Origin of the sequence: Hymenobacter ginkgonis, from assembly GCF_009755225.1 — a bacterium.
GTDB lineage: Bacteria > Bacteroidota > Bacteroidia > Cytophagales > Hymenobacteraceae > Hymenobacter > Hymenobacter ginkgonis.
Genome location: NZ_WQKZ01000002.1, coordinates 512733 through 570403, shown reverse-complemented (window position 1 = coordinate 570403; position 57671 = coordinate 512733). Strand labels below are relative to the sequence as shown.

At 60.4% G+C, this 57671-nt stretch carries 46 protein-coding genes (2 of these 46 cut by a window edge); 25 read left to right on the top strand and 21 right to left on the bottom strand.

Features of this window, described 5'->3' with window-relative positions; translation table 11 throughout:
• Positions 1 to 956, bottom strand: the 5' portion of a protein-coding gene (locus GO988_RS08230; protein WP_157564084.1) for a lycopene cyclase family protein. The gene continues 247 nt to the left of window position 1, outside the view; 956 of the gene's 1203 nt are visible here — the first part of the coding sequence; it begins with the start codon at positions 954 to 956; the stop codon falls past the left edge of the window.
• A gap of 149 nt (positions 957 to 1105) precedes the next feature.
• Here GO988_RS08230 and GO988_RS08225 point away from each other — a divergent pair, with 149 nt between their 5' ends.
• The 3 genes from GO988_RS08225 to GO988_RS08215 all read left to right on the top strand — a co-directional run bounded on the left by GO988_RS08225 (position 1106) and on the right by GO988_RS08215 (position 5697).
• Positions 1106 to 3205, top strand: a complete 2100-nt coding sequence (locus GO988_RS08225) for an OmpA family protein (RefSeq protein WP_157564082.1) — start codon at positions 1106 to 1108, stop codon at positions 3203 to 3205.
• Between the two features lie 103 nt (positions 3206 to 3308).
• A complete protein-coding gene (locus GO988_RS08220) occupies positions 3309 to 4361 on the top strand; it encodes a PorP/SprF family type IX secretion system membrane protein (RefSeq protein ID WP_157564080.1) in 1053 nt (350 codons plus the stop codon).
• A gap of 67 nt (positions 4362 to 4428) precedes the next feature.
• A complete protein-coding gene (locus tag GO988_RS08215; RefSeq protein WP_157564077.1) occupies positions 4429 to 5697 on the top strand; it encodes an SUMF1/EgtB/PvdO family nonheme iron enzyme in 1269 nt (422 codons plus the stop codon).
• A 90-nt stretch (positions 5698 to 5787) separates the two neighbouring features.
• On the opposite strand, the gene GO988_RS08210 is transcribed toward GO988_RS08215, so the two are convergent.
• A complete protein-coding gene (locus tag GO988_RS08210) occupies positions 5788 to 6483 on the bottom strand; it encodes a ComF family protein (protein ID WP_157564066.1) in 696 nt (231 codons plus the stop codon).
• A 147-nt stretch (positions 6484 to 6630) separates the two neighbouring features.
• Between GO988_RS08210 and GO988_RS08205 the strand changes: the two genes are divergently transcribed.
• The 3 genes from GO988_RS08205 (at position 6631) to GO988_RS08195 (ending at position 8244) form a co-directional block, all read left to right on the top strand.
• Positions 6631 to 7023, top strand: a complete 393-nt coding sequence (locus GO988_RS08205) for a carboxymuconolactone decarboxylase family protein (protein ID WP_157564064.1) — start codon at positions 6631 to 6633, stop codon at positions 7021 to 7023.
• Positions 7013 to 7396, top strand: a complete 384-nt coding sequence (locus GO988_RS08200; RefSeq protein ID WP_232341447.1) for a hypothetical protein — start codon at positions 7013 to 7015, stop codon at positions 7394 to 7396. The genes GO988_RS08205 and GO988_RS08200 overlap by 11 nt, the downstream gene beginning before the upstream one ends.
• A 74-nt stretch (positions 7397 to 7470) precedes the next feature.
• Complete coding sequence (locus GO988_RS08195; protein WP_157564062.1) at positions 7471 to 8244, top strand: exodeoxyribonuclease III; 774 nt, start codon at positions 7471 to 7473, stop codon at positions 8242 to 8244.
• Positions 8245 to 8339: 95 nt separating this feature from the next.
• On the opposite strand, the gene GO988_RS08190 is transcribed toward GO988_RS08195, so the two are convergent.
• The gene (locus GO988_RS08190) at positions 8340 to 10310 is read right to left on the bottom strand and encodes a T9SS type A sorting domain-containing protein (RefSeq protein ID WP_198172577.1); all 1971 of its coding nucleotides are present in this window, start codon (positions 10308 to 10310) and stop codon (positions 8340 to 8342) included.
• Positions 10311 to 10871: 561 nt separating this feature from the next.
• On the opposite strand from GO988_RS08190, the gene GO988_RS08185 reads away from it, so the two are divergent.
• Positions 10872 to 12293 (top strand): sigma-54-dependent transcriptional regulator, encoded by a 1422-nt coding sequence (locus tag GO988_RS08185; RefSeq protein WP_232341446.1) that lies wholly within the window; start codon positions 10872 to 10874, stop codon positions 12291 to 12293.
• 338 nt (positions 12294 to 12631) lie between these two features.
• Here GO988_RS08185 and GO988_RS08180 read toward each other — a convergent pair whose 3' ends face one another.
• Positions 12632 to 13012 (bottom strand): T9SS type A sorting domain-containing protein, encoded by a 381-nt coding sequence (locus GO988_RS08180; RefSeq protein WP_157564058.1) that lies wholly within the window; start codon positions 13010 to 13012, stop codon positions 12632 to 12634.
• 151 nt (positions 13013 to 13163) lie between these two features.
• Between GO988_RS08180 and GO988_RS08175 the strand changes: the two genes are divergently transcribed.
• The 3 genes from GO988_RS08175 (at position 13164) to GO988_RS08165 (ending at position 15983) form a co-directional block, all read left to right on the top strand.
• Complete coding sequence (locus GO988_RS08175) at positions 13164 to 14318, top strand: NAD(P)/FAD-dependent oxidoreductase (protein WP_317164822.1); 1155 nt, start codon at positions 13164 to 13166, stop codon at positions 14316 to 14318.
• Positions 14319 to 14422: 104 nt separating this feature from the next.
• Positions 14423 to 14740, top strand: coding sequence for a hypothetical protein (locus GO988_RS08170; protein WP_157564056.1), 318 nt, complete (start codon positions 14423 to 14425; stop codon positions 14738 to 14740).
• A 136-nt stretch (positions 14741 to 14876) separates the two neighbouring features.
• Positions 14877 to 15983, top strand: coding sequence for a type III polyketide synthase (locus GO988_RS08165; protein ID WP_157564054.1), 1107 nt, complete (start codon positions 14877 to 14879; stop codon positions 15981 to 15983).
• Positions 15984 to 15987: 4 nt separating this feature from the next.
• On the opposite strand, the gene lepB is transcribed toward GO988_RS08165, so the two are convergent.
• Both lepB and GO988_RS08155 read right to left on the bottom strand, forming a co-directional pair.
• A complete protein-coding gene (lepB, locus tag GO988_RS08160) occupies positions 15988 to 17157 on the bottom strand; it encodes a signal peptidase I (RefSeq protein WP_157564051.1) in 1170 nt (389 codons plus the stop codon).
• 186 nt (positions 17158 to 17343) lie between these two features.
• On the bottom strand, positions 17344 to 18066 hold the full coding sequence (locus tag GO988_RS08155) for a methyltransferase domain-containing protein (protein WP_232341445.1): 723 nt from the start codon (positions 18064 to 18066) through the stop codon (positions 17344 to 17346).
• Positions 18067 to 18192: 126 nt separating this feature from the next.
• Between GO988_RS08155 and GO988_RS08150 the strand changes: the two genes are divergently transcribed.
• Entirely contained in the window at positions 18193 to 19116 is a 924-nt protein-coding gene (locus tag GO988_RS08150) for an NHL repeat-containing protein (RefSeq protein WP_157564048.1), read from the top strand.
• On the opposite strand, the gene GO988_RS08145 is transcribed toward GO988_RS08150, so the two are convergent.
• Entirely contained in the window at positions 19096 to 20310 is a 1215-nt protein-coding gene (locus GO988_RS08145; RefSeq protein ID WP_157564046.1) for an NAD(P)-dependent oxidoreductase, read from the bottom strand. The genes GO988_RS08150 and GO988_RS08145 overlap by 21 nt on opposite strands.
• Positions 20311 to 20424: 114 nt before the next feature.
• Between GO988_RS08145 and gcvP the strand changes: the two genes are divergently transcribed.
• A complete protein-coding gene (gcvP, locus tag GO988_RS08140; protein ID WP_157564044.1) occupies positions 20425 to 23349 on the top strand; it encodes an aminomethyl-transferring glycine dehydrogenase in 2925 nt (974 codons plus the stop codon).
• Between the two features lie 240 nt (positions 23350 to 23589).
• Positions 23590 to 24213 carry a DUF4136 domain-containing protein gene (locus tag GO988_RS08135; RefSeq protein WP_157564042.1) on the top strand — a complete coding sequence of 208 codons (624 nt, stop codon included), beginning with the start codon at positions 23590 to 23592 and terminating at the stop codon, positions 24211 to 24213.
• A 78-nt stretch (positions 24214 to 24291) separates the two neighbouring features.
• Here the strand turns inward: GO988_RS08135 and lipA are convergent, their stop codons facing one another.
• Entirely contained in the window at positions 24292 to 25194 is a 903-nt protein-coding gene (lipA, locus tag GO988_RS08130; RefSeq protein ID WP_394351222.1) for a lipoyl synthase, read from the bottom strand.
• Positions 25195 to 25237: 43 nt separating this feature from the next.
• The gene (locus GO988_RS08125; protein ID WP_157564038.1) at positions 25238 to 26071 is read right to left on the bottom strand and encodes a hypothetical protein; all 834 of its coding nucleotides are present in this window, start codon (positions 26069 to 26071) and stop codon (positions 25238 to 25240) included.
• Positions 26072 to 26151: 80 nt separating this feature from the next.
• Between GO988_RS08125 and GO988_RS08120 the strand changes: the two genes are divergently transcribed.
• Both GO988_RS08120 and GO988_RS08115 read left to right on the top strand, forming a co-directional pair.
• Positions 26152 to 26571, top strand: a complete 420-nt coding sequence (locus GO988_RS08120; protein WP_157564036.1) for an OsmC family protein — start codon at positions 26152 to 26154, stop codon at positions 26569 to 26571.
• Between the two features lie 290 nt (positions 26572 to 26861).
• Positions 26862 to 33362, top strand: a complete 6501-nt coding sequence (locus tag GO988_RS08115; protein ID WP_157564034.1) for a hypothetical protein — start codon at positions 26862 to 26864, stop codon at positions 33360 to 33362.
• A gap of 100 nt (positions 33363 to 33462) precedes the next feature.
• On the opposite strand, the gene uvrA is transcribed toward GO988_RS08115, so the two are convergent.
• A complete protein-coding gene (gene uvrA, locus GO988_RS08110; protein ID WP_232341444.1) occupies positions 33463 to 36579 on the bottom strand; it encodes an excinuclease ABC subunit UvrA in 3117 nt (1038 codons plus the stop codon).
• 209 nt (positions 36580 to 36788) lie between these two features.
• On the opposite strand from uvrA, the gene GO988_RS08105 reads away from it, so the two are divergent.
• The 4 genes from GO988_RS08105 to GO988_RS08090 all read left to right on the top strand — a co-directional run bounded on the left by GO988_RS08105 (position 36789) and on the right by GO988_RS08090 (position 39342).
• On the top strand, positions 36789 to 37184 hold the full coding sequence (locus GO988_RS08105; RefSeq protein ID WP_157564032.1) for a hypothetical protein: 396 nt from the start codon (positions 36789 to 36791) through the stop codon (positions 37182 to 37184).
• 86 nt (positions 37185 to 37270) lie between these two features.
• Positions 37271 to 37696: a hypothetical protein gene (locus GO988_RS08100; RefSeq protein ID WP_157564030.1), complete on the top strand. Its 426-nt coding sequence runs from the start codon at positions 37271 to 37273 to the stop codon at positions 37694 to 37696.
• A gap of 199 nt (positions 37697 to 37895) precedes the next feature.
• A complete protein-coding gene (locus GO988_RS08095; RefSeq protein WP_157564028.1) occupies positions 37896 to 38297 on the top strand; it encodes a hypothetical protein in 402 nt (133 codons plus the stop codon).
• Positions 38298 to 38493: 196 nt separating this feature from the next.
• Entirely contained in the window at positions 38494 to 39342 is an 849-nt protein-coding gene (locus GO988_RS08090; RefSeq protein WP_157564026.1) for a hypothetical protein, read from the top strand.
• A gap of 108 nt (positions 39343 to 39450) precedes the next feature.
• Here GO988_RS08090 and GO988_RS08085 read toward each other — a convergent pair whose 3' ends face one another.
• Positions 39451 to 41070 (bottom strand): FAD-dependent oxidoreductase, encoded by a 1620-nt coding sequence (locus tag GO988_RS08085; protein WP_157564024.1) that lies wholly within the window; start codon positions 41068 to 41070, stop codon positions 39451 to 39453.
• Between the two features lie 133 nt (positions 41071 to 41203).
• Positions 41204 to 42607, bottom strand: a complete 1404-nt coding sequence (asnS, locus tag GO988_RS08080) for an asparagine--tRNA ligase (protein ID WP_157564021.1) — start codon at positions 42605 to 42607, stop codon at positions 41204 to 41206.
• 181 nt (positions 42608 to 42788) lie between these two features.
• On the opposite strand from asnS, the gene rpoN reads away from it, so the two are divergent.
• Both rpoN and GO988_RS08070 read left to right on the top strand, forming a co-directional pair.
• Positions 42789 to 44396: an RNA polymerase factor sigma-54 gene (rpoN, locus tag GO988_RS08075; RefSeq protein WP_157564006.1), complete on the top strand. Its 1608-nt coding sequence runs from the start codon at positions 42789 to 42791 to the stop codon at positions 44394 to 44396.
• Positions 44397 to 44474: 78 nt separating this feature from the next.
• A complete protein-coding gene (locus GO988_RS08070) occupies positions 44475 to 45140 on the top strand; it encodes an NAD-dependent epimerase/dehydratase family protein (RefSeq protein WP_157564004.1) in 666 nt (221 codons plus the stop codon).
• A 37-nt stretch (positions 45141 to 45177) separates the two neighbouring features.
• On the opposite strand, the gene GO988_RS08065 is transcribed toward GO988_RS08070, so the two are convergent.
• Complete coding sequence (locus GO988_RS08065; protein WP_198172575.1) at positions 45178 to 46857, bottom strand: hypothetical protein; 1680 nt, start codon at positions 46855 to 46857, stop codon at positions 45178 to 45180.
• A 2-nt stretch (positions 46858 to 46859) separates the two neighbouring features.
• On the opposite strand from GO988_RS08065, the gene GO988_RS08060 reads away from it, so the two are divergent.
• The gene (locus GO988_RS08060; protein ID WP_157564000.1) at positions 46860 to 47120 is read left to right on the top strand and encodes a CsbD family protein; all 261 of its coding nucleotides are present in this window, start codon (positions 46860 to 46862) and stop codon (positions 47118 to 47120) included.
• Positions 47121 to 47217: 97 nt separating this feature from the next.
• Here the strand turns inward: GO988_RS08060 and GO988_RS08055 are convergent, their stop codons facing one another.
• The gene (locus GO988_RS08055) at positions 47218 to 48129 is read right to left on the bottom strand and encodes a histone deacetylase family protein (RefSeq protein WP_157563998.1); all 912 of its coding nucleotides are present in this window, start codon (positions 48127 to 48129) and stop codon (positions 47218 to 47220) included.
• Positions 48130 to 48364: 235 nt separating this feature from the next.
• Here GO988_RS08055 and GO988_RS08050 point away from each other — a divergent pair, with 235 nt between their 5' ends.
• Complete coding sequence (locus GO988_RS08050) at positions 48365 to 48568, top strand: hypothetical protein (RefSeq protein WP_157563996.1); 204 nt, start codon at positions 48365 to 48367, stop codon at positions 48566 to 48568.
• Between the two features lie 19 nt (positions 48569 to 48587).
• Here the strand turns inward: GO988_RS08050 and GO988_RS08045 are convergent, their stop codons facing one another.
• On the bottom strand, positions 48588 to 49370 hold the full coding sequence (locus GO988_RS08045) for a TIGR00266 family protein (RefSeq protein ID WP_157563995.1): 783 nt from the start codon (positions 49368 to 49370) through the stop codon (positions 48588 to 48590).
• 127 nt (positions 49371 to 49497) lie between these two features.
• Here GO988_RS08045 and GO988_RS08040 point away from each other — a divergent pair, with 127 nt between their 5' ends.
• Positions 49498 to 49968 carry a toxin-antitoxin system YwqK family antitoxin gene (locus GO988_RS08040; protein WP_157563993.1) on the top strand — a complete coding sequence of 157 codons (471 nt, stop codon included), beginning with the start codon at positions 49498 to 49500 and terminating at the stop codon, positions 49966 to 49968.
• Between the two features lie 78 nt (positions 49969 to 50046).
• Here GO988_RS08040 and GO988_RS08035 read toward each other — a convergent pair whose 3' ends face one another.
• From GO988_RS08035 to GO988_RS08010, 6 genes are all read right to left on the bottom strand, one after another.
• On the bottom strand, positions 50047 to 50454 hold the full coding sequence (locus tag GO988_RS08035; RefSeq protein WP_157563991.1) for a hypothetical protein: 408 nt from the start codon (positions 50452 to 50454) through the stop codon (positions 50047 to 50049).
• Between the two features lie 137 nt (positions 50455 to 50591).
• The gene (gene gltX, locus GO988_RS08030) at positions 50592 to 52139 is read right to left on the bottom strand and encodes a glutamate--tRNA ligase (RefSeq protein ID WP_157563988.1); all 1548 of its coding nucleotides are present in this window, start codon (positions 52137 to 52139) and stop codon (positions 50592 to 50594) included.
• Positions 52140 to 52498: 359 nt separating this feature from the next.
• Positions 52499 to 52882, bottom strand: a complete 384-nt coding sequence (locus GO988_RS08025; protein ID WP_157563986.1) for a Rid family detoxifying hydrolase — start codon at positions 52880 to 52882, stop codon at positions 52499 to 52501.
• Positions 52883 to 53052: 170 nt separating this feature from the next.
• Positions 53053 to 54888 carry a glutamine--fructose-6-phosphate transaminase (isomerizing) gene (glmS, locus tag GO988_RS08020; RefSeq protein ID WP_157563983.1) on the bottom strand — a complete coding sequence of 612 codons (1836 nt, stop codon included), beginning with the start codon at positions 54886 to 54888 and terminating at the stop codon, positions 53053 to 53055.
• Between the two features lie 185 nt (positions 54889 to 55073).
• Entirely contained in the window at positions 55074 to 56534 is a 1461-nt protein-coding gene (locus GO988_RS08015; protein ID WP_198172573.1) for a DUF4270 family protein, read from the bottom strand.
• 22 nt (positions 56535 to 56556) lie between these two features.
• Positions 56557 to 57369: a glycogen/starch synthase gene (locus GO988_RS08010; protein WP_157563979.1), complete on the bottom strand. Its 813-nt coding sequence runs from the start codon at positions 57367 to 57369 to the stop codon at positions 56557 to 56559.
• A gap of 116 nt (positions 57370 to 57485) precedes the next feature.
• On the opposite strand from GO988_RS08010, the gene panC reads away from it, so the two are divergent.
• Positions 57486 to 57671: the start of a pantoate--beta-alanine ligase gene (gene panC, locus GO988_RS08005; RefSeq protein ID WP_157563977.1), read on the top strand. Its footprint extends 657 nt past the window's final position; 186 of the gene's 843 nt are visible here — the first part of the coding sequence; the start codon lies at positions 57486 to 57488; the stop codon falls past the right edge of the window.

Sequence of the window (57671 nt, the reverse complement as noted above, 5' to 3'; positions counted from 1 at the left end):
GTGGGGTCGGGCGGCGGCTGGCCGGTGGCTGCCAGCGCCGCTACCACCCGCGCCGACTGCGCCTGAATGCGCCGGAAGGCGTAGCCGGTGCTCGGCTTGGCCCGCCCGGCGCGGGTGCCCAAGTGAATAATGCTCGCGCCGGTGCGGGGGGGTAGGGGGTGGTCGGTCATTGGAATAGCGCCCACTTCCTTGGCCGTAATGCGGTACTCACCTGCGCTCATCCCTAAGGTATGCTGCATGTAATCAAGCAGATGCGCTTCATACACGGCCTGCGGCAATACCTGCGCCGAAAAGAGCGTGTATTCGACTAGCGCTTGGCGCGGGCTGAAGGGCAGCACGTACATAAACCGCGCCTCGTGGTGCTGCGGCCCCCGAAAATCCATGAACTCCACTACTTCTGGGTCGAAGACGTCGCGGTCGGTTTCGACCTCCCAACCCACAAAGTGTTGGAGCAGGTAGCGGTACTTGGCCGGTTGGGGCACGAACGCGGGCGGACGACTATCGAAGGCGTAACGCGCTACATATTCTTGGCCATCCGCAGTACGAGCACGCACACCCGAAATGGTATTTTCTAGAGAAGCAACTTCACTTTTTACGCTAATAAACTGTGCTGGCCTAGCAGATAGCGCACGCTGCACCATCTGGTAAAAATCCAATCCGCGAACGGTACAGTACCGGTAGCGTCCCAAGTCGAATACCTGCTCATAGCCGGGGCTGCGGAAAGCTATTTTCTGCCATTCTCGCGTTACTATGCTATCAACTAGCTCAGGTTCATCTGTCCAGAACGACCAAGTGCGGTCATTTTGGTCTTTTGCCTCAGGCTCAAGCAGCAACACTCGCTTGGCGGCTAGGCGCGGCTCGCGAGCCAAGTGGTAGGCCAAACTGAGGCCAGCTGCGCCGCCGCCCACGATGAGGTAATCATAAGGGGGTAGGGCAGTGGAACTAGGCGAAAGCATGGCGCAAAGATGGCACCGCCACGCCCACTCGATTTGGCAGCGCCGGGCTTTAGTGGTAGGTTCGTAGTGATAACCTGTACTTAGTCTAAATTATTGGATTTTTCTATCTTCAGGCAGTGCTTTTGCCCGAATCCGACTTTCTATAAACTATGAAATTGTATTCATCTTCTTTTTTTGCTTCGGCCGCGCTGGCGGGCGGCCTGCTACTGCTAGGTTCCTCGGCCCAGGCCCAAACGGTGCTGTGGGCAAGTAAGGTAGTAGGCGTTTCTTCCCAAAAAGCTTCGGGCAAGGAGCCCTTTTCGCCCGACAAAGTACTGGGTGAACCCAATGCCCAGCCGCTAGGCCAAATCAGCAACGATGCCTGGATTCCGGCTAAAGAAGGCTCCAACGAGTACATTGAGGTGCGCTTTGCCAAGTCGATACTGGCCCAGCAAGTTACTGTACTGGAAAACTTTAACCCCGGCTCAATTACTAAAATTGAGCTGGTTGATATAAAAGGCGAGCGGCACGAGGTATATAAAAACACTAACCCCGGCCCCCTACCCTCGGCCTACCGCACGCTCCAGGTCAAGTTTAAGCCCGAGAAGTACCGCACCATTGGGGCGGTGGTTACGATGAACACGGGTAAGGTAGAGGGCGTCAACCAGATAGATGCTATCGGCGTGGCCAACGTGGACGTGCAGATTGTGAAGCAAGACTTCAAGAATGCAGCGAAAACAGACGTCGAAACTGTGCAAATGGATTCGACCCTGAAGAACTTGGGGCCTAACATCAACAGCCGCTACGTAGATACGCACCCGGTGATTTCGCCCGATGGCCGCACCATGTTTTTTGCCCGCCAGGGCCACCCCGGCAACGTAGGCGGCAACCGCGACCCCCAGGACATCTGGTACGCCAAGCTGACGAGCGGCAAGGCCCAAACCTGGGCCCTAGCCAAAAACCTGGGCACCCCGCCCAACGGCCCCGAGGACCCCAACGGCCTGGCGTCGGTGTCGGCCAACGGACAGGTAGCCCTGCTCACCGGCGTGTACGTAGATGGCTTTATGGAGCCTAAGGGTTTCAGCACGAGCCGGCGCTCGCCGGGCGGCTGGAGCGTGCCAGTTAAGGTGCAGATTGACAATTACATCAACAAAGACCCTGAGCACATCGACGGCTACCTGGCTACGTCGGGCAAGGCCCTGCTCATGGCTGTGGAGCGGCCCGACGGCCAGGGCGGCCAGGATATTTTCGTAAGCTTTCCGAAGCCCGACGATGTGGGTGTGCAGCCCGACCCCAAGCGCCCCGTGGCCTGGAGCAAACCCATCAGCCTGGGCCCTACTATTAACACGCCGGGCGCCGACTTTGCGCCGTTCCTGGCTTCGGATGACAAGACGTTGTATTTTGCTTCGGATGGGCACGGCGGCTATGGCAAGAGCGATATTTTTTACTCGAAGCGCCTCGACGATACCTGGACCAAGTGGAGCCCGCCCCGCAACCTGGGTCCGGTGGTGAACTCGCCCGATTTTGACGCCTATTATACTGTTTCGGCGGCAGGCGATAATGCCTACCTGGTGTCGTCGCGCAATGGCACCGACGGCTCGAAAGATATTTTTCGCATTGCCCTGGCCCCCGCCTTCAAGCCAGAAGTGGTGACGCTGGTGCAGGGCAAGGTGCTCGACGCCGTGACAAAAAAGCCCATCCGAGCCATTATTCACTACGAAAATCTGATTACGGGCGAAGAAATTGGGGTGGCTGAGTCGTCGCCGATTGATGGCTCGTACACGATTGTGCTGCCTGCGGGCGTGCAGTACGGCTACCGCGCTGAGTCGCCGGACTACATCGCCGAAAACGCCAACCTTGACGTAACGGCCGCCGATAAGTACACCGAGAAGCAGCAAGACCTGTTTTTGGTGCCCTTCAAGGTAGGCCAGAAGGTGAAACTCAACAACATCTTCTTCCCGCAGAGCAAGTATTATTTGCAGCCCAGCTCCTTCCCCGAGCTGTTGCGCCTGGTAAAAATATTGCGCGACTACCCCACCGTGGAAATCTTGATTGGCGGCCACACCGACAACCAAGGCGACCCAGCCCTCAACCTGAAACTGAGCGAAGACCGGGTAGACGCTGTGAAGAAGTACTTGGTTAGCAAGGGAATAGACGCTAAGCGCTTGACCACGCAGGGCTTTGGCGGCACCCAGCCCATTTCGAGCAACGAGCAGGAAGAAACCCGCCGCTTCAACCGCCGGGTAGAGTTTACGATTACGAAGAAGTAATTTAGTAGCGACTAGTGGCGCGGCACGCATGTACGCTGGGTAGCCCTTGCCGCGTTTAGGCAGGGCTACTTGGTGGCGCAATTGGTTTCTACTACGCTTTTACATGGCCCAACTGGCGCGCTTCCTACCCCCCTTCCGCACCCTGGGCCTAGCTGGCTTGGGCCTGCTGCTGGCGGGTGCGGCGCGGGCGCAGGACGTTTATTTTTCGCAGGCCTTCGCCAATCGCCAGGCTCAGAACCCGGCCTGGGCGGGCTTGCTCGATGATTATAGCGCCACGCTGAGCTACCGCAACCAGTTTCCGCAGTTGGCGGGCACGTTTCAAACAGCCCAGCTCGCGGCCGATTTTCGGCTGCCGCAGCCGGGCTTGCACCACGCGCTGGGGGTAGTTATCAGCCAAGACCGCACCGGGGCCGTGGGCTATACGCGCCTGGAAGCCAGCGCCCAATACGCCTACCACACCCGCCTCACACGGGACCTGGCCCTGAGCGGCGGCGCGAGCGTGGGCTACGGCCGCCAGCGCGTGGGCTACGATAATTTTTCGTTCGGCGACCAGTTTTCGGCCGATGGTACGCAGCTAGGCGCTTCGGCCGAAAGCCTGGCCGGATTTCCGCCCATCAACTACCTCACGGTGGGGGTAGGCGGCGTGCTCTACGCCGAGCAAGCGTGGCTAAGCGTGTCGGGCCAGCACCTCAATCGGCCCGATTTGGGCTTTACTACCCAGACCTCCCTACCCCTGCGCTGGGCCGTGAGCGGTGGCTACAAGCTGTTTTTGCAGCGCCCGGCGGGCGCGGGCAAGGGCGAAACGCGCGAAATCAGCTTGGTGCCCACGGCTAGCTACACCCGGCAGGGCGGCTCGCAGCGCTCGGAGGCCGGCGCTTACCTTATAGCGCAGCCCATTACGCTTGGCGTGCTCTACCGCAACCTCACTGGACCCGACCTCAGCGGCACGCAGCATGTTTTAGTAGCGGCAGCGGGAATTGAATACGGCGACTTTCGGTTTGGCTACAGCTACGACGTGGGTTTAAGCCAGTTGGCCAGCGATTTGGGTGGGGCGCACGAAATAACTTTCACCCTTCGTGCGTTTGATAAGCTGGAAAGCGCTTATCGCCGGCTGAAAAGACGGAATTATCCAATAGCCCCTTGCCCGAGCTTCTGATTCTTTGTAATATTGCAACCAAATTGCTCCGTATAATTTATTCGCGCCATCGGCAAATTCACTTGTTATGAAATTTACTAGTTATCTAAGCCTGCTGGCGGCCGGCACGCTAGCCCTGGCCAGCTGCGGCAAGAAGGGCGCCCCCACGGCCACCAATCCCGGCAAAGCCTCGTCGACCACGGGCATCGCCTACAATACCGATGAGGGCATGACGGTGTCGAACTTTAAGAAAATACCGACTGGCCCCGGCCTGGTATTCATTGAGGGCGGCCGCACGGTACTGGGCTCGTCGGAAGAGGACGTGACCAACAACCACGATAACATTGAGCGCACGGTTACCATCGCCTCGTTCTACATGGACGAAGCCGAGGTGGCCAACATTCACTGGCTAGAATACCTGCACTTTTTGCGCAAAGACTCGTCGGAGGAGAAGTATAAAGCAGCTTTGCCCGACACCACGGTATGGGCCCGCGACTTGTCGTTCAACGACCCGTACGTGACGTACTACCTGCGCTACCCCGGTTTTCGCTACTTCCCGGTAGTGGGCGTAAACTGGCTACAAGCCGATAGCTACTGCGCTTGGCGCACGGCGAAGGTGAACGAGAACATGGGCAAAAGCGGCGGCAGCAGCAAAAAAGGCGGCCTGTTTAGCAAAAAGAATAAGAAAGGCGACACTGGCGCTAGCGCCGAAGGCACCACGGCTAATGCCGGCGCTTTGGCCAACGGCAAAGGCGGTCCTTCTATCGAAAACGGCAACACGCTACCTAACTACCGCCTCCCCACCGAGGCCGAGTGGGAGTACGCGGCCCAGGCGCTCGTTGGCACCCAGGAGGTTGGCAACGAAAACCAGGAAGAGAAGCGTATCTACCCCTGGGATGGCCGCTCGACGCGCAATGCGTACGGCAAGGGCCAGGGCCAGTTTTTGGCTAATTTCAAGCGGGGCCGTGGCGACTACGCCGGCATCGCGGGTAGCCTGAATGATGGCGCCATGATTACGGAGTACGTATACGCTTACCCGCCAAACGATTATGGCCTGTATAATATGGCTGGCAACGTGAACGAGTGGGTGCAGGACGTATACCGCCCGCTGTCGTTCCAAGACGTAGAGGACCTAAACCCCTTCCGTCGCAACGGCGTGGGTGACGATGCTGGTAAGTACGACAAGAAAGGCTACCAGTCGCTGATTGACGACCACGTGCGCGTGTACAAAGGTGGTTCGTGGCGCGATGTGGCGTACTACTTGTCGCCCGGTACCCGCCGCTTCATGGCTGAGGATTCGGCCACGGCTACTATTGGTTTCCGTTGCGCTATGATTAACGCTGGCTCGAACAAATAGCCAACTACTTGAATTAGTGTTTAGTATTACAAGAAGGCCGCTCCCTGGAGCGGCCTTCTTGCATGTAGCCCTACCCCCTTCCCCCTTATGCTAGGCGCAGGCAATGGTGGCGATGCTCACGGCCCGCGCGCCCGCGGCCAGTAGCACAGCGGCGCAAGCCTCTAGGGTAGCGCCCGTCGTAAGCACGTCGTCAACGAGCAGCACGTGGCGGCCCGCGATGGTAGTGGGCTCGGCCACTTCAAATACGGTGGCTACGTTTTGCCAGCGTTCGGTGCGGCTTTTGCGGGTTTGGGTGGTGGTATGCTCGGTGCGGCGCAGGGCGGTGGCGGCATGGGGGCAGGGTAGGGCCAGCACTAAGCCCTCGGCAAAGGCATCGGCTTGGTTGTAGCCCCGGCGGGCCAATTTGCGGCGGTGCAGGGGCACGGGCACTACTAGGTCAAACTCAGCTTGCAACCCAGCGGCGACTAACTCGCTGGCGTACAGATGGCCCAATGCCTTGCCTACTTGCTGCTGGCCTTTATACTTGAGCTGATGCAGCAGGTGTTGCACCCGGCCGTGGCGCAAAAAGTGCAGGTAGCTAAGGGTATGCACCACCGGCACCTTGCCCCAAAAGCGGCGCGCCAGCGGGTTTTGGGCGGCGGGCAGCAGGTGGTAGTCGGTGTAGGGCAGCTCGGTGCGGCAAGCAGTGCACAGGTGCTGCTCGCCGGCCACCAGCGGCTCGGCACAAGCCAGGCAGGAGCGAGGAAAGAACAGCGCCGCGAAGTCGGCGAGCAGCGAGCGCAACATAGAGTGCTGGTGTGGGCGGTAACTTTGAGGAAGCAACTACTAGCCGGCGGCTGGGGCTAGCCAGCCGCGGCCAAGCGCGCCGCCACCCAAGGCCCTACCCTGGCCGGTAGCCTGAGCTTCACAATATTACTGCATAAACAAGTAGCTATGTCTTTAACCACCGATTTTAACGACTACCGCCAGCGCATGAACGAGCGCGTGCTGTCGTACGACAACAAGGTTATCAAGCGCTTTTTCAACCTTGATACGAACACGTACGCCGCGGGCGCTATCGACGTCAAAACCAAGGAGATGCTGGGCCTAGCCTGCTCGCTGGTGCTGCGTTGCGACGACTGCGTGAAGTACCACCTCGGCAAATGCCACGAAGAAGGCTTGAGCGACGAGGAAGTATTCGAGGTATTTTCCATCGCCAACCTCATCGGGGGTAGCATCGTGATTCCGCACTTCCGCCGGGCCGTGGAGTACTGGGAAGTGCTGCGCGCCGAAGCCGCGTTGGCCGCTCCGCACCCCTCGGCCCCGCACCCGCCCCATGCGCACTAACGGCCCCCAAGACGCGGCTTCGCACGAAACCGAGGCCGCGTTTGCGGCGCGCTGGGAAGCCCTTATGGTGACCCTGCAAGAGCGCTTCGGCCGCCGCCCCGACCTGAATGCGCTGCTGCTCCTCATTGGCGTGCAGGAGCTGGGCCAGGGCGTGGCCGAGTTCACCAAAGAGCAAAAGCAGGACCTGATGCACATTGCTACCTGCAAGCTCTTTAGCCAGAGCGGGCACTACGAACTGGAGCGCGTGGACGACGAAGGCTGGCCGCACTACAAGCTGCTGGTGCCCGTGCCCTTCGCCAACCTCAAGGAGCAGGAGCGGATGCTGAAATGGCACATCCTGGAGTACTTCGACGCGCTGGAGGAGGAAGACTAAGGAGCCACTTCTTGAACGACGTACGGCGCGCCGTACGCCGTTCTTTTTTGATTTTCTACTCGCATTGCTACCCCTTGAAAATCGTTTCATATAACCTGAACGGCCTGCGCTCGGCCCTCAGCAAAGGCTTGCTCGACTGGGTGGCCGCCACTGCGCCCGACGTACTGTGCGTGCAGGAAATAAAAGCCGGCACCGCCGCTCTCGACGTGAGCGGCCTCGCTGCCTTGGGCTACCATGCCTACCTGCACCCTGCCCAAAAGCCCGGCTATAGCGGCGTAGCCACGTTCAGCCGCATCGAACCCACGGCCGTAGTGGTGGGCTGCGGCAATAGCCTCTACGACGACGAGGGCCGCGTGCTGCGGCTCGACTTCGGCGGGGTGTCGGTGCTGAATACCTACATGCCTTCGGGCACCAGCGGGGTGGCCCGGCAGGCGTTTAAGGTGGCGTGGCTGCACTGGTTTCGGACTTACGTGGCAGCCTTGCGCCACACCGAGGGGGTAGGGCCGCTCGTGATTGGCGGCGATTTCAACTGCTGCCAGACGCCCATCGACCTGCACAACCCCAAGGCCAACCAAAACAGCCCCGGCTACACTCCCGAGGAGCGCCAGTGGTTTCGCGATTTGCTGGCCGATGGCTTCGTCGATTCGTTTCGGCAGGTGCACCCCGATGCAGCGGGCCACTACTCGTGGTGGAGCTACCGTGCCGGCTCGCGCCAGCGCAACGTGGGCTGGCGCCTCGACCACCTGCTGCTCGACCCCGCCTTGCTACCCCACTTGCGCGGGGCCGGCCTCTGGCCCGACGTCGTGCATTCCGACCATTGTCCGGCCTGGGTCGAGCTGGCCGTGTAGCAGTCCCTACCCCCTGCTTAGCGCCCAAGCAAAAGCCCCGCTCCTTGTTAAGAGCGGGGCTTTTGTATAGTGGTTGAATCGTTTAGAACACGGTGCTAGCGAGCGCCAATCACGAGGCGTTGCGACGACAACGGCTGGCCGCCAGCATCGCGCAGCACTACGTGGTAGAGGCCCGTAGCGAGGCCCGTGGTGGGCACCGTGAGGGCGGCTTCGGCGTCGCTGGCGTTTATTACGCGAGTGCTCAGGAGCTGGCCCAGGCCCGAATACACATTGATGCTCGAACCCGCAGCCAGCACAGTGCTGGTGCTCAGCGTGATGCTGCTGGCCGAAGCCGGCGCCGGGTTGGGGTAGATGCTGAAGCTGGCGAGGGCCGGGCTGGCGGCTAGCACTGCCACGGCCGACAGCGTTTCGCGGCCGTCATTGTCCACCTGGCGCAGGCGGTAGTAGAGGGGGGTAGTGGCCTGGGTAGCAGCGGTGGCGTCGCGCAGGCTATACTGGCGCGGCGTGCTGCTGCTTCCTGCGGCGGCTACTTGCCCAATAGTCTGGAAGCCATCGGCTGGGTTGGCCGAGCGCTCTACCACGAAGCGGGCGCTGTTTAGCTCGCTAGCCGTGGTCCAGCTGACATCAGCCATGCCGGAACCCGCCAAGCGGCGCACCCCAAAACTGGTGAGCGATACTGGCAGCGGCGCCGGCGCCACGAGGTTAACCGACCCGTTCGAATTGTCAGCGAAGGCATAATACACCTCCGTGGTGGTGGCTAGCCCTACTAATCCGCCAACGGTGATACCAACTTTGCTGAAATTTTGGGTCGTATTGAAGCTGATAGTCCGGCGGCCATCGGGTAGCAGCGCCGCCATTAGCAGCGACGAGCTGGTGGACGTTTCCAGCAAGTTGCCGTTGCTATCGTACGTGCTCAGGGTGACGTTCTTCGCTATGTCGGCATCCAGCAGGCTGGTATTGCCAAGCACTATCCCGGCCCGATTGCCTGCCTGGCCCGCGGCATTGAGGTCGAGGCGCAGGGTGGTCGAGTTGGCTACCCCCAGCCCTACCTGCACAGTAGCTGGTTTGTTAAGGTTGGGGCCCGAAGCATCATCGGCGTTGTCCACGCTGTTGCAGGCCACACATACTCCCGTAGTCGATTTAGAATTGTGGCCCGTGCCACTGGCAAATTTAGAAAGTACTTGGGGAGTGGCCGTGGCCGAAGCTACCCCGACACCATAGTATAGCTGGAGGCTATTGAGAGCCGTTACCAAACCGGTTTGCTCGATGGAAACCGAACTAAAGGCCTGAGTAGTTGGGAAGCTTATCAGCGACCGGCCATCGGGCAAGGCCGTTAGCCCCAGCAGCGAACTCACGGCCGCCGTCTCTAGCACATTGCCTGCTGCATCGTGGGTGCGCAGCACCAGGCTGCTCAAGACTTGGGCATCGAGCAAGTTGTTGGTATTGCCAATAACGAAGCCCGCCTGGTATCCGCTCGGGGCCGTGCCTTCGAGCTTTACGCGCAGCCGGCTGCTGCAATTCACTGTTGCCAGGCTTGAAAACGTCGCGAAGTTGGTCAGGTCAGCATCAACAGCATTGGTGGGGTTTGTGGTGGGGGCGCAGCCACCGTCTTCGTACTGGCCAGCCGGCGAAGCGAAGCGCGAAACGAGGCCGGATACCTGGGTGGCAGTCGTAGCGCCTACTCCATAGGCGTAGTGAACATTAATGCCGGTGCCTAATGTCAAAACGCTGCCAAATACGATTTCTACTTGGTTGAAATTCTTGCCTTTGGTAGTTGTAAACTCTACCTGCTCCGGGGGGCCGTTGCTGGCCAGCAGTTGCGCCTGGGCTGGTGTTACACTCACTACTTTTTCTTCTTGCAGCACCGCCGTGGCCACATCGGCCCCGAGATAAGTACGCAATGTTACAGCCCCAACCGCATTGAGCCCCAGCACAGCGCTGGTAGCCGATAGCAGCACGCCCGCCCGATAGCCGCCGAGCGCAGTATCCGTCAGTTTCAGCCGTAGCGTGGTAACGCCGTTTATGGGCAAGTTGACGGTGGCCGCCAGTGAAAGGCCATTGAGCAAGCCGCCGCTAGTATTTATGGCGACTCTGGTGCCATTGCAGGAAGTGTTGCCCAGCGTTGTTGTGCAGGTGGTAGCTACAAGCGGCGCACCGGTGCCCGTTGAGTAAATAGCTTGCCCACGGGCATTAGCAGCGGCTAATAATAAGCTCAGCAATAATAGGGGTAAGCTTAGTAATTTGGCAGCCCCCCACAAGTTGCGACGAAGTGTGATTATTTCTGGAAAAGCCATGACCGAAGCAGGTATTAAATAAACCTGCATAAAAACAGGCAATTTTTTTACCGTTTTTTTAATCCTATAATTATCAATTACATGTATTAATTTTATTTATTCTATGTAATCTCAAAACAACACGCTTTTCTAGTAATAAGACCAAACCGCTAGAGCTATTTTTAGCGTATTTAGCTTAGTTGTAAAAATTATCACCGAATTTTACATGATTTTTAATCCCGAACTACGTCCAAGCCTTTTATAATTATTTCAACAATTATTTGCTCTTTCATCTGCCGAGCTTACTAACTGCGTTATCCTCTGGTTAGCCGGCATATTAGCCTTCCTACCTCTATGACAACATCTATGCACTACCATATTTGGCTAATTGGGCCAGATAGCAGCTATATTACCCGGTTGTGCCACCGGCTCAGCCTGAATCCTGATTACTTAGTTCGCCGCTTCACGAGCATCGCCTTAGCCCAAACGTACCGGCCTGCGCCAAGCGCCGCCCCGGAGGCCCTCATCTTAGATGGCGACGGCCACACCGACGCCTTGCCGTGGCGCCTCATTCAGAAGATGCGCGAGCGCCTACCCAAAACCGTATTTTATGTATTAACCAGCCAGCTTGAATCGGCCACCGAGGCCGAGATGCTGCGCCGGGGCGTTACCGACTATATCGAGAAGGACTCGGCCAGCATCGAGCGCCTGTGGCAAGCCTTGGCCCAGGCCCGCCAGCGCCCTGCCGCTGCCCAGGCCCCCGCCCCTACCCCCCCACCTGCGGCCGAGGCGGGCCAATTGCTGGGCGAGCACAGCAGCATCCAGCAGGTACGCGAACTCATCACCAAAGCGGCCCGCACAACTATTACGGTATCGGTGAGCGGCGAAACGGGCACGGGCAAGGAGCTAGTGGCGCAGGCCATTCATGCGCAGTCGGGGCGGGCGGGGCGGCCCTTTGTAGCCATCAATATGGCGGCTATTCCGCGCGAGCTGCTCGAAAGCGAACTGTTTGGGCACGAGAAAGGCGCCTTTACGGGGGCGCTGACGCGGCGCGTGGGCCGCTTTGAGGAGGCCGACGGCGGCACGCTTTTTTTGGATGAGATAGCCGACCTGGAGTTGCCGCTGCAAGCCAAGCTGCTGCGCGTGCTGCAGGAGCGGGCCATTACGCGGGTGGGGGGTAGCCAGCCGGTGCCCTTCGATGTGCGCCTGGTGGTAGCTACCCACCGCGACCTCGCCGCTGAAGTACACGCCAAGCGATTTCGCGAAGACTTGTACTACCGCCTGCTAGGCCTACCCATCGAGCTGCCCCCGCTACGCAACCGCGGCCACGATATTTTGCTGTTGGCTACGGCCTTCGTGCAGTCCTTCAGCCGCCTCAACCAGCTGCCCACGCGGCCATTCAGCCCAGAGGCACGGCAGCGCCTGCTGGGCTATACCTACCCCGGCAATGTGCGCGAGCTAAAGGCGGTAGTGGAACTGGCGGCAGTACTTGCCGAGGGCGAGCACATCGAAGCCAGCGACATCCCGTTTCGGACGCTGCCCGCGGCCGCGCAGCCTGCTACTACGTCCGCCGTTGCCACTGCTACGGCAGGGGCTAAGCCGACCAATGGCCAGCCGCACTTTCCGTCGCTGCGCGAGCAAACGCTAGCCATTATGCAGCATAGCCTGACGGACTTGCACGGCGATGTGGTGGCGGCGGCCAGCCGCCTGCGTGTGGGGCGCTCTACGCTCTACCGCCTCATTCAGAGCGGGCATTTGCAGCTACCCCCCAACTAGCTTAAAATTGCCCGAATTTTATAGTAACCCTACCCCCCGTCGCACGGTTAAAGAGCCAGGCAGTAGCTTCGGGAACGAAGAACCCTGTTTTTTTCACCCCTTTTTGTATTTATCATGTTATACCTGTTTTTAGGACTCGTGCTGGCTACAGTCTTGTTATCGCTCGATACGATGCGCCGGGTGCGCAATATGCTGGCCCCCGAGCCCGTAGCTGCCCGCTAAGCGGCCGCCTCATCATTTGGCCCACTAACAGAAAAAGCAGCCCAACTAGGCTGCTTTTTCTGTTGGTATATCATAAGGAAATAGGAACCACATGCGGCACCCTATCGGCGTAAAGTTTAGCGAATAACCAGCTTGCAGAGCTGGCTAGAATTGTCGGCTTCCAGCTTCACGTAATAAAGGCCATTGGCAAAACGACTCAGGTCGAGGGTACGCGTCGAGCGCTCGTTGAGGTCGCTGAGTGTTTCGCGGTACATAACGGTGCCGATAACATTGAGCACCGTTACTTCCACCTTGCGGCCTTCGAGGCCATTGATGGTGAGGTGCACAATACCGGTGCTGGGGTTAGGGTAAACGACCAGTGTGCGCTCGTCGAGCACCGAGCGGCTAATAGGTTGTTGGGGGGCTTTGGCCGCTGCCGCGGCTCCTGGCCACAGGCTGCCCATAGTTAGCCCCAGGCTGCTACACCACAATAAAGCAAATAGTAAGCGTTGTTTCATAACATTGTCAACCAGAACACAGTAGCCGGGTGGGATTGAAGTTAACGATAGCCACCGATTTTGGTTTTGCAAAAGTAAGGCTACGAGTCAGCTTCGGCCACGTATACAGCCCTAATAATTATCTAAATCCGGGTTTTTTGCCGGAAATCCAGTGGTTTTACCCGATTATTTTGCTATTGATGCTGCCGAAGTACTTATTCTGGGCGGCGGCCTGGCTGGCTTGGCGGCCGCCCTCGACTTAGCTGGGCGCGGCCACCGCGTGGTGGTAGTCGAGCGCAAGCAATATCCCTTTCATCGGGTGTGCGGGGAGTACGTGAGCCACGAAGTGCAGCCTTATTTGCGCCGGCTGGGGGCCGACCCCGCGCCGCTGGGTCCGGCTAGTATCAGCTGGTTTCGGCTGTCGTCGCCGGCCGGCCGTACCCTCGACAGCCCGCTTGACATGGGCGGCTTTGGGGTGAGCCGCTACCGGCTCGATGAGCACCTGTACCGCCTGGCCCTGGCGCGGGGGGTAGGGTTTGTACTGCCCGCCACGGTGGCCGAAGTAACTTTCGACGCTGCGGCCGACCGCCACCGCGTGACGCTAGCCGACGGCCGCTGCCTCACTGCGCGGCTGGTACTGGGCACCTACGGCAAGCGCAGCGCGCTAGACCGGCAGCTGGGGCGGGCGTTTTTTGGGCAGCGCTCGCCCTACGTGGGCATTAAGCACCACCTGCGGCTGCCAGGTTTTGCGCGCGATGTGATAGCGCTGCATAATTTTCGGGATGGCTACGCGGGCATTTCAGCTATTGAAGAGGATAAGCTGTGTTTCTGCTACTTAACTACCCGCGACAACCTGCGCCGCAGCGGCTCGGTGGCTGCGCTGGAGGGCGAGGTGCTGGCCCAAAATCCCCACCTAGCCGACATTCTGGGCAGCGCCGAGCGGCTGTATGCCCAGCCCGAAGTCATCAACGAGATTTCCTTCGCCCCCAAGCTACCCGTGGAACAGCACCTGCTGATGGTGGGCGATGCGGCCGGGCTCATCACGCCGCTCTGTGGCAACGGCATGGCCATGGCACTGCACGGGGCCGCACTAGTAGCGCCGCTGGCGAGCGAATTTTTGCAGGGCCTACTCGCCCGCCCGGCCTTGGAAGCGGCGTATGCCCAGGCTTGGCGGCGGCAGTTTGGCACGCGCCTGCGGGTGGGGCGGGCAGTGCAGGGGTTGTTTGGGGGGCCCATCTTAAGCGAGTTGGTGGTGGGTGCACTGCGGCACTGGCCCGCCGCCGTGCGCACCCTCATGCGCCAAACGCACGGTACGGCCTTCGCCTAACCCAAATGCCGGGGCGGCCGTAAACGAGGCCGTTGGCTTGCTATGGGCTTTGCGGCCTAACCAAGCGCCCAATTCTCTTTCCTGAACTTTTCGATTTTACCCGTATGAAACGTACTAGTCTTCTCCTGACCGCCGCTTGCGCCCTATTTTGCCAAGTGGCTTCTGCCCAGACTTCGCCCGCTTCGGCACCCGACAAATCGACGCCCAATATGCAATCGTCGAGCAGCACCAATACCGGTACCCAAACCAGCAGCCCCACCACCACGGGCATGGACAACGGCTCGGTGTCGCCCCCAGCTCAAACCCGCGACCGCATGGCCGACGACGCCCGCACCACGACTACCGATGGCTCGATGCGCAAAGGCCGGAAGACCAAAGGCACGATGTCCGACGGCAAGGGCAAGATGAAAACCAAGATGTAAGGCGCATTCGTACTTATTTTTAGTTACAAAAAAGCCAACCAGCCGCCGTGGCCGGTTGGCTTTTTTACTAGCCCTTCGGCTGCTACTGCCACGCGGGTGCCTGCCTGCGTAAACTTGCCTCTCTAATCCCCTCCCAATGCCCAGCTACCTGGGTGCCATTGGCACCGCTACCCCCTCTCACTGCCTGCCGCAACCCGTCATTGCCGATTTTATGGCGCGGGCGCTGGCGCTGGATGCGGCGGGTACTCGCAAGCTGCGAGCGCTCTACCGGGTGTCGGGCATTGAGCAGCGTTACACGGTGCTGCCCGACTATGGCCGGGCCGATGGCGCTTACGAATTTTTCCCGAATACGCCTGGTTTAGAGCCTTTTCCAAGCGTGCAGCCGCGTATGGCGGCCTACCGCCGCGAAGCCCTACCCCTGGCCTTGACGGCCGCCCGTGCGTCGCTGGCCCAGGTGCCCGGGATGGAAGCCGCCAGCCTCACGCACCTCATCACGGTGAGCTGCACCGGTATGTACGCGCCGGGCCTCGATATTGAGTTGGTAGCAGCGCTGGGCTTGGCGCCCAGCGTGCGGCGCACGTGCGTCAATTTTATGGGGTGCTACGCGGCCGTGAATGCCCTGCGCCTGGCCGATAGCATTGTGCGGGCCGACCCAGCCAGCCGGGTGCTGGTAGTGAGCGTAGAGCTGTGCACACTGCATTTTCAAAAAAGCCACGAGCCCGACCACTTGGTGAGCAATGCCCTGTTTGGCGACGGCGCAGCGGCGGCCCTGGTGCTGGGGCAGCGCTTCCCTACCCCCTGCCTGGCGCTGCAGGCTTTCCACTGTGGCCTCGAGCCGGCTGGTGTGCAGGATATGGCCTGGCACATCGGCGACTTTGGGTTTGAGATGACGCTTTCGGGCTACGTGCCGGGGCTGATTGAGGGGGGCATCGGGCAACTGCTGGCGGGCCTGCTGCACGACCTGCCCGTACGCCGCCAGGACATTCGCCACTTTGCGCTGCACCCCGGTGGCCGCAAAATCCTGGAATCCATTGAGAAAGCGCTGGGGCTGAGCAAAGAAGACAATTGCCATGCCTACCAGGTGCTGCGCGACTACGGCAATATGTCGTCGGCCACGGTGCTGTTTGTGCTGCGCGAACTGCTTGCCGCTGCTACCCCCCTCGATAACGGGGCGCCGGTGCTCAGCTGCGCTTTTGGGCCGGGGCTAACGCTGGAAGCCATGCTATTGGAGATTTGCGGCTAGCAGCCTAGCTGACAGGCTGGAAAAGCCGATTCCACCGGACTTTATGCAGGAAGTCGGCGTATGGGTCGAGCGACAGCCACACAAACACGGCCTTGCCCACAATGTGGTCCTCCGGTACAAATCCCCAGAACCGGGAATCCTCAGAATTGTGTCGGTTATCGCCCATCATGAAATAATAGTTCTGCTTAATCGTGTACTGGGCCAAGGGCTGCCCATGTTGGTAAATTATACCTTTTTGCCACGTAATACCTTGATTATGCTCGTATTGCGCTATTATTTTATAATATACAGCCGCATTAGCCGGAGTCAGCTTAATAGTCTGCCCCTTTTTGGGAACTGGTAGCGGGCCGTAGGAATCGAGCTGCCAGCCACGCGGCATGGCACTAAGGGCCTCCGATACGTGGAAATCGGCAGCGTCCGGAAACAGCGTGTTTGCGGGCAGGACGCCGCCCGCCACTGTAAGCGCCTGGACATAAGGCTGCTGGCGAAAGTAAGCCGCTACGCTGGCGGGGCAGCTAAGGAAATACCCCACTTTGCCCGTCTCGGGGTTGGTAACGGCGGCCGGAATCCCATCGGGCTGGCTATAATCGACCACCTGCTGGTCGTGCAGTGCCTGGCGCACCTCGTCGTTGGGGTTGGCCACGCTCATGAAGTACGTGGTTTGGGGCTGGCCCCCGACGGCCCCGGGCCGGCCATTGAGGAATACCTGCCCCTGCCGAATTTCCAGCGTATCGCCCGCCACCGCAACGCAACGCTTGATGAGGTGCGTTCGCAAGTCGGCGGGCCGCTGCTGCTCGTGTGGCACATGAAAGACCACTACATCGTTGCGCTGCACAGAGCTGAACCCCGGAAACCGGTAGGTCGGCAGCTGAATCAGGGCGGAATAGCTTTGCCAACCCAAGCCCGGTAGGGTTTGGTGGGTAAGCGGAATTTGGAGCGGCGTCTGGGGCGTAATCGGCCCATAATGCAGCTTGCTGACAAATAAATAGTCGCCCACCAGCAGCGAGTGCTCCATGCTCTCCGAGGGAATCACGTAGGCTTCCACGGCCGACCACCGGATGAAGGTGGCCACAACGACCGCAAAAAGCAGCGAATTTGCCCATTCGCGGGAATTGCTTTTGGGCTTCGCGGGTGGGGCAGCAGGCGCCGAGCGTTTGGAACGGGAGGAAAACATGGGAGAGAAAGCAGTGGTGCGCTAAAAGTAAGAAACGAAGCCACTTATCCTACTTTGTTCACTTAAAATGAATGAACCGGATTGACTAAAATCTCTCCTAGTAAGTCCTATAAAGGGCGCAACAGCCGGCCAAGCCCAAAGCCCTAGTTGCACTTTGCAAGCCTGCGGTAAGCTTTTCACCAAAAGTCAATTCGTATTTTCAGCACTGGTATAAATCACTACCTGCCAGCGAAACGCCCAGCACCAGCGCAGCTCGTAATCGGTGATGCCCGCCTCAGCCAGCAGCCGCTGCCAGTCGGCGCGCGAAAAGGCGCGGGCCACGGAGAGCGGCGCATCGTTTTGCACTAGGCGCGAGCCGCCGAGGATTTTGGTCAAAAACTTGATGCTATAGTAAGCCAGCGGGTGGCGGTGCAAGTCGTTGATGACGACCCCTACCCCCGCCTGCTGGTGCCAGCGGCGCAGCAGGCCCACTAGCTCGGCATCGGTGAAGTGGTGGCAGAAGAGGCTGGCCGTGAGCACGTCGTAGGGCTGGGCCGCAAACTCGGGCGAGAAAATATCGAATTGCTGGTAGCTGATTTCGGGAAAATTCTGGCTCTTAGCGGCGGCGTAGTCGAGCATGAAGGCATTGGCGTCGATGCCGGTAAGCGCCAGCCCTACCCCCTGTTGGCGGGCCCAGCGTGCTACGTAGCGCAGGGTGTCGCCGCCGCCACTACCCAGGTCGGCCAGCCGCAGCGGGCGGCCCGCCGGAAAGCGTGGCCGCAGCCGGTGTAGCGCGGCCAGCACCGGCCGGTAGCCGCCGAGCCAGGTGTTGATGGTTTCGAGCTCCTCAAGGTTCTGGCGCAGTTCGTCGGTGGCCAGTTCGAGGTCGTCCATTAGCTCGGGGGTAGTCGCGCGAATAGCAAAATTCATGGGTAAAAAAGTAGTTTGCTGATAGCCTGATGTAAATGATGTAATAAAACCAACATTTAGTAGCAACTAATCTTGGTGAATTGTGGTATATTTGGCCCAATAACCTGATTGCCTCCTGCCTACGCTATGACGAACTATACTTTTCGCACGTGGCTGCTGCTGGTTGGCCTGGCAGTACCGCCGGGCATTGCAGCGCTGGGAGCCGCTCCCGCTGGACCGGGTAAGCGGTTGGCTGACCACCCGTCGCACTCCGTAACCATTAGCCAAGGCGTTGGTACGTTTGGCTACCCCGACGGGGTGGCGGTGGATGCCAACGGTTCGGTGTATGTGGTTGATACCGACAATCTTGTGATTAAAAAAATAAGTCCCGCGGGCGAGGTAACTACGTTGGCCAGCGCGGGCTTCAACTACCCCACTGGCGTGGCGGTAGCGCCCGATGGCACCGTGTACGTGGCCGACGCCGGGAGCCGCACCCTCAAAAAAGTAGCGCTCAGTGGCGAGGTAACGACGGTAGCCGACGGCTTCAACTATCCCACTGGCGTGGCGGTGGCCCCCGATGGCACCGTGTACATAGCCGATGCGGGTACTGAAGCCAACAAGGGCCTCATTCGGCGGCTTAGCCCCGCTGGGCGGCTCACTACCCTGGCGCACGGCTTCAACCGGCCGGGGGGGATAGCAGTAGCCGCCGATGGCACGGTGTACGTGGCGGATACCGACAACAATGCTATCCTTAAGGTAGGCTCTAGTGGCCAAGCCGCTACCTTGGCTAGCATTGGCCTCAACAAACCCCACGGCTTGACGGTGGATGCCGACGGCACGGTGTATGTAGCTGATACTTATAACAATAGCATCCAAAAAGTAACCTCGACCGGCAAAGTAACCATGCTAGCCGATAGCTTGGCCTACCCCGCCGGCGTGGCCCTGGCCGCCGATGGCTCGGTGTACGTAACCGACACGGGTAGCGGCGCCCTCAAAAAGGTGACGCCCGCGGGCATCATCTCGACGCTGGCCGCGAGCTGGGCCCGGCTCTCAGCCTACATAATCGGCTAGGTAGGCATAGCGCGGGCACAGTTCGCCACCGCGGGCAATGGTGGCCCGCGCTAGCACGCCGGCCGCATCACCACCCAGCAAGTGCGGAAACATTTGGTCGAGCAGCTGCCGGCCAAAGTCGCGGCTGGCGTTGCGGGGCAGCTCGCAGGGCAGGTTGTCCACGGCCATTACCGTGATATTTTGAGGGTTGGAATACGCCGCTTCGAGGGCGCCGGTAGCCGGGTTATAATCGAACGCCGGCGCCTCGATGGTGGTGCTGCGCTTGGTAAGCGGAATGGAGCCGTTTACGTCGCAGGTCACATCGGCAACGGTATCTATTTTGAAGTCAGTCTTCTGGGTGTCGGGCTCCGTAAACAATAAAGGCGCCGCCGGGTCCCAATAGGCACAAGCGATGAGCAAGTCCGTGACGGGCACAAAGTTGCCGAAAGTCGATTCGTAGGCGGCCGGCTCGTGGTGAAAGTTGGCCGTATCCCACACCCGGCCGTCGCGGCGGCGGTTGTAGTCCGAGCTGCGCAGCTGGGCATACACCGGCTCCGCAAAATCGAGGTAGAGGTAGTCGTACACACTCACCCGCCGGATGCCCATGCGGCCCAGCACTTCTACTGCCCCCTGCGCCACGCGGCCCGAGCCCGTGACCGCAATTTTGATGGGGGGTAGGCGTTTTACCTTGAAAAACTCCTCCTGCATATCCTCCATATCCACACATTGCCAGGCCGGCTTGAGGGCAAACAGGCCGTGCTTGCGGCCGTAAGTCAGCAAGCCGTTATAGGCGCCCACAATGCCCGCCCAGTGCCCAAAAGCCACCACGCGCTCGCCGGCCGCGTTGGTCAGCAGCTCATAGTCAATCAGCGTAATATTCTTTTGCAGAATGGTTTGCAGCAGCTCGCGGTTACGGGGCTGCTTCTTCACGGTGTGCGAAAAAAAGAGGTAGATTTTGCCGGGCAGCAACTCGGCCACGGGCACTTCCTTCACGCCCAGCAGCACGTCGCAGGCGGCCATGTCCTCGGCCACTTCAATGCCCAAGTCGCGGTACTCCTGGTCGGCAAACGCGCGGTGCGGACTGGGCTGCACCCGCACGCGCAGGCCGGGGTAGGTGTCTTGCAGCTCGGCGCATTTTTTGGGGGTAAGGGCCACGCGGCGGTCGGGCGGGGTGCGGCCTTCGCGGAGCAAACCAAGGAGGGGGGGTAGGGGCATAGGCGAAGCAGAAGCAGAGAAGTGCCCAAAAGTACACCCTACCCCCGACCAATCGGGGCGTACCTTTGTTAAGGAAAAAGTTGCTTTTCGCTACCCCTGTCCCAACCCCTATTTATGTCGTTTAGATTCAAGCCTGCCGACGTGTTTGAAACCCGCCACAACGCCCCCACCCCCGCCGACCAGCAGGCCATGCTGCGCACCATCGGGGTCGAGTCGGTGGCGCAATTAGTGGCCGAAACCGTGCCGGCCGCTATTCGCCTACCCGAGGCACTGGCCTTACCGCCGGCCCTCACCGAGCGCCAGTTTTTGAAGCGCTTCAAGCAAATAGCCGGGCAGAACAAGGTGTATAAGAGCTACATCGGCCTGGGCTACCACGACACTACCCTACCCCCCGTTATCCAGCGCAACATCCTGGAGAACCCCGGTTGGTACACCGCCTACACGCCCTACCAGGCCGAAATCGCGCAGGGCCGGCTAGAGGCGCTCATCAACTACCAGACCCTGATAATTGACCTCACGGGGCTGCCCATTGCCAACGCCAGCCTGCTCGATGAGGCCACTGCTGCGGCCGAGGCGCTGCACCTGCTACACTCGCAAACCAAGAAGAAAAACGCCACCAAGTTTTTCGTGTCGGAGCAGGTGTTGCCGCAAACCATCGACGTGCTGCGCACCCGCGCTACCCCGCTCGGCATCGAGCTAGTCATCGGCGACCACCGCACCGCCGACCTGAGCGACGAGGCGCTGTTTGGCGCCATTGTGCAGTACCCGGGCGCCAACGGCACGGTGTTCGACTACCAAGAATTTATTGACAACGCCCATACTAACAACCTGTTTGTGGTGATGGCGGCCGACTTGCTGGCGCTCACCCTGCTAACGTCGCCCGGCGAGCTGGGCGCCGATATTTGCGTGGGTTCGTCGCAGCGCTTTGGCGTGCCGATGGGCTTTGGCGGGCCGCACGCGGGCTTCTTCTCGTGCAAAGACCAGTTCAAGCGCGTTATTCCGGGCCGCATTATCGGCCAAAGCGTGGACGCAGCCGGCAACAAGGCCTACCGCATGGCCCTGCAAACCCGCGAGCAGCACATTCGCCGCGAAAAAGCTACCTCCAACATCTGCACCGCACAGGTACTGCTGAGCGTGCTGGCCGGCATGTTTGCCGTGTACCACGGCCCGAAAGGCATCCGCCAGTTTGCCGTCAATACGCATTTATTTGCCCAAATTCTGGAAGCTGAATTGAAGGCACTGGGCGTGGAGCAGCTGAACAGCAACTACTTCGACACCCTTAGCCTGCGCCTCGAAAGCCACGAGATGCAGCAAGCGTTGAAGAAAGAGGCGGAGGCCGCCGGCATCAACTTCCGCTACTACGAGGAGACGCTGGTGGGCATCAGCCTGCACCAAAACGTGGAAATCGACGACGTGCGCGACATCGTGGACATCTTCGCCAAAGTGCTGGGCAAGGAAGTGGCGACCACCGCCGCCCCCACCGCCGAGGCTGAAATGGTGCTGACCTGGCCGGAGAGCTTGCAACGCACCAGCGAGTACCTCACGCACCCCGTCTTCAACTCGCACCACGCCGAGCACGAACTGCTGCGCTACATGAAGCAGCTCGAAAACAAGGACTTGAGCCTCGCGCACAGCATGATTCCGCTGGGTTCGTGCACCATGAAGCTCAACGCTACGGCCGAAATGATACCGGTGACCTGGCCCGAAATCGGCCAACTCCACCCCTTCGCGCCGGCCAACCAAACGATGGGTTACCAGCAAATTATCCGCGACTTGCAAGCCTGGCTGTGCGAGGTAACCGGCTTTGCCGCCGTGAGCCTCCAGCCCAATTCGGGCGCGCAGGGCGAGTACGCGGGCCTGCTGGCCATTCGCGGTTACCACGAAGGGCGCGGCGAAGGCCACCGCACGGTGGCCCTTATCCCGTCGTCGGCGCACGGCACCAACCCCGCCTCGGCCGTGATGGCCGGCATGCAGGTAGTAGTGGTGAAAAGCACCGAAGACGGCAACGTGGACATGGACGACCTGCGCGCCAAAATCGCGCAGCACGCCGACCGCCTGAGCTGCCTCATGGTGACGTACCCCAGCACGCACGGCGTGTACGAAGAGACGATTATCGACATCTGCGACCTTATTCACCAGGCTGGCGGCCGCGTGTACATGGACGGCGCCAACATGAACGCCCAGGTAGGCCTTACCTCGCCCGCCAGCATTGGCGCCGACGTGTGCCACCTCAACCTGCACAAAACGTTCTGCATCCCGCACGGCGGCGGTGGGCCGGGGGTAGGCCCTATCGGCGTAGTAGCCGACCTCATCCCCTACTTGCCCGGCCACGTGGTGGTGCCGGTGGAGGGCCGCAGCAGCGGCGCGGTTTCGGCGGCGCCGTGGGGCTCGGCTAGCATCTTGCCCATCTCCTACGCCTACATTTCGATGATGGGCGGCGACGGCATCACCCGCGCTACCGAGCTGGCTATTCTGAACGCCAACTACATTAAGGCGCGCCTCGAAGCGCACTATCCCGTGCTGTACACCGGCGCGCAAGGCCGCTGCGCCCACGAGATGATTCTGGACTGCCGCCACTTCAAGAAGGCAGGTATTGAGGTAGAAGACATTGCCAAGCGCCTGATGGACTACGGCTTCCACGCGCCTACCGTAAGCTTCCCGGTGGCGGGCACGCTCATGATTGAGCCCACCGAAAGCGAGAGCAAGGAGGAACTGGACCGCTTCTGCGAGGCCATGATTTCGATTCGCCGCGAGATTACCGAAGTAGAAGAAGGCCGCGCCGATGCCAAAGAAAACGTGCTGAAGCACGCGCCGCACACCGCCGCTACGGTGCTGGTGCAGGAGTGGACGCGCCCCTACACCCGCGAGCAGGCCGTGTACCCGCTGGCCTACGTGCGCCAAGCCAAGTTTTGGCCCAGCGTGAGCCGCATCGACTCGGCCTACGGCGACCGCAACCTCATTTGCAGCTGCACGCCGCTGGAGGAATATGCCGACCAAACCGAGCAGTTGGTGCCCACCGACAAGGGCCCGTCGTACTAGGCAGCCGCGCAGGACCCGTTAAGTCCGAGAGTTATTCAAAGCCACGCGCGGATATATAAGTCTGCGCGCTAAAAAACGCCAGGTTGAGCACGCGAAAAGCGCTCGGCCTGGCGTTTGGCGTATTGGTCGATTGGCTAATGAAAGTAGTCGGCTTGCCTACTTTTTTTGGAACATTGGCTCGACGGTCAGCGTTAAGTCAGTATCTCCCGCAAGGGTATTATTCCTCTAGTTTTTAGCCTTATGAACCGCATCACTCGTTTATTGGCCCGGCCGGCCGCTTTGGCGGTCACGGGCTTGGCGCTGACCCTCGGGCTCGGCTCCTGCGCTACGTCGGCCAACGTTGGCGTGTCAAGCGACTTTGACCACGCTGTTAATTTCCGCGCCTACAAAACCTGGGCTTGGTACCCCAAGCAAGCCAACGACACCGAAGGCGGCCCCGCCCGCGGCTACGAGTCGTTCACGGACCAGCGCATCCGCGATGCCGTGAGCAAAGACCTCGCCGCTAAAGGCATGACCGAAACTACCACGTCGCCTGACGTGTATGTGGCCTACAGCGTGCGCGTTGAGAATAAGCAGCAAGTGGCCGGGGGCTACCCCTACGGCGGCTACGGCTACCCCTACTACGGCTACGGGTACGGCGGCTTTGGCGGCTACCCCTACGGTGGCGGCTCGTATAATTACAAAGCCGGCACTGTCATCATCGACATCGTAGATGCTCGCCGTAAAGAGCTTGCTTGGCGCGGCACGGGCCAGGCCCAGCTGAACCAGAACAGCATTTCGGAAGCCGAAACCTATCGCATCGTCAATAGCGTGCTGAGCAACTACCCGCCCACCGACGAGCGTCGCCCGGCGGCCGTTCGTTAGGCTTTGCCTCCCCCCTTTAAAGAGAAAAGCCCTGCTAGATTCTAGCGGGGCTTTTCTCTTTAAAGGGGGGAGGGTGCTCTAAATCGGCACGTTCACGTGGCGTTCGGCGTGGTACGAGGAGCGCACCAGCGGGCCGCTTTCTACGTACTTGAGGCCGCGCTTGAGGCCTTCTTCCTTGTAGAGGGCAAACGTTTCGGGGTGAATAAACTCGGCTACTTCGAGGTGGCGCTTAGTGGGCTGCAAGTACTGGCCCAACGTGAGAATGTCGAGGCCGTTGGCCACGAGGTCGTCCATAGCTTGGTATAGTTCGTCGGCTTTCTCGCCCAAGCCCAGCATAATGCCCGACTTGGTGCGGTGCCCGGCCAGCTTGGTACGCCGGATTTGCTCGAGCGAGCGGTCGTATTTGCCCTGTGGGCGCACGAGGCGGTAGAGGCTACCCACCGTCTCCATGTTGTGCGAAATCACCTCCTGGCCACCCGAAATCATGGTATCGAGCGCCGCCCAGTTGGCTTTCACATCGGGTATAAGTGTTTCGATGGTGGTTTCGGGGCTTAGCTGCTTGGTAAATACCACCGTATCGCGCCACACGCTGGCACCGCGGTCCTTCAGCTCGTCGCGGTTCACGCTGGTAATAACGGCGTGCTTCACCTTCATGAGCGCAATGGCTTCGGCCACGCGGCGGGGCTCATCGAGGTCGAGCTCGGAGGGGCGGCCGGTGGCTACGGCGCAAAACGAGCACGAGCGCGTGCACACATTGCCGAGTATCATAAACGTGGCCGTGCCCGCGCCCCAGCACTCGCCCATGTTGGGGCAATTACCTGATTCGCAGATGGTATGCAGCTTATGCTCGTCCACCAGCTTGCGCACGGCGGCATAGTCGGGGCCTACCGGCAGCTTCACGCGCAGCCAGTCGGGCTTGCGGGGCCGGGCCGGGGTAGGCGGCGCAATAGGTTCGGCCTGAATAATAGGTAGCGAGAGCAACAGGGTATCCATAGAGTAAAGTTAAGGCCCAATGCGGCGGCCGCTAGCTGCGGTGGCCCAGGTATAGCGTCAGGTAAACCGAGGGAAAGAACTGCTTGTTCAGGGCGTTGGGCTCGGCGGGCGCGGGCGGGTTGAGGATGAGCAGGCGCTTAGAGTAGCCTTCAATCAGAAAGCCCACTTCGGCACCAGCTACGGCATCGCGGTAGCGGCCATACTCGAAGCTGAGGCCGCCGCGCAGGTGCACGCCGGGCACCACCTTGGTTTGGCCGATGCCACTAAAAATGGGGGCCCGGTCGTAAATAAATGTTTCCTGGGCGTGCCGCACGGGGTCGTAGGCTTCGTCCACAATCACGTCGCGCGGGCCAAAGGCGTTGTTTTGGGCGGCTGTTTGGTCATAGCTGATGTAGTAGGGCATGAGCAGCGCCAGCGACGGCCCCACGCTCAGCAGGCCGTTGACTTGCACGCCGGAGTCGGCCGCTTTGCGAAACAAAATGCGCTGAATCCCGAACGATGGCCGCAACGCAAATGCGTAATTAGCCTTGTAAAGCGTGAACGAGCCCCCAGTGTAAGGATTGGTCACACTTTGCTCCTTCGGGTTTTTGAAAAAGACGCCTTCCAGGCTCCAAAACCGCAGCCAGCGCTCGTCCATCACCCGGGCCACGCGCACGTTTACGCCTCCAATAAGGCCGCCCTGGGTGTTGAAGTTGAGGCCAAATACCGTCTCGCGCTTGTACGACTGCTCATCCGAAGGCATAGTCAGCGGCGCCGCTTCGAGGGTAGGGCCGGTGGGCGGGGGGGTAGCACTTTGGGCCTGGGCGCGCTGGGCTCCGGCCAGGCCCAGCCCCAAGCAAGTAAGAAGGACGTGCGTCTTTTTCATAGAGAAATCAAAAATACCAGCTTTCGGAGCTTCGCGCCCCGCCCGCGCGTGCCTAAACGCTGCGGGGGTAGCTTTGTAGTATGAGCACGCCCCATACTACCGCCACCGCCCGCTACGAAGGGCACCTGCGCACCGAAGCTACGCACACGGCTTCGGGTACTATCATTCAGACCGATGCCCCGGTGGATAACCACGGGCGGGGTGAGGCTTTCTCGCCAACCGACCTTGTGGGTACTGCCTTGGGCACCTGCATTTTAACTACTATGGCCATCGTGGCCGAGCGCCACCAGGTAGACCTAGTTGGCAGCACGTTTACGATGGAAAAAATCATGAGCAGCGACGCACCGCGTCGCATTGCGCAGCTCACCGTCGAGCTGCACCTGCCCGCTGCCCTCAGCCCCGCCAACCGGGCCCTGATGGAACGCACTGCGCACACCTGCCCCGTGGCTCTGAGCCTGAACCCAGAAATTAAGCAAGAGGTTCGGTTTGTATATGCGTAGGGCACGAGCCTAATACCGAGGCTACGCCTAGCAACATTAAAGGGAGCCGCTCCGAAGTTTTCGGAGCGGCTTTTTTAGGCTCATTCAGTAAATTTTAAAAAATAAATAATCCCAATAATTAGCTTATTATTAGTTCTTTGCTTGTCAATAAATTGCTTTCTACTCGGTAGCACTGGGAACTATTTTGGGTGCGGGCCATCCGAAGTGGCCCGTTGCTTGCAAGGGTAGCCTGCAGGCCAGCGCATGGGAGGGTAATTCCTACCCTCTACTATGCTGCTCCACTCCTGCATATGACTGTTATACTACTTGTTGCCTTGGCAGTGCTTGCGCTGGCCATCCGGTTTTGGGATTTGCCCAGGCAATTAGAAGAATTAAAGGGCGCCGTAGCGCACCGCTGGGCCGAGCAAGCTACCCTTCGCTTGGAAGTCAAGGGGTTGCGCGAGGAGTTGACCGAGCTGCGCGCCTTGGTCGGCACGCTGTCGCAGGCCGCCTTTGTGGCCCAGCAGCCCGGTGAATCTGGACCGGTGGCCGTATGCTACCCACCGCCCACCGTGGTTTATGAGCCGCCGGTAGCGGCATCAGAACCAGCCCTACCCCCCTCGCTCGCGCCCACGGAGCCGCCAGCGCCAGCAGCACCGGCGCCAGCGGAAGAACCAGAAGCAACTGAAGCTGCCGCTAATGAGCAACCAGAAGTCGTTGATGAAGAAGTAATTGAAGCGGAATCGCTAGCAGCAACGCCTGCTGAGCAGCCGCAGGAATTGGAAGCGCCAGCAGCAACTGAGTTGGCAGTGCAAGCCGCTACCGACGCGCCAACACCAGCAGAGCTACCCACCGCAGCAGAGGAAGCGCCCGTCGAAGTGCCCGCCGAGGCAGTGGAATTGGAGCACGTACCCACTGCCTTGCTAGCCCCCCATGAGCTAGGGAGGGCTCCTGAAGAGCCCTCCCTGGCGGCGCCAGTTGAACAGGAAGAGCCGGCACAAGAGCCCATGGCTGAACAAGAGGAGCCGGCCGAGCAGGAAGAATCACCGGTATCGCCGGCGCCGGCCCCCGCCGCCTGGCCTACCCCCCCTGCACCGGCCAAGCCACCGCAGCCGCGGCTACTGCCCCCGCCGGCCCGCCGCCGGGCGCCCAAGCCAGTCCCTACCGGGCCAACTTGGTGGGAGAAGGCTGCCACAATGGTGCTCGAAAACTGGACCGGCGTGCTTGGCGCGGTGGTGCTGGTGACGGGGGTAGGCTTTTTGGGCATTTACGCCGCCTTGCGGCTGGCGCCCCCCTTCCGATTTCTGCTGATTTGCGCCTTCGCAGTGGGCTTGCTAGGCGCGCGGTATGCGCTGCGCAACAAGCAATTTGCCAAACAGCTCAATGCCTGGCTGCTGAGCAGTGCGGCCGCCATTTTCCTGTTTGCTTGCGTGGGGGCCGTGAGTATTTCGGGCCTGCAATGGGCCACGCCGCCCTTCGACTACCTGCTGCTGCTGGCGGGCGTGAGTGCCAACCTCTACCTGGCCTGGCGTGCCAGCCGCGAAACGGTGGCTACCCTGCACGGCGTGCTGAGCCTAGTGGCGCTGGCGGTGCTGCCGCCCACGGGCCTCACGCTGGGCGCGGCGGCGGGCGTCACGGCCTTTAGCATTGCCATCACTTACCGGCAGCAGTGGAAGTACCAACTGCTGTTGAGCATTGCCAGCTTCTTCGCTTTTCACCTCTACTGGCACCAAGAACTGGCTACTATTGCCAATGGCTTGCGCCTGACGGCCATGGCGTTGGTATTGCTGGTGGGCGGCGCGGCCGCCGTAGTGCAGTACCGCCGCGTGTATGCCGAGCGGCGGTTCGAGCCCCTGCTTTTCACGGCGCACCTGCTGAACTGGACCTGCCTGGGCATCAACCTTTACCTGCACAGCACGGGCTCGGTCTGGAAAACTATTCCGCTGGCGCTGGGCGCCCTGCTAACGTTCTGGGCCGGGCGGCAAGCCAAGAAGCTGGGCATCGGCTGGCTGTTTCAGACCGACACCATTATCTCGCTCATTTTAGCGCTAGCCACGGCGCTCTCGCTGCAAGGCTGGCACGCTACCAACACGGTTATCCTGCTCTTTATGCTGCTCGAATCGCTGCTGGTAGCCCTCGTGATGGCCCGGCAACGTGAGGCGCTGGTGTACCGCGTGGCGATGGCTGGCGCGCTGCTGGCGGGTGGCGGCTTGCTACTGCTCGCCGGCGTGCAGGCCGACACCAACGTGCCTACCCAGCTCTACCGCGATGCGCTGGTGCTGGTGCTGGCTGGCAGCGCAGCATTGGCTTTCACCAAGTTGATTTACCAGCAACCGCTGCTTCAACTAACTACTTCTGAGTTAGATACCCAAACGGCCAGCGCGCAGCTAACCGCTGACCCGCACCACTTCTTGCTGCAAGGCTTGGGAGGGCTGGCGGGCCTGCTGCAAGCGGGCACCGGGTTGCTGCTGGCGCGGGCGCTGTTTGCGTGGCCCCACGTGCCGGTAGGGCTATTGCTGGTGGCGCAAGTAGCGCTGGCGGGCGGTGCCCTGGGGCTGGCCGCGTGGGTACGGGCCGGTGGCCGCACGCCCAATTGGGTGCGGTGGCAGCAGTTGGTGTTGGGGCAGTTTTTTGTGGTGCTAGCGCTGGTTGGGCTGCACGAAGTGGGCCTCAGCTGGTCGGTGGTGCTGCTAGTGCTTTTCGCCGAAAACCTCCTGGTACTGCTGTTCTTGGCCGGCCGCGACCCAGCCGACCAGCTGCATGGGCAGGTGTACCGCGTAGCGCTGGCCGAAGCTTTCCTAACCAGCACGGGCCTGCTGCTAGTCGCTGGCCGCCACGTCGCCGACCACGAACCCACCTTGCTCTACCGCGAGGCGCTGCTGCTAGCCTTGGCCGGCTGGGTGGGGGTAGGGTTTGTGCAACTTGCTTTCAAACTTTCTTTCTTACAAGTGGTTAGGCCCGCGCTGCGCCAACCTGATGGCAGCGAGTTCCTACCGCCGGCCTCTAACCAACGGGCGCACCAAGGCCTGGTAAGCGGTTTTGCTGGGCTGGCGGGCCTGCTGCAAATTGGCGCGGGGGCCCTGCTGGGACGGGCATTGTTTGGCTGGCAACCGGCGCCGGTGGGGCTGTTGCTCATGGGCTTGGTAGGGTTAGCGAGCAGTTCGCTGGCACTGGCGTACTGGGTGCGTACCCTGGGGGTAGCCCCCGATTGGGTGCGGCGCCAACAGCTCGTGCTGGGGCAACTCCTCTTGGTGCTGGCCGTGTTTGGGCTGCATGAATTGGGTTTGAGTTGGCCGGGCGTGCTCATCGTGCTATACCTCGAAACGCTGCTGGCCGTGCTGCTGCTGGCGGGGCGTGATGGCCTGCTGCACCGCGCCGCGATGGTGGGGGCACTGGCGGCGGGCGCCAGCCTGCTGCTGCTAGCCGGTAGTCATTTCTCCCACGACTTGCCCACCACCCTGTACCGCGATGCGCTGCTGCTGGCGCTCGCAGGCTGGGCCAGCATCGCCTTCGTGCAGCTCACTTTCAAACAACTTCTTTTTCAAGCTACTAACGACGAAAATAACACCGCACCGGCGCCACATACTGCCTTGTTGAAAAACCTGCTGCATGGCTTTGCCAGCTTGGCTGGGCTGCTGCAAGTTGGCACTGGCGCGCTACTGGCGCGGGCACTGTTTGCATGGCCCCACGTGCCCGAAGGGCTGCTAATTGGGGCCATGGTGGTGCTGGCCGGCCTCTCGCTGGGGCTCAATAAATGGCTGCATACCAGCGACCTGTCGCCAAATTGGATGCGGCGTCAGCAACTCGTATTAGCGCAGTTTTTTATGGTGCTGGCCGTGTTTGGGCTGCACGAAATTGGCCTGGGCTGGTCAAGCGTCGTGTTTGTGCTCTTCGCCGAAAACCTCCTGGTAGCCCTACTGCTGGCGGGGCACGATGGCCTGCTGCACCGCGCGGCCCTGGTTGAGGCGCTACTAGTGGGCGCCAGCTTGCTGGCCGTCGGCGGTAGCCACCTGGCCCACGGCCTACCCCCCGCACTTTACCACAACGCGCTGCTGCTGGCGTTGGCAGGCTGGGCCAGCATCGCCTTTATTCAATTCACATTTAAACAGCTTCGCGCTCAAGCTATTGCCAAAGAGCCGGCTACCCCGACTGGGGCGATAACCAGTTTTTACGCGGGTTTGCTTCATGGCTTTGGTGGGCTGGCTGGGCTGCTGCAAGTAGGCACCGGCGCCCTGCTGGCGCGGGTGCTATTTGGCTGGCAGCCGGCGCCGGTGGGGCTGCTGCTTGTGGCCTTGGGGGCGTTGGCGGGTATTTCGCTGGGGCTGGCTTATGGGGTTCGCGGTGGCCTGGCGCCCGACTGGCTGCGGCGCCAACAATTGGTGCTGGCGCAGTTTTTTGTAGTGCTGGCCATTGTCGGGCTGCACGAATTGCGTCTGAGTTGGTCAGGCGTATTCCTTGTCTTGTACCTTGAAACGCTACTAGCCGCGTTGCTACTGGCCGGGCGCGACAAACTGCTGCACCGCGCTGCCATGCTGGAGGCCTTGGCAACGGGCACCGGCCTGCTGCTAGTGGTTGGCAGCCACTTGGCTGATGGCAAGCCCGGCTTGCTCTACCGCGAGGCGCTGCTGCTGGCACTCGCGGGCTGGGCCAGCATCGCCTTTATTCAATTCACGCCCAGACGGCCTTTCTCGCAGACCATTACCGCTGGCTCGGACGCTTCGGTAGCCCCTACCCTACCCTCCTCGTGGCTGAGCAACTTGCTAGGCGGCTTCGCCGGACTAGCGGGCTTCTTGCAAGCAGGCGCGGGCTTGCTGCTGGCGCAGGTGCTGTTTGGGTGGTCTGAGAAGCTCCCCATCTTGCTGCTGCTTGGGCTAGCGGGTGCCGCCCTGGGGCTGGCTTATTGGGTGCACGCCCGCGGGCAGGCGCCGCGCTGGGTGCGCCGGCAGCAACTGGTACTGGCGCAGGTTTTCACGGTGCTGGCCGTTGTTGGGCTGCACAAAGCGGGCCTGAGTTGGCCGGGCGTACTAGTGGCGCTGTATGCCGAAAGCTTATTGGCCGCCTTGCTGCTAAGCGGGCGCGACGAAGACGAACTGCTGCACATCCAAACCTATTTGCTGGTGCTGCAAGCAGGGCTGCTGCCTGTGCTGGTGCGGGCTACGGCGCCCAGCGGCCTACCCTCCCTCACGCAGGCAAGCTTGCTGCTGGGGGCGGCGCTGCTCACGCTGGGCTACCAGGCGCGGCAGCTGTTTTCGGCTCGTATGAGCGAGGACTACGCCCGCTTGCCGCTCACCGCCACCGCCCGCCTACCCCTGCTGAGTGTGGCCATTGGCTGGCTGCTGCTGGGCGCTGGCTCGCTAGAATATACTCATGCCTGGGCCGGCTGGGCCATGGTTGGCTTGCTGGCGGCCTTGCTCTACCTACGGCAGCGGGCGGCCGTGCCGGGGCTGTGGGCCGCGCTGGTGCTAGCCGCTACGGGCTACGTGGGGCTGCAATGGGCGCACGTGCTGAGCGCGGCGGCGGCCACTCATTTTGCTGCGCAGCCGGCGCTGGGAGCGGGCCACGTGCTGCTGTATTTGCTACCCACCCTGGCCGTGCCAGGGCTGGCTTTGCTCACGTCGCAGTGGCCCGTATCGGGGCGCTACCTGCGTGGGCCGTGGCTCTATATGCTGGGGCTGCACTTGGTAGTTGCGCTGCTAGGCAGCGTACCGCCTGCCCACCACGCCTACCTGATGCTGGGGCTGCTGGCCCTGGCGGGCACGGCCTTCGCAGCGGCCCAAACCTGGCGGCGCGCGCTGCCCGATGCAACGGCCGTGGACCAAGCCGGCCGGCCCGACCGCTACCTGTTGCACCTCAGCTATGGCTTGCTAGTTAGCAGCTTGCTTTTCCACCTGCGCCTGCTGGCTGGCCCTGAGACGCTCTTTCACCAACCCGCCGAATACTTTACTGCGGCGGCTTTCTTCGGGGTGCTAGCGGCAATGGCCATTGCCCGGCCCCCGGCAACGGCGCCGGTTTATACTTCCTGGCGGGTGCTGCATCCCTGGCTGCCGGAAGCAGCGCTGCTGTTTGGCACCTTCACGCTGGCTCACAACCTGCGGGCGCCTTGGCTGCCGCTGATTTGGATAGGCGCAGCGTTGGTGCTCAGCAATATAGCGGCAGCAGTGCCGCCGCGCTTTCGGCGGCTGGGCCTATACGGCCGGCTGTATTATTGGCTGGCGGCCTTGTCGGCCAGTGCCACGTGCTTGCTGTACGTGTCGCCTACCCAGCTGCTGAGTCCCGAGTGGTGGGCCCTTACCACGGCTGTGGCTCTGCTGTTTGGGTATGTGGGCCTGGCGCTACGCGTCGGCAACGAGCCCTACGCCGACCTCTCGCCGGCCTGGAATGCACTAGCACAGCTACCCCAGCGCCAGCTCGAAGCCCTGTTGCTCTACCCCGCCTTCGTGGCCTTGTCGCTGCTTTTTATCCAATCCTTCGACCGCTCGGTGCTCACGGTGTTGCTAATGCTCGAAGTAGTGGCCGTATTCAGCACCAGTTTGCTCCTGCGCCGGCAAGATTTGCGCTACGTGGCGCTGGCCGGCATGGTCGGCTGCCTGGTGCGGTTGGTGTTCTTCGACCTCAGCCGGAGCGGCACCATCACGCGGGCCATCGTCTTCATCTTCATGGGCTTACTTCTACTGGGCATGAACGCCCTGTACGCCCGCTTCAAGGCGCGGTTTGAGCCTGAGCTAGCCGCCGGCCCACCCGACCACTTAGAGGAAGATGAGGAGGAATTCCTACCCAACCTGCCCGATGAAGAGGCACTAGCGCCGGAATAAATGCACTACCTGAACCCCCTTTAAAAAGGCGGGCCGCTTGTCAACTATTGACAAGCGGCCCGCCTTTTTAACCAACTTCTAAACGCCATATGGCCTTGATCTACACGTACTTACTCGTCTTCAACTCTTCGGCCAGGAAGCGGGCGGTGTAGCCCTTGCCCGCCTTCGCCACCTGCTCGGGCGTGCCCTGAGCTACGATGGTGCCGCCGCCGGCGCCGCCCTCGGGGCCGATGTCGATGACGTGGTCGGCTACCTTGATGAGGTCGAGGTTGTGCTCGATGATGAGGACGGTATTGCCCTTGTCGGCGAGCTTATGGAGCACGTCGGCGAGGTGCCTGATATCCTCAAAGTGCAGGCCGGTGGTCGGCTCGTCGAGGATATAGAAGGTCTTACCCGTGTCTTTTTTGCTGAGCTCAGTGGCGAGTTTCACGCGCTGGGCCTCGCCACCCGAGAGGGTGGTAGCCTGCTGGCCCAGCGTGAGATAACCCAAGCCTACATCAGCCAACGTCTTGATTTTACGTAGGATACGCGGCTGAAACTCAAAGAATTCTACCGCTTTCTCCACCGTCATGTCGAGAATGTCGGTGATAGACTTGCCCTTGAAGCGTACTTCTAAGGTTTCGCGGTTGTAGCGGCGGCCCTTGCAGGTTTCGCAAGGCACGTGCACATCGGGCAGGAAGTTCATTTCGATGGTGCGGATGCCCGCGCCTTCGCAGGTTTCGCAGCGCCCGCCCTTCACGTTGAACGAGAAGCGGCCCGGCCCATAGCCCCGAATTTTGGCTTCCGCCATCTCCGCAAACAGCTGGCGGATTTCGGTAAACACGCCCGTATAAGTCGCTGGGTTCGAGCGCGGCGTGCGCCCAATCGGCGACTGGTCTACCTCAATCACTTTGTCAATCAAGTCCAGGCCTTCCAAGCTGCCATAAGCCAGCGGCTCGCGGTGGGCGTTGAAAAAGTGCTGATTCAGAATTGGATACAGCGTATCGTGGATGAGCGACGACTTACCCGAGCCGCTTACCCCCGTCACGGCGATGAGCTTGCCGAGCGGGAATTTGGCGGTCACGTTCTTGAGGTTGTGCCCCTTGGCGCCCTTCAGTACCAGCTCTTTGCCCTCCCCTACCCGCTTCTTTTTGCGCAGCTCGATGTGGCGCTTGCCGCTGAGATAATCGGACGTGAGCGAGCCGGAATTGAAAATTTGCTCGGGCGTGCCCTCGGCCACGATGTGGCCGCCGTGGATGCCCGCGCCGGGGCCAATGTCGAGCACGTGGTCGGCGTGCAGAATCATGTCCTTGTCGTGCTCCACCACAATCACCGAATTACCAATGTTGCGCAGGTGTTGCAGGGCCTTGATTAGGCGCTCGTTGTCGCGCTGGTGCAAGCCAATACTCGGCTCGTCCATGATGTAGAGCACGCCTACGAGCTGGGTGCCAATTTGGGTAGCGAGGCGGATGCGCTGGCTTTCGCCGCCGCTCAGCGTGCGCACCGAGCGGTGCAGGCTGAGGTAGTCCAAGCCCACTTCGAGCAAAAAGCCGATGCGCTTGCGAATTTCCTTCAGCAGTTCGCGGGCAATCAGGTTTTGGCGGTCGCTCAGGCGCTCCTCCAAATCCGTAAACCACGCCGCCAACTCGTTGATATCGAACACCGATAGCTCCCCGATGTGCTTGTCGGCCAGCTTGAAGTGCAAGCTTTCCTTCTTGAGGCGGTAGCCCTCGCATACGGGGCAGGTTTGGGCCTGCGTGTACTGCTGAATCCACTCGCGGATGTTGTCAGATTCCGACTCCATCTGCCGGCGCAGGAAGGGAATAATGCCCTCAAACGGCTCGGTATAAGTGGCTTTGGCGTCGTCGGCATCGTCTTGCGTGATGCCGTGGAGCAGGCGCTTGAGCAGCTCGGGGTCCAGCTTTTCGATGGCGGTGTTGAGGCTGGCCTTGTGCTTTTTGAGGATGAGCTGGAGCTGCTGGAAAATCCAGATGTCGCGGTACTCGCCGAGCGGGGCAATGGCCCCGCGGCTGATGCTCAGCTTAGGGTCGGGGATAACGGTTTCTTCCGTAATCTGCTGCACCTCGCCCATGCCGGCACAGTGCGGGCACGCGCCATAGGGCGAATTGAAACTGAACGTGTTAGGCGCTGGGTCATCGTAGGCAATACCCGTTTCGGGGTCCATGAGGAAGCGCGAGAAAAACTGCGGTTTGCCCTTTTCGCCTTTCGCGTCGGGGTCGAGCACCAGCATGGTGCCCTTGCCGTGCGTCATGGCGTTTTGCACCGAGCCCGAGAGGCGGAAACGGTCTTCCTCCTTCACCACGAGCCGGTCAATCACGATTTCGATGTCGTGAATTTTGTAGCGGTCCACCTGCATTTTAGGCGTGATGTCGAGCAGTTCGCCATCGACGCGCACTTTGGTGAAACCCAGCTTCGCAATCTTTTGAAAATCTTCGCGGTAATGGCCTTTCCTACCCTTCACCACCGGGGCGAGCACGATAAGCTTTTTGCCATCGTAGTGCCGCAGAATGTAGTTGATAATCTGGTCGTCGCTCTGCCGAATCATCTTCTTGCCCGTGGCGTAGCTGTAGGCTTCGGCCGTGCGGGCGTAGAGTAGGCGCAGAAAGTCGTAAATCTCGGTGATGGTGCCCACCGTCGAGCGTGGGTTGCGCGAGGTGGTTTTCTGCTCAATCGAGATAACCGGCGACAACCCTTCGATTTTATCGACGTTCGGCCGCTCCAGCCCGCCCATGAAGGAGCGCGCGTAGGCCGAAAACGTCTCCATGTACCGCCGCTGCCCTTCGGCGTAAATGGTATCGAAGGCCAAACTCGACTTGCCCGAGCCCGAAATACCCGTGAACACGACCAGCTTGCCCCGCGGAATCTTCACCGACACATTTTTTAGGTTGTGCTCGCGGGCCCCATACACCTCAATGTAGGGCGCCTCGGCTTCGGCCCCCTGGGGCTGGCCGTGGCCGGCCGGCGCGAGGGGGGGTAGGGTAGTAGGCGTGTCGTGCTGGGTGGCCACGGCCAAGCCAGCGGGTGCGGGCTGGCGGCCCACCGGCAGGTTGTGCTGCTTGTCGGGCGTCTGCTGCTCAGCTACTTCTAGCAGCTCGGTAGCGGTGGTAGCGGTCAGGATTTCGGCCGCGTTACCGGCCAGTGAAGCAGCTTTTTTAGGGGCTGCCTTGGGGTTTTTCGGAGCGGGAGCCACGGGAGCGGTAGCCGTTTTTTTAGCCATGCGGGCAAATCAGAGGAACAAGCAAAGGTACGGGAACGACCAGGCGAGGGCTAAGCAACAACCGAAATTATCGCTCGCCGCCTGGCCGTGGGCCGACTGACACTAACAAGCTTAGCCGGTGAATGGTGCGGTGCGGCGTGATTTCTCTTTCTTTGCCAGGCAAGCCGGCCGGGGCGTTGCGTTTTTTCTCTACCTAAAATCCACTCGTTATGCTTGCCCCTTTTTACCGCTCCTTTCGGCGGCTATTGTTGAGCGCCGGGCTGCTGCTGGGCACCCAGGCCGCCTTTGCCCAAGCTAGCGCGGCGCTACCGCACGGCTATGATTTTCTGACGATTACGATTGTTAAATCGCCCTACAAAGCCGATTGCCGCATGTTGCTGACGCCGGCCTTCCAAGGAAAAACCGAAGTGAAGCTGGAAGAGGAGTTCACGCTGGCGGCCGACAAGTACCGCGAAAACCTACACCGTAATACCCTACTGCTCAACCAGACGCTGAGCGACTTGTCGGTAGCGGGTTGGGAATTAGTCGAAACCCATGCCGCACCAGAAGGGCCGCCGCCCGTGGCCACCGTTACGCGCTACCTGCTGCGCAAGGCTAAAAGCTGAGTTATTGCGTATACGGCCGCACTAACCTCAACTGGTACTTGGCACCGTCCTTGCCAAGGGTAAGCAACACCCTTTCATTCTTTCCCATGAACTTGCTTCAAAAAACGGCCACCCTCGGGGCTTTTAGCCTGCTGGCTTTTGCTGCGGCTCCCGCCTACGCCCAGGTAAATATCAATATCAACACGGCGCCGCCGGTGGTGGTAGGCGCCCCGTCCAATGCGCAGTACTACTACATTCCGGAGGCTAACGCTTACTATGATGTGCCGGCCCGGCGCTACCTCGTGCAGCGCAACGGCAAGTGGGCGCGCTACGAGCACTTAGAGGGCTACGATTCGCGCAATTTCCATCCGCAGTACATCGACTACCGCGGCGACTCGCCCTGGACGTACAACCGCGGCGGCAACCCCCACGGCCTACCCCCCGGCCAGGCCAAGAAGCTCTATGGCAAAGGCTACAAAAACGACAAGCATGATAAGCACGACGACCACGGCAAAGGCCACGGCCACCGCTAGCCGCCAGCAACTATCCTCAAAAGCGCCCTGCGGGGCGCTTTTTTTGTGCCTGGCCGGGTAGCCGAGGGTAGGGAAATTATTGGTCGAGGAAGGTGGCGGGCTGGTCCGCACAATGCGCCTGTTTATCGACCCAGGGCTAAGGCGGGCATCCATTTTGCCCAGCGGTCGGTATCCTGTTCATCCTCTTTCCCCTTTTGCCATGAACTACCGCCCACAGCTTTTTGCCTTTGTATTTGGTGCTTTTGCCGCCTTGGCCGCCCCAGCTGCCCACGCCCAAGTGGGAGTTAATATCCAAATTGGCCACCCGGCCTGGGGGCCCGCCGTGCCGCAGGGCGCCCAGTACTACTACGTGCCCGAAATAGATGGCTACTACGACCTAGCCGCCCGCAACTATATTGTGCAGCGCAACGGCCGCTGGAGCCGCTTCAACAACATTCCGGGCTACAACCCGGCCAACTTCCACCCGGTGGTGGTGGACTACCGGGGCCGCCAGCCCTGGGCCCAGTACCAAGACCACCACGCCCGCTACTACCGCCCGGTGGTAGTGCGGGGCCGCAACGACAACCGCGGCCCGGGCCGCAATGGCCACGGCCGGCGCTAGCCTACCCCCGCCTTGCTTGCCGAAGCCTCGTCCGTTGGGCGGGGCTTTTGCATGAGCCACCGTTAAATAAACTTTCGTCGGCACATTAAGCGGCCCGGCACGTAAACTTGGTTCTTCTATCGACTAGGGCCTAAACCCGGCACTCTACTTGCCTAGTAGATAGGCAGACAATCTTACTTCTCTTTCTGCCTTCGTCATGAAATTTCACGTTCGTTTTCTTGCTTTCGCGCTGGGCACTGGCCTGGCGTTTGCAGCCCCTACGGCTGCCCAGGCGCAGGTAGGCATCAACCTCAACATTGGCCTGCCTGCGTGGGGGCCCGCCGTGCCGCAAGGCACGCAGTACTACTACATTCCCGAAATTGATGGCTATTACGACATCTACAACGGCGTGTACATCGTTTTTGATGGGGCGCAGTGGATACAAATGCCCTACATCGACGGCTACGACCCCTACTACTTTCACCCAGTACCCGTGAGCTATGTGGGCGCGCAGCCCTGGCTCTACATCAGCAGCTACCGCTCGCGCTACCCGCAGTACGTGACCGGCTACCGGCGCGGCGGCTTCGGCGGCTATGGCGGCCACTACGACCACGACTACGGCTCGGGCCGGGTGTATGGCTACGACCGGGGCGGCAACAGCGGCCGCGGCTACGACTACAACCGGGGCAACAATGGGCCCCGCGGTGGCTTCAACGGGGGCAATAACAACGGCGGCCGCGGCTATGGCGGCGGCCAGCCCAACAGTGGCGGCGGCCGGGGCGGCTTCAGCGGGGGCAACCCGGGCGGCGGGCTCCCAGGGCGCGGCACCATCGGCAACGGCATTCCTGGCGGCCAGGGAAACCCCGGCCGGGGCAGTATGGGCGGCGGCAACCCGGGCGGCATGGGCGGCCAGCGCGGAGGCGGTGGGCAGCCCGGCGGCGGTGGGCAGCCCGGCGGCGGTAACCCTGGCGGGATGGGTGGCGGCCAGCGGGGAGGCGGCCAGCCAGGCGGGGGCCAGCCCGGTGGAGGCGGCGGCAATGGGGGCGGCCGGCGCGGAGGCCGCTAGCCAGTTACTAGCTTCCTAACAAGGAGGGCCCGTTAGCGCTGCGCTAACGGGCCCTCCTTGTTAGGAAGCTAGTAGTGCCTTAATAACTTGATAGGCTGGTTTTTCACTCTACAACGCCGCCCACTGCATTCCCTCGTGCAGCGCGGCGGGGGTAGGCAGCCGGCCTTGGCCCAACAGCTCAGCCAGGTAAATCATATCGGCATCGCGGTTCATGCTGGCGGCGGCTACTATTTGTTCGTCAAGCACATAGAAGGCCATAAAATCTTGCTTGGCCACGTCGCCGTGGTAAATAATTTCGTCCCAGCGCTCGGCGTGGCCGGCGTAGCGCAGGCTTTTGCCGTACTGCTGCGTCCAGAAAAACGGCGCGGCTACGAATTTTTCCTGCTTACCTAGCATGTTGCGGGCCGCCACCCGGCCGTGCTGCTGAGCCACGCGCCAGTGCTCGATGCGCGTAAGCTGGCCGGTAGCCGCCAGCGGAAAACGAGCAATATCGCCGGCCGCGTACACATGGGGCGCGGCTTGCAAATAGGCATCCACAACCAGGCCACCGTCTTTCTCCAACTGAAAAGCAGCCTGCAAAAAATCGGTGGCCGGGCGCACGCCCACGCCCAGAACCACCACATCGGCGGGCAGCAGGCGGCCCGATTTAAGCTGCACGCCCGTTACGTGGCCAGCCGCGCCGAGCAGGGCCGTTACTTCAGCTTCGACCTCAAAGCCTACCCCCTTCTCTTGGTGCAAGGCCTGGAACATGGCCCCGATTTCGGGCCCCAGCACCCGCTGAAAAGGCACTTTTTCCTGGGCTATTACCGTCACATGGCGGCCTTCGCTGAGGAGGCTGCTGGCAGCTTCCATGCCGATAAAGCTGCTGCCGATAATGACGACTTGCTTGGCATCTTTAGTGGCCGCTAGCAACGCATCGGCATCGGCTTGGGTGCGCAGGGGCAGCACGCCTGGCAAGTCGTGGCCGGGTAGCTTAGGTAGCAAGTTGGGGGTGCCGCCAGGGGCTAGCAGCAGTTGGTCGTAGTGCAGCGGAGGGCGGTTCTCAAACGTCACTTCGCGCTTGGCTAAGTCGAGGCCAGTGGCGCGGGCAGCAAGCAGTAGCTCAACAGTATGCCGCTCGTAAAAACCGTGGGTGCGCAGCGGCATGGCGGCTGGCTTCGCCTTGCCGGCTAAGTACGCTTTGCTGAGCTTCGTGCGGTCGTAGGGCACGGCATCTTCGGCCGATACTACCACTATGCGCCCACCGAAGCCTTCCTGGCGCAGCGTTTGGGCGGCAAAAGCCCCGGCCGCACCCCCGCCAATAAGCACAAACGTGCGCTCATCCGCGGGGCTGGCAGCTTCTAGGGGGGGTAGGGTGCCGCCTACCTCGGCGGTGGGGGTAGCATTAGGGTCGGCGGGGCGGTCGGCGGCCGGCGGCACCTGCACCCAAATGCGGTTATCGGCCTCGCGCACGGCAAAAGCCGGCAGGTCGTCGAGCGCCGGGGGCTCGCACAGCGTGCCGTCGGCCACCTGAAAGCAGGCGTGGTGCCAGGGGCAGATGATGCGGCCCTCCACCAGCTTGCCTTTGGCGAGCGGGGCGCCGTAGTGCGGGCAGCGCGCCGCAAAGGCGTGCACCTGCCCTTGGTGCCGGGCCAGCAGCACCTCGGGCCCGTTGTCAGGGGTAGGGAAGGCGCACAGCTCGCCTTCGGGCAGGCTGGCAGAGTCGGTGAGGTCGATTTCAGGGAGCATGGGCGGGCAGGAAATAAGGAGTGGCTACCGCGGCCAACAAGGTTACGGTAGTACAAATTAGCGCCAATTAACAGCCATAAAAAAAGCACCCTGGCTAGGGTGCTTTTTTTGTGTAAGTCAGTGGTGGGCAGGCCTAAAACTCGGCGTTTTTGGGGAAGCGCGGGAACGGAATCACGTCGCGGATGTTGGTCATGCCCGTTACAAACAGCACGAGGCGTTCGAAGCCCAGGCCGAAACCGGCGTGCGGCGCGGTGCCGAAGCGGCGCGTGTCGAGGTACCACCACAGCTCGTCTTCGGGCACGTTCATTTCCTGCATCCGGGTTTGGAGCTTCGCCAAGTCTTCTTCGCGCTGCGAGCCCCCGATGATTTCGCCAATGCCCGGAAACAGCACGTCCATCGCCCGCACGGTGCGGCCGTCGTCGTCGAGCTTCATGTAGAAGGCTTTGATTTCCTTGGGGTAGTTGGTGAGAATAACCGGCTTTTTGAAGTGCTTCTCCACCAGGTAGCGCTCGTGCTCGCTCTGCAAGTCGGTGCCCCAATCAACGGGAAACTCGAATTTCTTTTTAGCCGATTTCAAAATTTCCACCGCCTCGGTATAAGTGAGGCGCTGAAACTCGTTGGTCGTCACGAAGCTGAGGCGCGCCAGCAGTTCCTTGTCGTAGGTATCGTTGAGGAATTGCAGGTCGTCGGCGCAGTGCTCCAGGGCGTACTTCACCAGGCTTTGGAGGAAATCCTCGGCCAGGTCCATGTTGTCGGCCAGGTCGTTGAAGGCCACTTCGGGCTCAATCATCCAGAACTCAGCCAGGTGGCGGGCGGTGTTCGAGTTTTCGGCCCGGAAAGTGGGGCCAAAGGTATAAACACTTCCCAAGGCCATGGCCGCCAGCTCGCCTTCAAGCTGCCCACTCACGGTGAGGTTGGTTTGCTTGCCAAAAAAGTCCTCCGAAAAGTCTACCGAACCGTCTTCGGTGCGGGGCGGGTGCTCGGGGGGTAGGGTCGTGACGCGGAACATCTGGCCCGCGCCTTCGGCATCGGAACCCGTGATGATGGGCGTGTGCACGTAGTAAAACCCGTGGCGGTTGAAGTAGTCGTGGATGGCAAACGCCAGCGCGTGCCGAATGCGCAGCACCGCCCCAAAGGTGTTGGTGCGGGGGCGCAAATGCGCGATTTCGCGCAGGTGCTCCAGCGAGGTAGCCTTCTTTTGGAGGGGGTAGGCTTCGGGGTCGGCCGTGCCAAGCACCGTTATTTCGGTAGCTTGAATTTCAACCGCTTGGCCCTTGCCTTGCGAGGCCACCAACTGGCCGCGCACGGCCAAGCAGGCGCCGGTCGTAATTTCCTTCAGGCTATCTTCGGGAAACTTCTCGGCGTCGGCCACTACTTGCAGCGTGTGGATGGTGGAGCCATCGTTGAGGGCAATAAACTGCACATATTTGTTGCCCCGGCGGGTGCGCACCCACGCTTTTACCAGCACTTCGCGGTTGAGGTCGGTACTTTTGAGGAGGTCTTGAATGCGGGTGCGGCGGAGCTGGTCGGCAGGCATAATGGGTACACAAAAGGCAGTGGAGCCCGCAAAGGTAAAGCCGCCGCTGGGGCACTAGCCGCCTGTTGGCGCTAACCCCAGTAGGAAATTGCCAGTATTACGCTACGACCAAACGCCTCTTTCCTCCGTACTTCTCTTTCCGTCCCGGCTCGCTGGCCTTTTTTCTCTCTGCCCTACCCCTATGCAACGCCTCGACCTTAAGCAGCTTCTTTCCCAGCGCCTCTCGCCTCAGCAAATCCAGTTTATCAAATTGTTGCAGATTCCAACGGCCGAGCTGGAAACGCGCATCAAAGAGGAAATGGAAGTTAACCCAGCCCTCGAAGAAGGCGATAGCGACGATGCCGACGAGCGCGACGACAGCGCCGACGACACCCCCGAAGCCGACGACCCCAACGATTCGCTCGACAGCGACGATAGCACGCTGGATGAGGATTTTAGCAGCGGCGAACCGGCCGATGACAGCAGCGGCCCCGACGACTACGCCGACGAGCGCCCCGAGCCCGCCGCCGAGCCCGAAGCCCTGGGCATCGACAACGATAACCACGAAATCGACATCAGCGACTACGTCAACGACGACGAAATAGCGGGCTATAAAATGCAGGGCGACGGCCCCGGCGACGAGGAAGAGCGCGACATGCCGCTGGCCGACACCAGCGGCTCGCTGCAAGATTCGCTGCTCGACCAGCTGCACTTTGCGCAGCTCGACGAGCGCCAGCAGGCCATTGGCGAGCAGCTAGTAGGCTCCATCGACAGCGATGGTTACATCCGGCGCGACCTGGCGGCCATTGCCAACGACTTGGCCTTCAGCCAGAACCTTGAAGTGAGCGAGCCTGAGATTGAGGCCGTGCTGCACGTCATTCAGCAGTTTGACCCGCCGGGCATTGCCGCCCGCGACCTGCCCGAGTGCCTGCTTTTGCAACTAGAGCGCCGCCCGCAGGACGAATCGACGCAGAATGCTGAACGCATTCTCACTGAGACATTTGAGGAGTTCACCAAGAAGCATTACCAGCGCATTCAGCAGAAGCTTGATTTAGAAGATGATGAGCTGAAGGAAGCCGTGGCCGTTATTCTGCGCCTCAACCCCAAGCCGGGGGGTAGCGGCCCCGTAAGCGGCGGCCGCGGCAGCGGCGGCGGGGCGCAATACCTGATGCCCGACTTTATTTTGGCCAACGACAACGGCGAGCTGAGCCTGACCCTGAACGCCCGCAATGCCCCCGAGCTACGCGTGAGCCGCGACTACCGCGAAATGCTCCAGACCTACGACAAGGCGGCCAAAAAGGACCAGAAAATGAAGGAGGCCGTCACCTTCGTGAAGCAGAAGCTGGACTCGGCCAAGTGGTTTATCGACGCCATCCGGCAGCGGCAGAACACGCTGCTGCGCACGATGTCGGCCATTGTGGAGCGCCAGCGCGAGTTCTTCCTCACCGGCGACGACTCGAAGCTGCGGCCCATGATTCTCAAGGACATTGCCCAGCAAATTGGCATGGACATCTCGACCGTGAGCCGGGTGGCCAACTCCAAATCCATCCAGACCGAGCACGGTATTTATCCGCTCAAATTCTTTTTCTCGGAAGGTATTGCCACCGATTCGGGCGAGGACGCCAGCAGCCGCGAGGTGAAGAGCATTCTGCGCGACCTCATCGGCAATGAGAAGAAAGACCACCCGCTGAGCGACGATAAGCTTGAGAAAATGCTGAACGCCCGCGGCTACAACATTGCCCGGCGCACGGTGGCCAAGTACCGCGAGCAACTCAATATTCCGGTGGCTCGGCTGCGCAAGGAATTGTAGCGCGCCCTACCCCCTAAAACAAAACCCGCCTCTCCACGTCTAGCTGGGGAAGCGGGTTTTGTTTTAGCTTTATGTAGTATGGCTCAACGGATTATTATCACGGGCGCCACCGGCATGGTGGGCGAGGGCGTTTTACTTACCTGCCTGGCACAGCCCGACGTAGAGGCTGTGCTCAGTGTAAGCCGCCGGCCTAGCGGCCACTCGCACCCCAAGCTCAACGAGCTACTGGTGCCCGATTTTTTCGATTTAACGGGCGTTGAAGACGAGTTGGTGGGCTACACGGCCTGCTATTTCTGCGCGGGCGTGTCGGCCGTGGGCATGGGCGAAGCCGACTACATCCGCGCTACGCACGACTTGACGCTGCACTTCGCCCAAACCCTGGCGCGGCTCAACCCGAAAATGAGCTTCAGCTACATATCAGGCGCCGGCACCGACAGCCACGAAAAAAGCCGCCAGATGTGGGCCCGCGTGAAAGGGCGCACCGAGAACGAGCTGTTGCAGCTGCCGTTTCGGGCGACGTATATGTTTCGGCCCGGCTTTTTGAAGCCCGTTAACGGTCAAAAGCACATCTTGCCGCTCTACCGCTGGATTGGCTGGCTCTACCCCGTGTTGCGGCGGGTAGCGCCAGGCACGGCATGCTCGCTCGGCGAGCTAGGGTTGGCCATGCTCCACGTGAGCCAGCTCGGGTACAGCAAGCCAGTGCTCGATGTGAAGGACATTGTGCGGCTGGCTAAGCCAGCCTAAGCCGCCAAGCCGGGGGTAGGGCGCCAACACGCTCATTTTACGCTTGCTCGGCCAACCGCAGCAGCACCTCTTGGTAGGGCCGGCCTAGTACCCGCGCCTTCAGCCAAGCGTAGAAGCTGAGGACTTGTAAGTCTTCGTGCTCTTCGGATAAAAACGCCGGAATACGGGCCACGCGCGCCGCAAAATCGGGCTGCGTGGCCACGGCTGGGTCGTTGATGATTTCGTGCACCAAGGCCAGGTAATGCAGCACCGAGCGGTAGGGGCCGCCCACCGGCGCGGCGGGCAGCTCGGCCGTGGCCTCGGTGGCCGGAAACTGCTCGTGCAGGCGGCGCTCGATGGTGCGCAGGCGGGCTAGGGCGTGGTCGGGGTTGCCGAGCTCCAGCTGAATCAGCATCTCGCCGAGGTTGTGGTTGAGGAGCCACTCCAGGCCCAAGTTTTGCTCCAGCCAGTGGTCGGTGCGGTCGAGGCTGATAAGGGTATGGTTGGCTTTAGAGAAATTGCCCTCGGTAAAATAATGAAACGTAAGCTGCAAGCGCGCCGTGAGCTGGTCGGCGGGCAGCAGCGCGGGCTCGTTGCGCAAAATTTTCTCTAAAATGCTGATGCTATCGCGGTTGCGCCGCAAGAAAGCATAGTTGGCCGCCAGCAGCAACGTAAAGCGTGGCCCTACATCGGCAAACTGCCGGCTGGGCGCGGCGGCCAGCACCGCCAGCCCCTGCTCGAGGTAGGCCACCGACTCGGCAAAGCGCCGCGAGCGGTACAGCGCGTGGGCCAGCATGTAGAGCAGCCGCAGCTGGTAGCCGCGGTGGGCGGGCGCGAAGCCGTGGCGGCGCGCCATTAGCCCATAGCAGCGCTCGATGAAGGGCGCAAACGTGGTAAAATCGCCGCGCACCAGCATGGCGTGGCGCGTAATGCTCATGAGGCGGCACAGTAGCGAAGGCGAGCGCGCAAAGGCTTCCTGCAAGTCATACTCAACCACTATGTCGCGCACAATGGCATCGGCGGGCACGGCGCCCCTGCCGCGCAGCCGCGCTTGGCGCAGGCGCTGGCGCAGCAGGCTGTCGGCAATGCTGGCGCGCTCCTCCTCATCGGCCGCTTTTTTGTTGCGCGTGCGGCGCTCGATGATGGCGTCGAGCGGCTCGGCGTGCGGCAGGTGCGCGTATTGTATCTGGAGGTTGTACACCGCATTCAGCGGCTCGTACTGCTCGTTGTCTTGGGCTAGTTTTTCGGCTTTGCGCAGCAGGTTCCAGGCTAGGCGCGGCACGCCGGCCCCAAATAGGTACTGCGCCAGCGTAAGCTGCCCGCGCACCGAGGTGGCAGCCGTGGCATCGTACTGGCGCTGGCGCAGCAGCAGGTAATCAGTAAGATAGCGCAGCAGACGCTTGCGCAGGGCATAGTAGGCGGTGGGGTTGGGCTCGGCGGGGTAAAGCTTGCCGATGAGCTCCTCGGAACGGTATTCTTTGGCGTGCAGCAGTAGTTCGAGCAGGCGCAAATCTTGGCGGCCCGTGGCCTTGCGGCGCTGCCACTGAATAAACTGGGCGAGGTCGCGGCGGTCGTCGGGGGGTAGGGTTTGGAGCGTCAGGCGCAGGTCGTCCATTACGAGGAAGGGGGTAGGCGTTGGGGCTAAAGTAAGCACGCTAACCGACAGAAAGCCGGGCGTATAAACCTCCTCCTTCCTACCCCCGTATAAGCTCCACAACCCACCCTTTCCGATTTTCACTCATGGACATCAACGATAATAAGGTCAACGACCAAACCGAGCTGCAAGCTCGCGGTAACTGGAACGAAATCAAAGGAGCTGCCAAGCAGAAGTGGGGCAACCTCACCGACGACGACCTAACCTACGCCGAAGGCAAGCAGGACGAGTGGTTTGGCAACTTGCAAGAAAAAACTGGTCACGCCATCGACGATATCAAAAGCTGGTTTCACAACACGTTCAGCTCGGATGCCGACACGAATACTACCAACCAGAACCGTAGCTAACCTCTAGCTGCCTATAATGCTGGAAAAGGCCCCACTCCTACCCTGGAGTGGGGCCTTTTTGTTGATTTATTCTCATTACCTATTGGCTAGCAATCAATTATCCCCACAGGTCGGCAGCTACACGGTAGGTGTTGGCGTGGGCCTCCACAATGTCGGCGATGCGCTCGGAGTAGCCGCCGCCCATGCACACCACCACGGGCAGGCCGCGCTGGTGGCAGGCGCCGAGCACGAGCTCGTCGCGCTGGCGGCAGCCGGCACGCGTGAGAGCGAGGTGGCCGAGCTTATCGGTAGCCAGCACATCGACGCCGCTGAGGTAGAACACAAAATCGGGGCGCACCTGCTCGTCGAGCAGGCGCGGCAGCGTATCGGCCAGCAGCGCCAGGTAGGCGGCATCGGTGGTGCCGTCGGGCAGGGGTAGGTCGAGGTCCGACACCTCCTTGCGGCCCGGAAAGTTGCGGGCGCCGTGCATCGAGAAGGTAAACACCCGCGGCTCGTGCCGAAAAATAGCCGCCGTGCCATTGCCCTGGTGCACATCGAGGTCGATGATGAGAATCTGGCGCACCCGCACCGGCTCGTGGGCCAGCAGCCAGTTGGCGGCCACTGCCTGGTCATTAAGCAAGCAAAATCCCTCGGGCCGCCCGGCAAATGCGTGGTGCGTGCCGCCCGCAATATTGAGCGCTACCCCCGCCCCCGCCAGCACCCGCTGCGCGCAGCCAATGGTGCCGCCCAGCAGCGTGATTTCGCGGTCGGCCAGCGCCGCCGACCACGGAAAGCCGCTGGCCCGCTCCTCCTGCCGCGTGAGCTGGCCGTGCAACAGGCGGTGCAGGTAGTCGGCCTCGTGGGTGCGCAGCACCTCGGCCAGCGGCGGGGGGGTAGGGATGAAAAAGTCGCTGGCTGTGGCCGTGCCCTCGTGCAGCAATTGCTCGGGCAGCAGCTCGTATTTCAGCATGGGGAAGCGGTGGCCGGGGGGTAGGGGCAAGAGGTAGTTTGGGGCAAACGCAATCGTCATTAGTTAACCACCTACGGGCGTCGAAATAAAATAAAACCAATAAAAGCCCTACTAGTACGTTTACACAATCGGCCGCCGATAACCTGGCTGGTTATTCATCGTGGCTAAGTAGGCAGTGGTCGAATAACTAAGCGATTAGGGCGAAATAAAAATCCAGTTTGCGCGGCGCGCCGTACCTTTAACTCTCCGCTTCATTCATTTATCATTCTTCCCACCTTTTTATCTCCTCTTAGCAATGGCTTCTCCCCATTTCTCTGTTGGTCAACACGCTTCCTCCCCAGAACGCCGCTATCGACGCTCCGCCTTCAACGGGGCCAAGCAATTAGAAGCCGCCGGAGCTAAACACCGCCGCGTATTATGGATAATGGGGCTATTAACCGTGGCGCTGGTTGGGGCGCTGGTGGTAGTGGCCGTGCACTTGGCGGGCGGCCCCAAGTAGCGCCAGCGCGGACAGGCGCTTACTCGTCGAGCAGGTTGCCGAAGATGCCGCCCAGCACCGTTCCGCTTTCCTTCTTGGCATTGCCACCCCACGGCGCCAGGGCCTGGATGAGCTTCTTAACGGGCATCGACTGAATCCAGACGCGGCCCGTGCCGCGCAGGGTGGCTAGCAGCAGGCCTTCGCCCCCGAATATCATCGACTTGAGGCCACCGGCGCGGGCTACGCTGAACTCGATGCTCGGCTCGAAAGCCACTACGCAGCCGGTATCGACGCGTAGCAGCTCGTTGTGGAGGTGCTTCTCGATGATGGTGCCGCCGGCGTGCACAAAGGCTTTGCCGTCGCCAGTCAGCTTTTGCAGAATAAAGCCCTCGCCGCCAAACAGCCCGGCCCCCAGCTTCTGGTTGAAGTGCAGGCTAATCTGGGTGCCGCGCGCCGCCGCCAAAAAGCCATCTTTCTGCACAATGAGGCCGGCTGGCATCGTGCCCAAGTCGATGGGGATAATAGTGCCGGGGTAGGGTGCCGAAAAGGCCACGCGGCTTTTGCCATAGCTGCCGCGGTGCGTAAAGTGCGTCAAAAACAAGCTCTCGCCGGTAATAAGACGGGTGCCGGCCGAAAACAGCTTGCCCAAGATGCTCTGGTCGGGAGACGAGCCGTCGCCCATCTTGGTTTCAAACGCGATGGCCTCGTCCATGTACACCATCGCGCCGGCCTCGGCAATAACGGTTTCCTGGGGGTCGAGCTCCACTTCGAGCACTTGGATATCGGAGCCAAGAATACGGTAGTCAACGTCGTGCGAGCGCATGGTTGGGCAAGGGGGTAGGGTGAGGCGCAAATGTAGGCGCGCGGTCAAATTTGCCCCCTACGCGTATACTTGCGGCCGGCAATCTACCGTTGTTGCTCAGCCCGTTACTCGTCTTTTATCCGCCCGTATGCGCGTTCTGTTGTTTGTTCTGCTCGGGCTGGTAGCCACTGCCTGCGTCACCTCGCAGCCCCGCGTAGCCAACAGCCCGCGCGGGTTTTGGCACACCAACCGCCTTGACCGGCGCGGCGACCCCATTGGCCGTTGGAACGTGTATTATGATTCGGCCCACGCCCGGCCTTTTACGCAAGGCCGCTACCGCCACGGGCGAGCGGTAGGCCGTTGGCGCTACTACTCGCCCGTAGGCGGGCTGGTGCGGCAGGAACGCTACCGCCGCCACGGCCTCAACGACATTACCTACTACCATCCCAATGGCCACATAGCGCGCCAGGGCCACGCCCGCGTGGTCGACGAGCCCGATGGCTTACACTTCTATTGGTTTGGCGAGTGGCTGAACTACTCCGAAACCGGCGCCTTGCAAAAAGTTGAAACCTACCAAAACGGCCGGCTAATTGGCACCCGCCGCGTGCAGGACATTTAAGGGCTTCGGCCAGCTAGCAGTCGGGGCAAGGGCAGGTAGGCACTCTGCCCTTGCCCCGACTATCGGCCTACCCCGCTCCTATTCGGGCAGCTCGCGGCGAGTTTCGGCGGCTTCGTCGGCGTCGTCGCCCACGTTTTTCTTGCGCTTCGCCTCGCGGCTGGTGCGCTTCATAAAGTCCTCGTCGGTTTCTTCGGGCTCCTCGGGGCCTTCTACCTGGTCAAAATCGTCGTCTTCGCGGGCCAGGCGGGCCGCCTCGGCGGCGCTAGCAGCCTTAGCTTCTTCGCCAAACTGGCCCTCGCGGTTCACGATTTTTTTGTCGCGCACGTGGCGCCCCAGAAACTGATTTATTTGCTCGATGGAGTAATTGGAAGTGATTTCGCCCAGCGGATTCACGCCGATTTCAAATCCTTCCAGCTCCTTGTGCACGCGGGCTTTCTTATCCGGGTCGGGAGTAGTTTTTTTCGGTTTAACGGGTTTCTTAGCCATAAGAATAGAAATCGATGAGCAAGAAGCAAGGTTAGCTATTACGCAAAAGGCCGCGCCGTAGTGCATACGGCGCGGCCTTAGGCTGGGGTTTCTTTTGGGCCGCTTGGCGGCGGCCAGCAAGCGGCTTTTAGGGCTGGCTAGCCCAGGCGCTCGATAGCTGCGCGCAGGCGCTGCGCCACTTCGCCGGTGCCGAGGATGGCCAGCGTCTCAAACAAGTCGGGGCCGGCAGCGGCGCCCGTAGCGGCCACGCGCAGGGCTTGCAGCACCTGGCCTGGCTTCATACCCTGGTCTTCCACCGTTTGGGTGAAAATAGCCTTCAGCACTTCGGCATTGGCGCTGGGCTCGGAGTTGTCGGGTAGGGCATCGGCGTAGGCGCTTAGCACGGCCGCCACCTGCGGGTTCCATTTCTTGGCTACTACTTGCTCGTCGTAAGTAGTTGGGGCTTCGAAGAAATACTTCGCTTCCTGCCAGAAATCCTGCGGAAAGCTCACGCGCTCCTTCATCACGCCTACTATCTGCTCGGCTTTTTCTTGGGTGCAGGCAATGCCGTGTTCGTTCAGCGCCGTGAGCAGGTAGGGCGCCAGCTCGGCATCAGACTTAGCACGCAGGTAGTGCTCGTTGAACCACTTCACCTTATTCTGGTCGAATTTGGCGGGCGACTTGCTCACGCGGTCAATTGAGAAGGCCTCAATCAGTTCCTGCATCGAGAAAATTTCCTGCGCCGTGCCGGGGTTCCAGCCCAAAAAGGCCAGGAAGTTGACCAGCGCTTCGGGCAGGTAGCCTTCTTCACGGTACCCTTTACTGAGGGTCGGCTCACCGGTTTCGGCATCGGTGCCGCGCCACTCCAACGCAAATACTGGGAAGCCTAAGCGGTCGCCGTCGCGCTTACTGAGCTTACCCGTGCCGTCGGGCTTCAAGAGCAGGGGTAGGTGGGCAAACTGCGGCATGGTCTTCTCCCAGCCCAGGTAGCGGTACAGCAGCACGTGTAGCGGCGCCGAGGGCAACCACTCCTCACCCCGAATAACGTGCGAAATGTCCATCAAATGGTCATCCACGATGTTGGCGAGGTGGTACGTCGGCATGCCGTCCGACTTCATCAGCACCTTGTCGTCGATGGCGCTCGAGTGCACCACGACCCAGCCCCGAATCATGTCCTGGAAGCGCACCTCTTCCTTACGCGGCACCTTTAGGCGAATCACGTAGGGCGTGTCGCTAGCCAGCAGGGCCTTCACCTCGTCCTCGGGCAGCGTGAGCGAATTGCGCATCTGGGCCCGCGTAATGGAGTTGTACTGCGGGTTGGGCACTTTGGCGGCTTGCAGGCGCTCGCGCATCACATCGAGCTCCTCAGGCGTGTCGAAGGCGTAGTACGCATAGCCATCGCGGATGAGCTGGTCGGCATACTCGCGGTACATGGGCTTGCGCTCGCTCTGGCGGTAGGGTGCGTGCGGGCCGCCCTTCCAGGGGCTTTCGTCGAGCTCAATGCCCACCCACTCCAGGCTCTCGCGGATGTAGTCTTCGGCGCCGGGCACAAACCGATTTTGGTCGGTGTCCTCGATGCGCAAAATCATGGTGCCACCCAGCTTGCGGGCCAGCAAATAGTTGTACAGCGCCGTGCGCACGCCACCAATGTGCAGCGGGCCAGTAGGCGAGGGTGCAAAGCGCACCCGAACGGGTCGGTCAGTCATTACCAAAAAGGCGCGTTCCGCTAGCTGCGCAACGCCCCACAAAGGTACGGCGCATCAGGCAGGTGGTTTCCTACCCCCACCCCGAGGCTGCAGGCGAACCGCGCCCGCGGTAGCGCAAGTCACCGCCCAAGCCCCACCGGCGCCCTGCCGCACCGAATGGCCCACACCACCGCGGGCCCCAGCGGTTAATTCAGGTCAGAAAAATGTAGTGGATGTGGGGATTGCTAAAAGGCAGCGCCACCACTACCAGGCCAATAAGCAGTAAAACAAGCTCAAGCTCTCTCCTAAAACAGGGGGTAGGCGCCTCGGTGCGCCTACCCCCTGCTGATGCCGAAACCGGCCAGTTTGTACACACCGGCTTAGCCGACGGCGATGCAGGAAATCTCTACTTGCACATCGCGTGGCAGGCGGCTCACCTCCACCGTTTCGCGGGCGGGCGCAGTGGCTTCGCCGAAATACGCACCGTATATCTGGTTGATAGTCGCGAAGTTACCTAAGTCTTTCACGAAAATAGAGCACTTCACGACGTCGGTGAGGGCGAGGTCGGCGGCAGCCAGCACGGCCGTCAGGTTCTTAAGCACTTGGTGCGTTTGGGCGCTTACGTCGCCTTCGCCCACAAGCTGACCGCTCGCATCGAGCGGTATCTGGCCCGATACGTACACGGTGTTGCCGGCGCGCACGGCCTGCGAGTAAGGCCCAATGGGAGCGGGCGCGTGCTCCGAAAAAATAATCTGGTGGGGCATGGTGAAGGGGGTAGGGAAAGAACTGATGAAAAATCTAACATACAAAAAGAACGTCATGCTGAGTTGGCCGAAGCAGTTCGCTCGCGCCGTTGGGTTAGTAACTCAACGATTCGAGCAAGCTGCTTCGGCCAACTCAGCATGACGTTCTACACTACTTTGCGACTAGCGCCCTACTCTACCGTTACCGACTTAGCAAGGTTGCGGGGCTGGTCGACGTTGCAGCCGCGCAGCACAGCAATGTGGTAGCTCAGCAGTTGCAAAGGCACCACCGACACCAACGGCATCAGTATTTCCGACGTGTGCGGCACCTCAATTACGTATTCGGCCATGGCCGGAATAGTTGTGTCGCCCTCGGTTACTACCGCGATGATGCGGCCCTTGCGCGCTTTTACTTCTTGAATATTGCTCACTACTTTCTCATACGAGCTGTCTTTGGTAGCAATCACTACCACTGGCATATTCTCGTCGATGAGGGCAATGGGGCCGTGCTTCATCTCGGCAGCGGGATAGCCCTCGGCATGGATGTAGCTGATTTCCTTTAGTTTAAGCGCACCTTCTAAGGCAACTGGAAAGTTGTAGCCACGGCCTAGGTACAGGAAGTTCGGAACATCCTTAAACGTCTCGGCAATCTCGCGGATTTCGGCGTCGAGCTTAAGGGCTTTCTCTACTTTAGAGGGAATGTTGTGCAGCTCGGCTACCAGTTCGCGTAGCTTGGTATCGGAGAGCGTGCCGCGGCGCTGGCCAATGCACATGGCCAGCAGCGTCAGCACCGTTACCTGGGCCGTGAAGGCTTTGGTAGAGGCCACACCAATTTCGGGGCCGGCGTGGGTATAGGCACCCGCGTCGGTGGCCCGAGCAATGCTGCTACCTACCACGTTGCAAATGCCGAAAATGGTAGCCCCCTTGCTCTTAGCCAACTCCAGGGCGGCCAGCGTATCGGCCGTTTCGCCGCTCTGCGAAATAGCAATCACAATATCGCGCTCCGAAATAACCGGATTGCGGTAGCGGAATTCCGACGCGTACTCTACTTCAACTGGTACCCGGGCGAGGTCCTCAATGAGGTACTCGGCTACCAAACCAGCGTGCCAGCTCGTGCCGCACGCCACGATGATAATGCGCTGGGCATTTACAAACTTCTGCTCGTAAGCACGGAAGCCAGCCATGTTCAGGTGGCTACCCCCTAGTTCTAGGCGGCCGCGCATCGAATCGAGGATGGAACGTGGCTGCTCAAAAATTTCCTTGAGCATAAAATGCTCATAACCACCTTTCTCAATGCTATCAAGCTCCAGCTCCAAGCGTTGGATGTAGGGCGTCTGCACCACGTCTTCGCGCGAGCGGATAGCCAGTTGCCCGTCGCGGATGACAGCTAGCTCGTAGTCATTTACGTAAACGACTTCGTTGGTGTACTCGATAATGGGGGTAGCATCGGAGGCCACGAAGAACTCGCCTTCGCCAATGCCGATAACCAGCGGCGAGCCTTTACGGGCCGCAATCAGTTGGTCGGGGGCATCCTTGCTGAGCACCACAATAGCGTAAGCCCCAATTACTTCGTGCAGCGCTAAGCGCACAGCTTCTTCGAGCGTGCAGTCGTTTTGCTGCTGAATTTCCTCGATGAGGTTAACGAACACCTCCGTATCCGTATCGGAATGGAAGACGTGGCCTTGCTTTTCTAAGTGCGTTTTAAGGGCCGCGTAATTCTCAATAATACCGTTGTGAATAATAGCAATCCGCTCCGAAGTAGAGTAGTGCGGGTGGGCATTCACATCGTTGGGTTCCCCGTGGGTAGCCCAGCGGGTGTGGCCCATGCCCACTTTGGCGTGAGTATCCTTGGTAGCCAGAAAATTTTCTAACTCCGCGACTTTGCCTTTCTTTTTATATACACTCAGGCTACCGTTGAGCAGGGCCACACCGGCCGAGTCGTAGCCCCGGTATTCGAGGCGTCGTAGTCCTTTCAGGATAATAGGGCAGGCCTCGCGATGGCCCAGGTACGCAACAATGCCGCACATGGCAATAAGGTAGAGTTAGATGAACAAAAAATAATGACTGCTATACAAGAAATGCTACTCGTGGCCAGCGGCGGTAAGCAAACTTTTAACCAAAATAACCTGGCTGACCAAATAGTGCAAAAAAAACCGGCCGCTGGCCCGCCCGAAGCGAGGCCAGCGGCCGGTGGGAAAACCAAAGTTACAACTCATTGCCGCAACTGCGAGTAATAGACGCGTAGCCGCATGGCGCTGGCAGTAAGTGCTGCCCGGTTGAGCGTGAGGCTGGTAGCAGTGCTTAGAGCGGGGGTAAGCACCAGGGCGTCAGGCAAGCCACCGAGGGTGGCCGCAGTGGGGTCATTAAGGTAAGCCTGCAAGTAGCTAGTAATCAGCACATCGTAATAGATATTAGTGGTACTGGCACTGTAAGGCAACCCAATTGCTTCGGAGCCTCGCCCTTGTTGAACGGCTCCATCACCTTGCACTACGCGGTCTACGCTATTTATACCCGTCACGCGCTGCAACGGTTGGTTTTTAGCGTCTACCTCCAGGGCATACAGCCGGGCGGGGTTGCTAAGCAGCGCATTAGAGTACGGCTGTATGGGCAGTATCAGCTCGGCCCGGTTGATGGCAATGCCGGGGCGAGCTAGCAAGCTGGTAAACTGCGGGCTCACGAAGCTGAGCGCAGTGCCCAAACCCGTGCCTTCCTGCACGTACGTAACGCCCCCGGCGGCGGCCGACGACAAGCGGGTGCCGGGCGCGCTGCCTTGCAGCGCACTCAGCGCCGACGACGTTTGGAAGTCAGTGCTGAGTTGTGTGTAGTAGCGTGGGTCGGTTGGCGCACCGGGGCCGCTGCCCGAAGGCGAAGGCCCAAAGTACAACTGGTAGCTGTGGCGCTTTTGCGAAGCAGCGGGGTGAAAATAAATGTTTATTGCCCCGCTTACCACCCGGCTAAAGCTTAGCACTGCCCCGTTGTAGCCTTGGCTAGGCGCAATGATGATGCCCGCCAGAATGGCATCTAGCTGGGCCTGGGTTAGCGAAGCCACTTGCAATTGCCGGAACAGGCTATTAGCAAATGTCGAACTCACGTTGGGGTAGTTCGGATTGGTACCGGTTCCCTGGCGCTGCACCACTAGGCGCACCGTGGGGTCGGGCACTTGCACCGTAATCGAGTCCGTAGTGCTGGTGGCAATAGCTTGCCGCACCGCCTTGGTTTTATTCAGGGGCACTACCAGGTTTTGCCCAATCGTTGCTTTAACGGGGGCTACCGACGCCGAATTATACACCGTGCGCTCGTCGAGCTTGGTGGCCAGCTCCAGCACATCTAGCTTGGCTGGGGTGCTCGTGCTACCGTACACCTGGTCGAAACCCAGTGTGATAACCACCGAGTCTGGCGAAGTGGCTGAAGTGTAGCGACCAGGCAACGAGTCATTTACACTAGGCAGCAGGCTAAGCACTGCCCGCGCTTCCGTATTGCCAGTTAGGTTGTCGAAGAGACGGCCCGCCAAAAAATGCTCGGCTTTGAGCGTTTGGATAGGCTGCTGCCGCACGGTAGAAGCCGTAATGGGCAGGTCCACGTAATTGGTACCGATTGCAGCAGTACCGGGTAAGTCCACGTTTAGTTCATTGCCCTTCATGCAGCCCGACAGGCTACCTAGACCAACCAACAACGTGGCAACAAAAGCTAGTGGCTTAGCTGGCCAACTCATCATACAACGCTTGGTAAGACGATAATAGGTTTTCGTCGGCCGCGACTTGGCTTAGCCGCTTGCGCGAGGCGTATTCTTTGAACAAGCCGTTGAGGTTGTCCGAAAAATCTTCATCCGAGCGTACTACCGTGTCGGCATATTCCATGCCCAGCTTCACGAAGCCCGAGAAATCGGCCGATTTCAACGACGTCAGCATGTTGTCGTCGATGTCAAGCATCTTGGCTTTTTCAACCAAATTGCCTTCGAATTTGTCCAAAAACTCGTTGTTGTACACCGTGAATACCGACTTGGCATCCTTGAAAACCGGGTCTTTCTTATAAGTAGTTTTCAGGTACAGAGGGATAAGCGAAGTCATCCAGTCGTTGCAATGCACGATATCGGGCGACCAGCCTAATTTCTTCACTGTTTCGAGTACGCCCTTGCAAAAGAAGATGGCGCGCTCGTCATTGTCGAGGTAAAACTTATCGTTTTTATCTACCAGAGCCGACTTGCGGTGGAAGTAATCTTCGTTATCGATAAAATAAACCTGTAGCTTCGCAGTCGGAATGGAGGCCACTTTAATCACCAGCGGCTTTTCGTCGTCGCCCACCGAGATGTTGATGCCCGAGAGACGGACCACTTCGTGCAGACGATTTTTGCGCTCATTGATGATGCCGAAGCGCGGCACAAAAATCCGAATTTCGGCCCCCGACTCCTGCATACCGGCCGGTAGACGGCGCAGCAGCTCCGCTACTTTCGTAGTCTGGAGGAAAGGGTCAATTTCGGTGGCCGCGTACAGGATGCGCAACTTCGACATAATAGACGGAATAAAGGATTTGGAACCAGGCCATAGTTTGGCTCCACAAAATTACGCATTTTTTCGTGAATTTTCAATAAAATTCGCTCAACCCTACTGCTCTATCGCTCAGCTTAATGCTTGTTTTTACTACCGCCGCCGAACTGCGGGCCCACGCCGAAGCTAGCCGCGGCGCCGGCCGGCGCCTGGGGCTGGTGCCCACTATGGGCGCACTCCACGACGGCCATATTCAATTGGTACGCGCCGCCGCCACGCAGTGCGACGAAGTGGTGGCCAGCATTTTTGTCAACCCTACCCAGTTT

What these genes read in the sequence shown, in the direction of transcription:
- gltX (WP_157563988.1), bottom strand. Translation starts at nt 52,139, where the DNA reads ATGACTGACCGACCCGTTCGGGTGCGCTTTGCACCCTCGCCTACTGGC.
- GO988_RS08220 (WP_157564080.1), top strand. Translation starts at nt 3,309, where the DNA reads ATGGCCCAACTGGCGCGCTTCCTACCCCCCTTCCGCACCCTGGGCCTA.
- GO988_RS08070 (WP_157564004.1), top strand. Translation starts at nt 44,475, where the DNA reads ATGGCTCAACGGATTATTATCACGGGCGCCACCGGCATGGTGGGCGAG.
- GO988_RS08125 (WP_157564038.1), bottom strand. Translation starts at nt 26,071, where the DNA reads ATGAAAAAGACGCACGTCCTTCTTACTTGCTTGGGGCTGGGCCTGGCC.
- asnS (WP_157564021.1), bottom strand. Translation starts at nt 42,607, where the DNA reads ATGCCTGCCGACCAGCTCCGCCGCACCCGCATTCAAGACCTCCTCAAA.
- GO988_RS08010 (WP_157563979.1), bottom strand. Translation starts at nt 57,369, where the DNA reads ATGTCGAAGTTGCGCATCCTGTACGCGGCCACCGAAATTGACCCTTTC.
- GO988_RS08045 (WP_157563995.1), bottom strand. Translation starts at nt 49,370, where the DNA reads ATGCGCTCGCACGACGTTGACTACCGTATTCTTGGCTCCGATATCCAA.
- GO988_RS08090 (WP_157564026.1), top strand. Translation starts at nt 38,494, where the DNA reads ATGAAATTTCACGTTCGTTTTCTTGCTTTCGCGCTGGGCACTGGCCTG.
- GO988_RS08165 (WP_157564054.1), top strand. Translation starts at nt 14,877, where the DNA reads ATGCCCAGCTACCTGGGTGCCATTGGCACCGCTACCCCCTCTCACTGC.
- GO988_RS08035 (WP_157563991.1), bottom strand. Translation starts at nt 50,454, where the DNA reads ATGGCTAAGAAACCCGTTAAACCGAAAAAAACTACTCCCGACCCGGAT.
- GO988_RS08060 (WP_157564000.1), top strand. Translation starts at nt 46,860, where the DNA reads ATGGACATCAACGATAATAAGGTCAACGACCAAACCGAGCTGCAAGCT.
- GO988_RS08180 (WP_157564058.1), bottom strand. Translation starts at nt 13,012, where the DNA reads ATGAAACAACGCTTACTATTTGCTTTATTGTGGTGTAGCAGCCTGGGG.
- GO988_RS08085 (WP_157564024.1), bottom strand. Translation starts at nt 41,070, where the DNA reads ATGCTCCCTGAAATCGACCTCACCGACTCTGCCAGCCTGCCCGAAGGC.
- GO988_RS08050 (WP_157563996.1), top strand. Translation starts at nt 48,365, where the DNA reads ATGGCTTCTCCCCATTTCTCTGTTGGTCAACACGCTTCCTCCCCAGAA.
- GO988_RS08120 (WP_157564036.1), top strand. Translation starts at nt 26,152, where the DNA reads ATGAGCACGCCCCATACTACCGCCACCGCCCGCTACGAAGGGCACCTG.
- GO988_RS08040 (WP_157563993.1), top strand. Translation starts at nt 49,498, where the DNA reads ATGCGCGTTCTGTTGTTTGTTCTGCTCGGGCTGGTAGCCACTGCCTGC.
- GO988_RS08055 (WP_157563998.1), bottom strand. Translation starts at nt 48,129, where the DNA reads ATGACGATTGCGTTTGCCCCAAACTACCTCTTGCCCCTACCCCCCGGC.
- uvrA (WP_232341444.1), bottom strand. Translation starts at nt 36,579, where the DNA reads ATGGCTAAAAAAACGGCTACCGCTCCCGTGGCTCCCGCTCCGAAAAAC.
- GO988_RS08155 (WP_232341445.1), bottom strand. Translation starts at nt 18,066, where the DNA reads ATGAATTTTGCTATTCGCGCGACTACCCCCGAGCTAATGGACGACCTC.
- rpoN (WP_157564006.1), top strand. Translation starts at nt 42,789, where the DNA reads ATGCAACGCCTCGACCTTAAGCAGCTTCTTTCCCAGCGCCTCTCGCCT.
- GO988_RS08105 (WP_157564032.1), top strand. Translation starts at nt 36,789, where the DNA reads ATGCTTGCCCCTTTTTACCGCTCCTTTCGGCGGCTATTGTTGAGCGCC.
- GO988_RS08225 (WP_157564082.1), top strand. Translation starts at nt 1,106, where the DNA reads ATGAAATTGTATTCATCTTCTTTTTTTGCTTCGGCCGCGCTGGCGGGC.
- GO988_RS08025 (WP_157563986.1), bottom strand. Translation starts at nt 52,882, where the DNA reads ATGCCCCACCAGATTATTTTTTCGGAGCACGCGCCCGCTCCCATTGGG.
- lepB (WP_157564051.1), bottom strand. Translation starts at nt 17,157, where the DNA reads ATGTTTTCCTCCCGTTCCAAACGCTCGGCGCCTGCTGCCCCACCCGCG.
- gcvP (WP_157564044.1), top strand. Translation starts at nt 20,425, where the DNA reads ATGTCGTTTAGATTCAAGCCTGCCGACGTGTTTGAAACCCGCCACAAC.
- GO988_RS08135 (WP_157564042.1), top strand. Translation starts at nt 23,590, where the DNA reads ATGAACCGCATCACTCGTTTATTGGCCCGGCCGGCCGCTTTGGCGGTC.
- GO988_RS08145 (WP_157564046.1), bottom strand. Translation starts at nt 20,310, where the DNA reads ATGCCCCTACCCCCCCTCCTTGGTTTGCTCCGCGAAGGCCGCACCCCG.
- GO988_RS08205 (WP_157564064.1), top strand. Translation starts at nt 6,631, where the DNA reads ATGTCTTTAACCACCGATTTTAACGACTACCGCCAGCGCATGAACGAG.
- GO988_RS08185 (WP_232341446.1), top strand. Translation starts at nt 10,872, where the DNA reads ATGACAACATCTATGCACTACCATATTTGGCTAATTGGGCCAGATAGC.
- GO988_RS08210 (WP_157564066.1), bottom strand. Translation starts at nt 6,483, where the DNA reads ATGTTGCGCTCGCTGCTCGCCGACTTCGCGGCGCTGTTCTTTCCTCGC.
- GO988_RS08150 (WP_157564048.1), top strand. Translation starts at nt 18,193, where the DNA reads ATGACGAACTATACTTTTCGCACGTGGCTGCTGCTGGTTGGCCTGGCA.
- glmS (WP_157563983.1), bottom strand. Translation starts at nt 54,888, where the DNA reads ATGTGCGGCATTGTTGCGTACCTGGGCCATCGCGAGGCCTGCCCTATT.
- GO988_RS08095 (WP_157564028.1), top strand. Translation starts at nt 37,896, where the DNA reads ATGAACTACCGCCCACAGCTTTTTGCCTTTGTATTTGGTGCTTTTGCC.
- GO988_RS08170 (WP_157564056.1), top strand. Translation starts at nt 14,423, where the DNA reads ATGAAACGTACTAGTCTTCTCCTGACCGCCGCTTGCGCCCTATTTTGC.
- GO988_RS08115 (WP_157564034.1), top strand. Translation starts at nt 26,862, where the DNA reads ATGACTGTTATACTACTTGTTGCCTTGGCAGTGCTTGCGCTGGCCATC.
- GO988_RS08100 (WP_157564030.1), top strand. Translation starts at nt 37,271, where the DNA reads ATGAACTTGCTTCAAAAAACGGCCACCCTCGGGGCTTTTAGCCTGCTG.
- GO988_RS08215 (WP_157564077.1), top strand. Translation starts at nt 4,429, where the DNA reads ATGAAATTTACTAGTTATCTAAGCCTGCTGGCGGCCGGCACGCTAGCC.
- GO988_RS08200 (WP_232341447.1), top strand. Translation starts at nt 7,013, where the DNA reads ATGCGCACTAACGGCCCCCAAGACGCGGCTTCGCACGAAACCGAGGCC.